Source organism: Pseudoneobacillus rhizosphaerae (assembly GCF_917563885.1).
Taxonomy (GTDB): domain Bacteria; phylum Bacillota; class Bacilli; order Bacillales; family Cytobacillaceae; genus Pseudoneobacillus; species Pseudoneobacillus rhizosphaerae.
In genome coordinates, this window is record NZ_CAKJTG010000023.1 from 1 (window position 1) to 57,671 (window position 57,671).

A 57,671-nucleotide genomic window follows, 5' to 3' on the forward strand; every position below is an offset into this window, starting at 1 on the left:
ATGATTGCAACAGACTTAGTAAGTGTTGGTTCAAATAATGAACAATGAAATGAAGTATCTCTCAAAAATCCGAAACTGGATTTCCAGTGCTTTCCCTTTGAACACTAACTTTTTCGCCACAATGATGTGGCAAAACCTCCCTTTTTTCTATAATGTTATAGGTAGCGGAATCCATGTTGATTCCGTTATTTTTTTGCCTTCCTTTACTAATAATTACAATTTTGGTGGTTGTAGTGCTTTCATAAACGGGCATCTAACGAACCTTTAGTGACCGTTTTTTAGATTAATCTCCTAAAACGGGCATCTATCGGACCTTTAGTTACCGTTTTTCAGATTTTTTTCGTAAAACGGGCATCTATCCGTTTTTTAGTGACCGTTTTTTAGATTCCCCCCCAAGAATGGGCATCTATCCGACCTTTAAGTTGCTTTTCCATCCAAACCAAACAAAAAAAGACACCTTCACCATTTGATGAGGTATCTTGTTTATGTTTATTTTTCAATTAAACTTAAGAACTGTTTCGTTCGTGCTTCTTTTGGATTGGAGAAGATTTGCTCTGGTTTACCTCTTTCAACGATTACTCCTTGATCCAAAAAGAGAACTTCGTCTGCGGCTTCCTTAGCAAACCTCATTTCGTGAGTAACGACCACCATAGTCATACCTTCGTTTGCTAAATCCTTCATTACCTTTAGAACTTCGCCGACGAGCTCCGGATCTAATGCTGAGGTAGGCTCATCAAACAGCATCACCTTTGGATCCATCGCTAACGCTCTTGCAATTCCAACCCGTTGTTGTTGTCCGCCGGATAATTGAAAAGGATAATAATCCAACTTATCACCTAAACCTACTTTATTTAATAAAGCTTCCGCTCTTTGGCGCACAACGTCTTTACTTTCTTTTTTAACGGTAACTGGACCTTCCATAACATTTTCTAATGCTGTCATATGAGGAAATAGATTATAACTTTGAAAAACCATACCTGTTTGTCGACGGAAAGAAGCGACTCTTTTATTAGAGATGGGATTAGAAAAATCTAAGGTTTCATCATCAATTGAAATCACACCTTTAGTAGGTGTTTCTAACACATTTAGACAGCGGAGAAAGGTTGTTTTGCCAGATCCAGACGGACCGATTAACACGATAACCTTCCCTCGCTCAATTTCTAAGTCTAGACCTTTTAATACTTCAAGCTTATCAAATTGCTTATATAAACCCTTAACAGAAATCATCTATACTTCCCCCTATCTCGTAACATAACGGTCAAGTCTTACTTCTATCCTTTGTTGAATAATGGAAAGGATGAAGCAAATTACCCAGTAAATAAGTGCAGCCTCGGTATAAAGCAATAGCACTTCATACGTAGTTGCAACAATTTCCTGTGCCTTCCTGAACATTTCCGTTACTAGAATTGTTGAAGCTAGGGATGTATCCTTTACTAATCCAATAAAAGAATTCGATAAAGGTGGAATCGAAACTCGAGTTGCCTGCGGAAGAATAATTCTTTTTAAGTTTTGTGAATAGGTCATCCCAATGGAAGACCCAGCTTCCCATTGACCTTTTGGAATGGATAAAATGGCTGCACGAATAATTTCAGATGAATAGGCCCCAACACTCAACGAAAAGCCAATAACGGCAGCAGGAAAAGGATCTATCATGATTCCTAAATTCGGTAATCCGTAAAAAAGAATATACAGCTGAACTAATAGTGGTGTTCCTCGAATCGCTGACACGTAAAACCGAGCGATACCTTTAAGTATTTTTAGACTAGATATTCTAGCTAGTGCCGTTAAAACAGCTAAAATGATTCCAATAATAAACGAAATAATAGCCAGTGGTAATGTATAAAAAAGAGCTCCCTTTAATAAAGGGAGAAGGGAGCTTTCTGCAATTGAGATGAGCCTTTCCAGTTTTACTGGATCAGCAAAAATGCTATTTAAGTACATCTTCACCAAACCATTTCTTTGAGATTTCTAAGTAAGTGCCATCATCAATCATACCTTGTAAGGCTTTGTTTACTTCTTCTACCAGTGTTTCATTGCCTTTACGGAACATTAAGCCACTATGAGAAGCATCTTCAGAAGTAGCGACAATTTTAACAGGTGCATCAGGCTTTTGCTTTTTAAAATCTAGGAATGATAATTTATCATTAATCGTTGCATCGGCACGATTTTGTGCAAGTAATTCTATCGCTTGATTAAAGCCTTCTACTCCAATCAGCTCTGCTCCATAGGATTTCGCGATATCACCATAGTTACTAGTTAAAGACTGAGCTGATTTTTTCCCATTAATATCTTCGAATGCTTTAATGTCGTTGTTACTATCATTAACAATTAAAACTGCTGCAGAAGTGATATATCCTTCTGAAAAATCATATTTTTCTTGGCGGTCTGGACGAATCCCAACTTGGTTCGCAATCATATCAAAACGCTCTGAATCCAAACCTGCAAAAATGGCATCCCATTGTGTTTCCATGAATTTAGCTTCAACACCTAGACGCTCAGCCACTTCTCGAGCTATTTCAACGTCAAATCCTGTTAATTCACCTTTTTCATTATGGAACGTAAACGGTGGATATGTACCTTCAGTACCAACTGTTAATACACCTTCATCTTTAATCTCAGCAAGTAAATCTTGATTTTCGGAGGCATTTCCTTTGCCACCAGTAGCGTTTTCTTCTGTTTGATTATCTTGATTGTTTGCTTTATTTTCTGAAGTTCCGCATCCAGCAAGGATGATCATAAAACTTACTAAAAGGGCAAACATGATTGGGAATTTTTTCATTTTTCTAACTCCTTAAATTCATATAGATTTTGTCGGTATTATATTTACCTTCACTATCATATTACAGGCCATTCTATCTGTCAAAAGAAAAATCTTTGTCTTTTTCCATTCTGTTTGTTAGTTTCTCACAGACAAATGGAATAAATGTATATTATTTCAAAAAATAATAAACTATATTATTCGAATACGAATAAAGGTAATTAAATCTACATTTATGATAAAATGAATATAAAGTCACAAAAAATTTTAGGAGGGATTTATGACAGATCAAGCACTTTCTCATGCAAAACATAAAGGCTTAACTAAAGCAAAATTAGCCCAAAGAACCATCTTTATCATTTTCGGCGCCATTTTAATGGGCATAGGAATTGAGGAATTCCTCGTACCAAATAGGATTTTAGATGGTGGTATCGTTGGTATTTCCATCATTCTATCTCACCTTACAGGATTCAAACTAGGAATTTTCATCTTCGTCCTTAATATCCCATTTTTCTTTATAGGTTATAAGCAAATTGGAAAAACCTTTGCCTTATCCACCCTACTTGGAATTGCGGTCTTATCCGTTACTACTGCACTTTTGCATAATGTACCAGCCCTTACAGAAGATTTATTACTTGCTACTGTTTTTGGTGGAATTGTTCTTGGAGTTGGTGTCGGAATCGTTATTCGTTATGGTGGCTCTTTAGATGGAACGGAAATAATGGCCATCCTAATCAATAAGAAAACGCCTTTTTCCGTTGGCGAAATTATCATGTTTTTTAATGTATTTATTTTTGCAATTGCTGGGTTTGTCTTTGGATGGGATAGAGCAATGTATTCATTATTAGCCTACTATATTGCCTTTAAAACGATTGATATTGTCATAGCAGGATTAGATGAATCCAAATCTGCTTGGATTATTAGTGAACAGTATGAAGAAATTGGGGAAACCATTCTAGCACGACTTGGCCGTGGAGTAACCTATTTAAATGGTGAAGGTGCCTATACGGGCGACGATAAGAAAGTCATTTTCTGTGTCATTACTCGTTTAGAGGAAGCAAAATTAAAGGAAATCGTTCAAGAAATTGATCCAACTGCGTTCTTAGCGGTAGCTAATATCTCCGAAGTTCGTGGCGGTAGATTTAAGAAAAAAGATATTCACTAGCAAACTTGAAAAAGACATAATTCGTTTAAGTTATGTCTTTTTATATTTATTCTTAGTAATCCCCACTAGATCTCTTCATTTTTAGAGGCTCAACTCCCCTTGCATTGGCCATCTTCTATTAAACATTCACACAACTTTAATAAAGTTCTTACAAAAACAACCTCTTTAACACTTAAAATAATAATATTAAGACTATTTTAAAAAAGTGAAAAGTTCATTGAATTGTAATATATTCGACGTAAACAAAGTATTCACAGGGGTTATAATATAAACAAAGGAGAGATTCATATGAACAGACGATTACAAAGAAGCTTTTCCGAACTCGTTTCTAAAAATAAGCAAGAAATTGAAAAAGATCCAGCTGCTTTAGAACGGATTGAGAGGAAAATAGATTCCAAGCATTCAACCGAAAAAACTTCGATTAAAAAGCGGATTATATAGATGTTTAAGCAACCTTTAGGGTTGCTTTTATTTATTTTTGGAAAAAGTAATAGGTATGTTGATAGCTGGAGGAAAGCAAAATGAATCAAGCCATTTTTTTGGATCGCGACGGTGTAATCAATGAGGTATTAACAAGCAGAGTGAAATTTGTGAACAAACCGCATCAGCTATATTTGTTAGAAGGGGCAGCCGAGGCTATCGCTGCCTTCACTGACGCTGGATATGATGTTTATGTTGTTACGAACCAAGGTGGGGTTGGTTTAGGTTTTTTAAAGGAACGAGAATTACAGCGCATTCATCAACGTCTACACGAGCTTGTGGAAGAAAAGGGCGGGAAAGTTCGTGAAATTTCTTACTGTCCCCATAAGCCAAAGGCAGGTTGTGAATGTCGGAAACCAAATGCTGGGCAATTGTTTGATTTAGCACGAAAATATGATATTGATTTGCATCGAAGCGTGATGGTCGGTGACCATGAACGCGATATTGAGGCTGGGAAAAAAGCTGGTTGTAAAACGGTGTTTATCGGGAGGGAAGAAACAGCAGCCGATATTCAAGCTAATTCTTTATTTGAAGCCGTAAATCCAATCCTAAGCTTATTAGCAGAGTAAAAAACGCGCCATCCTTTAATGGATAGCGCGTTTTTGTATTTTATGTTCGGTCACCTTTAAATCGGTACCCAGCTCCCCATAACGTTTCAATGTATTGTGGGTTTGAGGAATCCTGTTCAATTTTCTCCCTAATCTTACGAATGTGCACAGTAACGGTGGATATATCACCGGTACTTTCCATTCCCCAAAGTTTTTCAAACAGTTGTTCCTTACTAAATACTTGATTCGGATTTAACGCCATAAAAGTCAAAAGATCAAATTCTTTAGTCGTAAAGGTGACCTCTTTATTATTAATAAACACTCTTCTTGATGCTTGGTCAATATACAAACCTCTAATAAAAATTTCCCTATTAACCGTTTGGGGCTGCCTCATCGATAGTCTTTCATACCGAGAAAGATGTGCTTTCACCCTAGCTATCATTTCATTTGGACTAAAAGGTTTAACTAAGTAATCATCGGCTCCAAGTCCTAATCCTCGAACCTTATCGTAGTCCTCTTTCTTTGCTGACACCATAATGATCGGAATATCCTTTTCAGCTCTTAGCCTTTTGCAAATCTCAAAACCATCTATATTAGGGAGCATTAAGTCTAAAAGAATTAAATCATATGGTTGATCCAGAGCCTGACGTAAGCCTTCATCACCTGTTAACACGATATCAACAGAATATCCATTGATTTCTAGGTAATCTCGCTCGAGCTCGGCGATGCTTTTTTCATCTTCTATGATTAAAATTCTTTTCATGCTTGCACCCCCTCTTTTGGGAAAATAATATGGATGGTGGTTCCCTTACCAAGTTCACTTTCAGCACGCAGATATCCTCCATGCTCTTCCATAATCATCCTAGCTATAGACAATCCTAGCCCACTCCCACCTGTCTGTATATTGCGTGACTGCTCAGCACGATAAAATTGTTCAAACACATTTGGAAGTGATTCTTTTGCTATTCCTGGTCCATTATCTGAAATGGATACGATAAATTCATGTGCGGTAGAAGTTAACGTTATCCTAACTTCACCCGCTACCTTATCCATATACTTTAAACTATTTTCAATAATATTAGAAAACACTCGTTTTAATTTTTCAGGGTCTGCCTCTATTTCATACAGTTTTTTTTCATCGTATGAAAAGTCAAGCTTGATATTTCTATTTTCAAACTCAAATGTGAGCTCCTCAACAAAATCTATCAAATAGTTTTTTATATCAAATTTAATGAAGTGAAAGGGTAGCTTTTTCAAATCGAGCTTGGAATAAAGAAATAGTTCATCAATTAAATGGTCTAAATCCACACTTTTTTGATAAATAGTTTGTAAATATCGTTCTTGCTTTTCGGCTGAATTAGCTACTCCATCTCTTATTCCTTCTACATAGCCCTTGATTGTTGTAATAGGCGTTTTCAAATCATGAGAAATATGAGCAATTAATTCTTTTCGGTTATGTTCGTATTGCTTCTGAATTTCGGTTGAATGTTTCAGTTGACGCCTCATATCCTCAAAGGAACGAGTTAATTGACTGATTTCATCCTTCCCCTTCACCACTAAGGCATCATCTAAGTGACCATTCCCTATTTTTTCAGCTGCCTTCTTTAAATGATTAATTGGTTTAATAATGCTTTTCGAGACATAGTAGGTTAATAATCCATTTGTAAAAATAAGAATCAAGATTAGCATAGCGAACATAATCGGGAAAAAGGTTCTCGTAAATTCAACAACAGGACTGGCATCTTTCAATAAGAAGATGGAAGCCTTTCTACCATCTGAACTAATAAAGTCTAACTGTTTAATGGAATACATATCTGACCCAAGTTTTTCAATATTATTATTCGTTGAAAGACTACCAAAGGCAGGTAAATGCTCAGTCTGTATATCCTTCGTCTCCTCGGAAGAATAGACGATTTCTTCATTTTTACGAAGAATCATAGATGTTTCTAATTCATCTAACCTTCCGGAGAGCGAATCTAGGTAGGTTGGCTGGACAAGCGTATTTGGGTCCATTATCGATTTTTCCTTTAGTTCAGTGAGGAATTGTTGATCTGGTTGAACAATTTTATGATATTGATGATTGGCGGGTAGTAGCTGACTGACCTCTCTTATATCTCCAATAAATAAAGTCACCATCAAAAGAGACGCAACTAGAAAGAGAATAATCGGAACAAAGATCATGGCAATATAGGATAAAATTAACCGATAGCGAATGGACATGTACTACTCACCTACCATTAAACTTCTTTTCTCTTAAACATATAATAACCAATGGATAAAAACAATGAAATAAAGGAGATCAGGTATATACTGCTTTGAATCATCCATGAATAAGACACATTTTCATTCCATAATTGGAACCAATCTAAGTAGGCAGTAGGAAATAGATAGAGGCTTCCAGGTAAAAGAAAGGGTAAACCGAACATCGCTAGGTAACTAAACATCCCTATCCCTACCGTTGCGGTACTACTTTTTACAAATTGAGTTATAAACGCTGCTAATACCGTAATCGCAAGTAATGGTAGCCAAGAAATAAGGGTGGAGAAGAATAATCTAGCTAGGTCACTCACCTGGAATTCATTGCGGAATAGAAGCAAACTTATAGCCGTTATCGTAAAAAACAAGATTAATTGTAAGAAGATAAGGATCGCCAGTGCTGTAATTTTTGAAAAATAGATTTCAGACCGTTTAATTGGACGAACAAAAAATAAGGTTCCTTTTTCTAGTTCACCTGCAAACAGGTCTGCAACAGCAACAAATGAAAACAATGGAATGACTATTATTACAAATCCCTTTAGCATGGCATAGCTCAAATTAACTGCAGGTAATATTAGCATATCGTTCGTGATGACTTTTTCTGTTGCTAAAAGAATGAGGAAGGGTAACAACGAAATTAAGAAGAAGTGAATTTTCATTCCCCTTTTAAACAGTAGCTTTTCTAGCTCATTGATTGTATTGATCTTTATTGTTTCCAAGTAATTCCCCTCCAATCTTAGCAACATAAACTTCTTCTAAACTTTGATATGTTGGTAGAGCGCCAATATCATGTAGCTCCCCTTTAATTAGAATAGAATAGCTGTTACATATTTTTTCTAATTCAGAGGTAAGATGACTTGAAACCAGAAAAGACACTCCGTCATTCGCTAGTCCTTTGATGAGATTACGGAACATGATCATACCGTCCACGTCAAGACCGTTAGCTGGCTCATCTAGTATGATGATTGAAGGATTTGATAGAAGGGCTGAAGCTATTCCTAATCGTTGTCTCATCCCCATAGAAAAGCCTTTTACTTTCTCATGTTTATAGGAAGTTAAACCAACTTGTTCTAGTACCTCATCTATTCTAGTGGAGGCAAGTGTTGGATAGAACCGGAAAGCAAGCTTTAGGTTTTGATACGCGGTAAGGTGATCATAGAGAGCTCCTGTACCAATATAAGCACCCACTTGGCTTAAGGCAAGTTTACAATCCTCATGAACCTTTTTTCCGAAAATCGAAACCTCACCTTGATCAGGAAACGCCAAACCAACCATACACTTCATTAACGTCGTTTTTCCCGCTCCATTCGGACCAAGTAAGCCCTTGATTTCACCACGATTGATTGAAAAATGTATCCCCTTAATGCCACGGTTATTTTTATATGTTTTCGTTAACCCAGTTACTTGCAACACCGTTTCCAATCCATTCACCTACTTTATTTGACTTGATATGCTTTTGTAGGAGACATCTTTTAGTCAGCTTTATACTGTCAAAACGTCCCCCACAATTGGAGCTACCCTCTATTAACGGCCGTGCTTTACTTCGATAATTTTTAGCTTTTCATTTGTGAGATCAAGAGGCGTTACTTCCGTCTTATTAACATTTGAAAGCTCAATTTCAAAATTCACAGTTAGAGAATGAGCTACTCCTGCTGCATCCTTCCCGCTCACAGTTGCTGTTACCGTTTGCTTTTCTACATAATTATCTGGATGGATATCAGCTGAGATCTCGATTCTCTGAATGACGATTTCATCCTTTAGTTCTGGTAGTGTTGGTTTAATATGGCGGAATTCTGAAGATTCATCTTGTTGATAGTCGTTCATCATCGCTGCATGCTTGACCATTAAAGAACTCACGACATTCGCAGCTATTGGAATTTCTGATTTAGAAAGCTTCAATTCTACTTCTTTGTTTCCATTCTTTTCTTCTTTTACGATGATCTTTTGTTGAAGGTTTTTAGTTAATACATCAACTAATTTTTCAAGATCCTCTTGTAATTCTTGACTGTGTTCTCCCATTTTACCGTGTTGTTTCCCACTAGACTCCATCTTATAGAGCTTTTCTTCCGCTTTCACATACCATTCGCCGTCCTGACGGAACATTTGCATAGAGCTTGTTTCAGATCCATTCGACATCGTTGTGCTACCATTCATTAAATTAGCATCACTGTCCGTTTTCATTTGGGTGTTGGATGTCATCAAGCTTTTTCCATTGTCCTCAAGCTTGAACTGCAAATCCATTGTCGTGCTACCAAGCTCATGCGTTTTTTTCAGTGCATCCTTATACATGTCATAACCAGATGTATTTGCCGAGATCGAATAGACACTTCCAAACATCAAGGCACCACTTACTCCAATGACTGCTAACAGTTTCTTGTTCATGATTTTGACCTCCTATTGGTTACTTACAACCATAGATTAACCAGGAAATCTGAACTGTGAATAAAGAAAAGCTTAATAAATTATTAAATCGTGTTTTTGTGACGGGAACGTGACGAAGGCTACCGGTTTGACCGATAGCCTTCGTTGTGAATTATGTCCCAATATAGCGGGAATAGTAGGATTTTGCTTTTACAATATCATTGGTTCCATGAATTAAAACACGGCCATCTTTAAAAAGCACCATGGAGATTTCTTCATCGGGAATAAAACGTAGCAAGTAATCATTTTGCTTTACTTGGCCGATTTTATGTAAACGGTCTGCCATTTTTGTAAAATCAAAAGACTGTTGATTCCGTGCGATGATTTGCACGGTATCCCGCCCACATAAAGTGGTGTAAGTAGTTGGATGGCTTGCTGATGTTTCTAGAAATTCAAAGTGATGCTGGACGCAGGTTGGGCATTTTGGATTTCTCCCTTGGCTAATGTCCATTTGTAAACTGGAGTTGTCCCAAATATCGAGTTGTTCTAGATTCGGATTGGTTGGGTTTCCAACTAATAGCTTTATAGCCTCTACTGCTTCAAAAGATCCAATGATATCGGTAATGGCGGAAAGTACCCCTACCGTGTCACAATTTTCGCCTAAGCCTATCGGAATCTCTGGAAACAAGCAACGATAACAAGGTGTTTTATCAGGAATGATCGTAGCAAACATCCCTCTTGAGCTTACCGCCCCACCATATACCCATGGAATATTTTGTTTAACGGCCACATCATTGATTAAATATCGTGTTAAAAAATTGTCGGTCCCATCGATAATTACATCAAAGCCTTTGAGAAGTTCTTCAGCATTATTCATGTTTAGATCGCCAATAATCGGTTCTAATTGGACGGTTGAATTGATTTTCTTTAATCTTTTTTCCGCGGCAACCACCTTTGGTAGCTGTTGTTTAGCATCCTCTTCACTATAGAGAGTTTGGCGTTGCAGATTGGATAATTCGACAAAATCACGGTCAATGAAACGGATATATCCGACACCTGAGCGAACGAGATGATTGGCAATGACCGTTCCAAGTGCCCCCATACCGACAATGACTGCACGACTATGTAGTAATTTTTGTTGTCCTGTTTTTCCAATCGGTTGAAATAGAATTTGTCGGGAATAACGTTCTAGCTCTATGCTCATTAGCTCACCTCTTATTAACCCTTTTAAAATAAATTATAACGTTTTTAGTAGGAATCTGCTCCTTAAAATTATTCACAATAGAAATAATATTAAAAATATAGAGGAATTTATAGGTAATGTAGCTAATATTTTATAAGAGTATAATTTTTTAAAACAACACTATTAATCCATGAAAGAGGTGTCGAATTAAGATGAATCTTGGGGGCTTTAAAAACAAAGAAGTTTTAGTAGACTTAACAAATGGCACAGTTGACTACAGACAAATCAATGAAGATGATGCAAGAAAGTACGTTGGTGGGCGTGGACTTGGTGTAAAATACGTCCTAGATAATGGTCCTGAAGTAGAGCCTTTATCCGAAGAAAACATTTTATGTATTATGACAGGTCCTGTTACCGGATCTCGCTCTTCTATGAGTGGACGCTTATGCGTTGTCACGAAATCTCCACTAACTGGTACTGTGACTGACTCCCATATGGGTGGTTGGACAGCAGCACGTTTAAAATGGGCTGGTGTGGACAATATCATTTTTAGTGGTAAAAGTGACAAGCCTGTTTATCTTTATATTGAAGATGGGCAAGCTGAGCTTCGCGATGCATCTGACCTATGGGGCAAAGGTACACGCGGAACGATTCAGGCACTTAAAGACAAGTATGGTGCTGAAGACCTTAGTGTGATGACTATTGGTCAAGCTGGAGAAAATAAAGTTCGTTTCTCGGGCTTCATGAATGAACACGACCGTTCAGCTGGACGCGGTGGTACGGGTGCGGTTGCTGGTTACAAAATGTTAAAGGCAATCGTTATTAAAGCTGCTCAAAAGGGTAACATGCCTGAAGCCAAAAATGCGGATGAGTATAAAGAAGCGAACAAAAAAGCGGTTAAAGCGATTTTGGAAGGCGGATTAACCGCTCCTAATAAAGGCGGACTTTCCGTTTATGGTACAAACGTGTTAACCAATTTAATCAATGAAGTGGGAGCACTTCCAACAAGAAACTCTCAAGAAACCTATTGGGCAGAAGCTGAAAAGCATAGTGGTGAGTGGGTAAACGAACATATCCGCACGACTAATAATACATGCCATGCTTGTCCGGTTGCTTGTAAAATTGAAGTTGAGGTTAAAGAAGGGAAATACAAGACGAAGGTTGAGAGCTTTGAGTTTGAATCTGGTTGGGCACTTGGTGCAAACAGTGGTTTAAGTAACTCTGAAGCGATTGCTTTCTTAATCGACCAATGTAATGAGTACGGTATGGACACGATTGAACTTGGTCATGCTTTCTCTACTACAATGGAAGCTTATGAAAAAGGCATCATTGACGAAAAGCTTGATTGGGGCGATGCAGATGCCATGATCGAGTTAACTCGTAAAATTGCATTCCGTGAAGGCTTTGGTGGCGTTCTTGCCGAAGGTCCTGCCCGTGCGACTGCGATCTGGGGTGCTCCTGAATTATCAATGGCCGTTAAAGGTCAATCGATTCCGGCGTATGACCCACGTGGAATCCAAGGTATCGGCCTTGGTTATGCGACAAGTAACCGTGGTGCTTGTCACTTACGTGGTTACACGATTGCAAGTGAAATTGCTGGAATTCCAGAACCAACAGACCGTTTAGTTCCTGAAGGTAAGGGTGAGCTTTTGAAAGTATTCCAAGACTTGTTCTCTTTCACTGACTCTATGAATATGTGTAAATTCTCTACTTTCTCAGAAGGTCCTGAGCATTTTGCTGAGCAATATAGCGCAATGACAGGTTTTGAAGTGACTGCTGAGGATATATTAAAAACGGGTGAACGAATCTATAATTTAGAGCGTTACTACAATAACCTAGCTGGCTTTGATAAGCGTGAGGATGATTTCTTGCCTAAGCGCTTTACAGAAGAAGCGGCAACTGGAAACAGTGCTGGTCATGTTAGCCGCATGGATATTATGTTGGATGAGTATTATAATGTTCGTGGTTGGAAAGATGGCGTTGTGCCTGTGGAGAAGTTGGTTGAGTTGGGAATTCTTCCTGCTGAGGCAGCTGAGGCTGGGGCGAAGAATTAAGTATTGATTATTAAACCCTCGTGATGCGCTTGCATTCGGGGTTTTTATTTAGTTTTTTTAATAAGAGGGAAAAATTATGATATAGTTGTAATTGAGTTCAGTTGTGTCGTGCATTCCTCTATTTACTTCCGTTTCGTTACTCCGTTATCTACTTCATGTAGTTTGAGAGAGCTTTCCTATTCCATAAATTTGAGTGTTTTAATTGCGTATATTTTTTAATCTGAAAGGAGGTGATATTTCTGGAAAGTCGGTGATTTGTGCTGAAAAGTCGGTGATTTTTTTCTAAAGTCGGTGATTTGTGCTGAAAAGTCGGTGATATATCGGAAAACTCGGTGATTTGTTCTAGAAAGTCGGTGATATTTTTCTAAACTCGGTGATTTGTTCTGGAAAGTTGGTGATATATTCCTAAACTCGGTGATATGGCATAAAAGTTGGTGATATATTTCTAACACAGCAATCCCAAGCTTATCCAAATCAATTATTCTTCTATAAAAACAGGAATCTTTTAGGCATTTTACGTCATAATACACACCTAAATCTTAAAAATCCTTCACTAGATTAATCTACCTCCCCCAAAAAACCATTGGAGTGATAATATGATTATTTTACCCAGAGAAATACCAAGAATTTTATTGAAAATTGAAGCTTTAATGGGGCGATTGCCTGAGAATCACCCTAAACTAGAAAACTTAACTAGAGACTATGGGAGAATAAAAGCGGGATACCAAGGTGAGAAGAGCTTAGAATACTATTTTTCATTAATGAATCAAGAAAAATATGATTTCTACCATGGGCTTAGACTTCAAAATAGTAATAGTGATAGTTTCTTTCAAATCGATACGCTAATCGTATCTGATGCATTTGTCCCATTGGTAGAAATTAAAAATTTATCAGGTACAGTTGTATATGATAAAAACACCAACCAATTTACCCAAAATAGCAAACCAATAATAAATCCCATCTCCCAAGTAAAATTGCAAAAATTACAGTTAATAGACTGGTTTCAAAAACATAAATTCCAACCTTTCCCCGTTGACTATTTAATTGCTATGGCAAATCCTTCTACGAAAATTGAAGCTCCTAATGGCAACCCAGAACAATTTTGGAAAATGTGTTATGGCCACGATTTCATCGATAAAATACAACTTTATGAAAAAACACATAAAATGCAAAATATTCCTATAAAAGAAAGAAAAAGACTGAGGAAATTATTATTAAAGTACCATACTCCTTTAGAAGTTGATGTTCTAAAAAAATACACGATATCTAAACAAGATATTATTACAGGAGTACGATGTCCCTTATGTCACTCTATTCCAATGATGCATTCTTATGGATCTTGGGAATGCCTCTTTTGTCATCATAAATCTAAAGATGCCCATAAAAATGCCGTAAATGATCACTTTTTTATTTTCGGTCCCACCATTACAAATAAAGAGTTTCGGGAACTTACTCATATTGAGTCACCACAATCCGCTAATAGACTGCTTACTACTATGAATCTCCAACATACAGGCTCCAATAAAGGGCGGATTTACTATGCAACTTGGTATCTTCCCTCAAATAATAAAAAGGAATAGCAAATAGTCGCTATCCCCCAACCCTAGTCGTCTTAAATCGATAACTTTTTATCAGTGAATCCAATTTCTCTTCAGTCTCAGCGCTAAACCTAATAAATACCGCATTCACCCGAAAAACAGAGGTAAACGCCAATTCATCTTCAGACAAAAGCTCACCTTTCCACCCATCCCCTTCATAAACAAAGGGAAAGACATCCGAATGCGTCACCAATCGCCCATCTAGATCCTCTAAATATTGCCCTAGTTGGGCGAGAGGGATTCCCCTGAACTCAAGTTCACGACTAAACATCTCACCCACCAGCCACTGGAGGGAAAAGTGCAAGCTGATCAGTCTCTTTTACCCGAGTTTCCAAATCCTCAGCATGAATGATATTCCTACCATTAATGTACAAATGAACAAATGGTTTCAGCTTCTTCTCTTCTGTATAGATCTCTTCTTTTAAATCTGGAAACATCTCAATCATTTTATCTAGTACATCCATTGCACGGTCTCCATTAGGATGGACTTCTACTGAAACACCGCCACATATAACTCGGAGATTTGCGAATACCTTAACCTGCATGTCAATCCGCTCCCTTCTATTATCAATATATTAAACTTAAAATTCAAAATTGTCACTCACCTAAACAAAAGAGGAACCTCCTAAGAAGCCCCTCTCTAACGATATTATTTTAATTTAAATCTCTTAATTTCGCTTTCCAATTGCTCTGACAGTTCTTTTAAACTAGAAGCTCGTCTTGTAAATGAACTCATGGTTGCGGAAATTTCCTCTGTTGAGGCCGAGACTTCTTCGGTAGCAGCAGCAGTTTGTTCCGATACAGCTGTGATACTATCCATTTCCATTGTGACTGTTTCTTTATTTGTTTGGCTTTCTTTTACAGAAACCTGTACTTCTTCTACTTTCCGAGCCAATTCGTTAACAATGGCTAGTGTATCGTTGAAGATGGTTTTCGTTTCGGTAACAGCCACATCTTGCTCAGTTACGGCATGATTCGTGCGATCCATTGCTTCAACTGCTTTTTGGACAACTTCTTGAATGCTATCAACAATTTGTTTAATTTCAACTGCAGATGCTTTTGATTGTTCAGAAAGCTTACGCACTTCGTTTGCTACAACGGCAAATCCTCTTCCATGCTCACCAGCACGAGCTGATTCAATAGAAGCATTTAAGGATAGTAGATTGGTTTGCTCTGTAATTTTTGTAATCGCTTCAATAATTGCATTAATTTCTTCCATCCTAGTCTCAACTTCTTTAACGATGGAAGCCACTTCATTTGTGGAGGATTTTGTTTCATTTGCTTTATCTGAAAGTAAGTTAACTTGTTCTAATCCTTTGTTACTTAGTTCCATCGAACGATTTGATACTTGGTTGATGTCCTGTGTGATATGAGAAATATCATCTAATTGAGTAGATAAGTCTCTCATTTGCTCAAAGCTCACATGGATATTTCTAGATTGCAAGCCAGCCCCTTGGGAAATTTCTTCAATTGCAGAGGCAACCTCTGATAATGAGGCATTTGTTTCTACCGTCATCATCGATAAATGTGCTGAAGTTTCTAAAACTTCTTTAGATGTTTCTTCTACTTTTTGAAGCGAAGTGGATAATTGCTCCATTGTTTGATTAAAGCTGTGACTCAATTCATTAAATTCATCATTTGTTTTTACAAATACTCTTGCGGTAAAATCACCTTTTGCTGCTGTTTCTAATGCTGTTTTAACGGCAAGTACATTGCGAGAGATTCTTTGACCAATTACAAATGCAGCAATGGCTGATAATAGACCAAAAACAAGCGTTAGAAGCCATCCTATTTTTTCAATTTTATTTGAACTATTCGTAATTTCGGACTTATCTTCTTCGGTTACAAATCTCCAACCGGTTCTTTCATTTGTCAAATAGGCTGAAAATTTCTCCTTACCACCTACGGTAAAATCCCCATAACCTTCTTTATTTTTCGAAATGTCGTCCCAAATGCTAAGTTTAGTTGCTAAATCTGAACCAATCTTACCTACATTTGGGTGGGCAATATAATTATCATCTCTGCCAATGATGGTCATATAACCCTTCTTACCAATTTTTATTTCTTTAAGTGACTCAGAGAATTTAAGAATACTTAAGTCAATTCCTACTACCCCTGTTACATTCCCTTCAAGATCGACTACGGCCTTTGAGATAGTTAATACCATATCACCTGTTCCATCATCCTGATATGGGTCACTATAAAAGGTCTCACCTTTCTTTTCTAACGCTCCTTTATACCATGGGCGTTCTGTTGGATCGTAATCTGCTGAAAGTTCCTGTTTTGGTGCAATGAGCATTTCCTTCTTAGGAGTTCCAAAATAGACTGATGAGTAGTCAGCAGAAGTATTTTGGGTACCCTGCATTAACGTTAATGCATTTTTAGCACTTCCAGGAATCTGATAAAATTTAGTAAAAAGTTCATTATGTGCCAGAAGTTTGATTTGATTGGATACCCCTTCTAAACGATAATCCAAACTCTTACTTGCTTGCTTTGTTACTTCGAATGTTGACTTTGATAACTCTTCTTCAATAATATTTTGAGTAATGGTATTTGAAATTATGGCGATGGAAAGTGTTGGGATTAAGGCTACAGCAGTCATACCTGCTATCAACTTCGTTCTTACACTATTCCATTTAAACAGGAATAACTTCTTCTTCTTTACTTCCATTTCAATCCTCCTTATCCATTCTTTTTGATAGGCAGTACATTCCCATCAAAAAGAACAATTTATTTTCCTAATATACTATTTTTATCGGATACTTTATCAAAATGTTTAGGCATTTTTTGATAGAGAAAGTTAGAAAGGAAGTAATGAAATATTTGGAAAAACAAGACATTATGTTTGTTGATTAATGTTCATTCCAACAAAATCAATTTGGAGCTGCTGCTTTTGCTGAAGGTATACCTCTGTTTTCCCAGGAGTGTAGTTGTGGACAACCTTATTTGGGGTAACTTGAATATCTGCTCCCCCTTTTTTCCAGTCAATATGTATTTCTACCGGTGTAAATTGTATTTTTACAGACCCTGGACTAGGAATAAATCCGATGTTAAAATCTGCTTTTTGTGGTAATACTTTATCTGTTATGATCCCAACTATTGCATCTGATTTATTCTCGATTTTTGCTAGTTGATCTCCTTCTTGAGCTTTTGTGCTGATATACTCTAGTACTGTTTCTCTACCATTTTGAGCACTTTCTTGTAGAATTGTAGGAATTGACTTGAAACCAAGATCATTCCAAAACTGTTCATCGTCTATTTTTAATTGAGATGGCCTTTTCTCGATTGACATTATAGCAGATTCCTGTTTAATGGAAAGATCGGCAGGTTTTTGTTGTATTTCTTGAACAGGTTGGGTAATTCTTAATCCTATTTGTGCATGTGTTTGTTGTAAGCGAATTTGCGGGAGTTGCATAATACACCACCTTGAAATTAAATCTTTCTATCTACTAATAATCCTAAATAATCGGTCATAGCTGCATACATATCTAGTAGTTTTTTAGAAGGAATCTCCTTGACCACTTCATTAGTCATATCATCAACAATGGCTACATAATATTCTTTTAAATCGTCATGAAATTCAAACTTTAAATGCGTATTGGATGCCTTTAAAAAATCATTCATGCTGCTAATGATTTTCTCAGTTTTTTCTTTTGATATGGTTTCTTGCTGTGTCTTTGACTGAGGTTGTTCTTTATTATCAGGGGAGATTTCTTTCATTTTGGGTATGCTTTCTACTTGTTTCGGTAATTGGTTATTTGAAGTAATCAACTTATCTAACATGTCATAAACCCCTTCTCAGTGTAATTATTATTACTACCTATATCGGTAAAATTGTGGAAAAGTTTAGTGCACTTCGATTTGTCATTGTAATTTTATTTGTTATAAATGCAAAAGAAACCCTAGATAAACTAGAGTTCCTTTTAAAATAATTATTAACGAAGAAGTTGTAAAACCCCTTGTGGTTGTTGGTTTGCTTGAGCAAGCATAGCTTGAGCAGCTTGAGAAAGGATAGAATTCTTAGTTTGGTTCATCATTTCTTTCGCCATATCAACATCACGTACGCGAGACTCAGCAGCTGTCAAGTTTTCAGAAGATGTGCCAAGGTTATTGATTGTGTGCTCTAAACGATTTTGAGCCGCACCAAGAGTGGAACGTTGTTTAGATACTTGTTTAATAGCGTCATCTAAAACAGAAGTTAAAGCATCTGCCTTTATTTTATCACTTACGATAGCGCTTGCAGCACCCGATACTTTATCTGAAATTTTGTTCGCTCCACCACTACCAAGTGTTGAAGAATCCATTTTCGAGAAAGAAACATCTAACTTTTCATCATTTGTTCCGTTAGAACCAATTGCAAAACTAGCTGAGGCATTTGCACCTGTAATAATAGTAAGTGCCTTCAATTCATCAGCAATATTAGCATTACTTTTTGCAGAAGCACCAGTAAGCTCTACAGATATACCTAATTCGTTAAAGTTTAATGTTGTAGTACCATCTGCACCAATTGTAGCCTCACCTGTAATAGTTTGAGCTACTGAATCAGTCCCACGCGTTAATGTAATTTTACCAGCGCCAGCGTCTGAGAATGTGTATGTTGTGCTTCCTTGTGCGCCAGAAACATCAATTTTAGAAATTGACGCTGAACCACCAGCTGTTGATAATACTGTACCCACAGTTGCAGTACCAGCAGTTTGTGTTGCAGATAAGTCACCATTTAATAGTTTTTTACCGTTAAATGCTGTTGTTTTAGAGATACGGTCAACTTCACCTTTTAATTGAAGTAATTCTTCACCGATCGCTTCACGGTCGTCAGTATTATTAGTGTCAGTTGATGCTTGAACAGATAATTCACGCATACGTTGAAGAATATCATGAGTTTCGTTTAATGCACCTTCAGCTGTTTGAATCATAGAGATTCCATCTTGAGCATTACGAGATGCTTGATCTAAACCACGTACTTGAGCACGCATTTTTTCAGAGATTGCTAAACCGGCTGCATCATCACCAGCACGGTTAATACGTAGACCTGAAGATAATTTCTCCATTGATTTTGATTGAGCGCCTGAAGCACTATTCAACTGACGGTGAGTGTTTAATGCCGCGATGTTGTGATTAATACGCATAATTTTTTCCTCCTAAATATATAATTTTTACTGGGGTTGCCCCCTATTTTTTATTGCTATATAATAAACCCTTTAAGGGCTATTAACCAATGAAAAATTCTTCTCTTCCTAGAATGTTGGTAAGCAGTTATGTTTATGTAAGCTTCTGTTATTAATTAACTCTTCACGATAGATGCTTATTTCTTTAGGTGCATCAATTGCGTAGCGAAGTAAGCCAGATTCAGTTTGGAGAATCGTTACCTTTATATCTTCTCCAATGGCTATTGTCTCACCAATAATTTGAGCTCGTTTTTTCAACTGATTAATTCTTGGTGTAATTTGTTTCTCATACGAAATCCGAATGTTTTTTGGAGCATCAATGTCCACTTTTAGCTTATACTGAATTTGAAGAACAGTAACTTTAATGTCATCCCCAATTATCACTGATTGGCCAATTTCTCTGCCTACAATAAGCAATGTTACCATCCTCCTGTGGAAGTATTTACCTCTACAATTATTATTATCGGAGAATAACTAGAATAGTTTAGTGCTTTCTACTAAATTTTCTTTTAGTATCTTTTAAATTTCTTTACTAGCACTATCCATAATCCAAAACCTTTGATAGATTACAAAACAAAAAATGATGCAAGATTTTTATGTATTTCCTTAAATTGTTATCGGTAACTCTATCAATTTGTTTAGTTTGAAGCTACGAATTTTTTTAATAGTTCCTTGTACTATTACTTATCGTATTATCCAAAAAATTGTTTAGTTAAATTTATATTTTTTTTTCAAAAATAAAAAAAGCCATTCATACTAGAATGACTTTTTAGAAATTCCTATAAACCTAACTGCTGGGATAGCCAAGAACCTTGACTATTTAGTTGCTGTAATGCTTTTTCCATTGCCGTAAACTGCTTCCACATTCTTTCTTCGTATGCACTAATTTTGCTTTGTTCTCTATTAATGTTTGAGTCTAATGATTTGAGTTGTTGTGCAATGGTACTCTTAGTATCGACAGCTGAATTTGGATAACCAGCTATTGTTCCGAGTTTTGAAATAGCTGTATTTAAGCGATCGTAAATTCTCCAAGCAAAACCACTATTTTTATGCATATTGCTGTCGGTTACGGTGGTTGATGTGCTAGTTGCTCCAGTCTCTTTAATGGTAAATAATTTCTTGATATCTTCGGAATTCGTTTTCAATAAACCTTTTAACTTCGATTCATCCAATGTCAACTTTCCATTATCTTTATAATTTGAAGAAAAATTGATTCCAATATCTTTCAAAGACTTAAAACTTGATGAAACACCAGAATTTACAACAACAGTATTCAAACTGTTCCGCATCTCAGTCAAAAAGCTTTGAATCGTCGAATCGTTTGTCAACAATCCACTTTTTGCTTTTTCATCCCAAAGCTTAATATCATTCTCTTTCATGTCCTTTTTCTGATCATCTAGTAAAGGAGGATAGTCACGATAGCGTTTTTCGTTTATTTTTCCGTTAAAGTCAGCAATTAAATCATTGTACTTGTCCACGAAAGTTTTAATGTTATCAAAAATACCTTGTGTATCAGTACCTACACTAACCGAGATGTTAGCACCAGGCGCTACTTTCTCCTTAAGATTAAACGTTACACCCTCATAAGTAAATTTGTTGGAAGATACATGAATCTGTGTACCATTAATGGTTACAGTACCTGATGTGGCATTGGTTCCCTTAACCGATAACAATGGATTCACTAGTCCCGTTGTATCACCTGTATTCGAAGGATTTTTAAAACCTAGATTATTCGAACCGGCAAAATCAGTTATTTCAATCTTTTGGGTACCACCTGTTTCTGTTGATGTAAGAACAAGAGAACCTCCAACATTAGAGGCTTTTACTTTTGTATCTCCACTTTTCTCATTAATGGTTGCTATTGCTTTATCGAATGTCATATCCGGAGTAAGAGTTATTTCTTGTCCGTTTAAGTTAAATGTAACATCAGTGCTTCCATCTCCCCCTATAAGGCTAGAACCACTTGCCATCTTACTATCAAAACTAACAATCGCCGGTCTAGCTGCAGTAGGAAGTGTAGCTTCAGAAATAACAAATTCCGTTTGCGTACTAGTCCCACCCGAAGAAACCTCGATACGAGAATCACTTGAAGTAACGGCTTGTTTATTAAAAGTTGATTGCAAACGCAAGCCTTCCATTGCTTTACGAAATTCATCAATCTTTTTATTAATATCACGGTAGGATTCCGATTTCCAGTTTGTTAATATTTTCGTTTGTTGCATCTTGTTTAAGCGACTGCTTTGTGCTTTTACGAGGCTATCAACCATTTCATCTGTATTCATCCCGGAAGCAAGTCCGCTTATTCTTAACGTGTTATTGTTTATCATGGATATCACCCTTTCTTGCAATTTTAAAAAGCAGTGAAACACCATCAATTCACTACGCAGTTAGTAATTATTATCGGTTTTTAATCTATAAAGTTTAGAGACTGATAGGAAAAATACCACAGTATCTAAGACTGTGGTAAGTAATTTTATTATCTCATTATACTATTTGCAATCCCCATCATCTGATCAGCGTAAGAAACCGCTCTTGCGTTCATTTGGAAGCTACGCTGAGAGGTCATTAAATTGGTCATTTCCATCGCTAAATCGACGTTCGATCCTTCTAAAACTCCTGATGATAACTGAATTTCTCTGGTTAACATGTTCCTAACCACATCATTGATATTTGTCCCCTCAGGTAAGGCTGCTACCTCGAACGAATATTGGTTATCTCCCATATTTTTTAATAGGGAGGCGTTATCGATATTAACCATACCTATTTGTTGTCTTGAAACAAATGAAGTACCGTTACCATTTTTGTTTCGCAACTGAATTTGACCATTTGATTGAATCTTCACTTCATATCTGTCATCTAACTGAAGTGGATCACCATTTTGATTCAGCAAATATCCGCCATTAGCGTGAACTAAATGATAACTTCTTGGATTTTCAGGGTTCGGACTTAAATGAAAGTTTCCATCTCGAGTATATCGTACTTCAACAATTCCATCCTCTGCAGACCCTAAGCCAATTTGAAAAAAGCCTTTGCCATTAATCATCAAATCAAACGGGTTATTGGTTTGGATGGCTTGTCCTTGTTCCATATTTATTTGAGTAAGTCCGATACGAGCTCCGTGGCCGACGCGAAGTCCATTCGGAGTTAGTCTTCCGAGTTCCCCCTGTGCTGGCACTTGATTGTTTAAGTTGGTTGTTAATATTTCTGAGAAGCTTTGGTCTCTCTTTTTATAACCGGTTGTGTTAACATTGGCTACGTTGTTTGCAGTCGTATCAATTTTTTGCTGATAGGCTTGCAAGGCACCGGAAGAAATATATAGTGATGTATTCACGATGTTTGTTCCTTTCCATCAAAGTTATCCATTGATTTTCCCGACTGAAAATAATTGTTCTAATGAGCGATCATAGGCTCCAATCACTTTTTGGTTTGCTTCATAGCCCTTTAAGGTAACCATCATTTCGGTCATCGTTTGTCCGAGGTCAACATTTGACTGTTCAATAAAGCCTTGTTGCAGCGATACTCCTAAATTGGCGGCTGTTTGTTGATCAATGATTTGTAATGGATTATCAGATTGATAGACATTACCTCCTAATCGACGAAGCGCCAATGGATTCTCTGCTACCGCAATCCCGATTTGGCCTACTACTCTTGTTCTAGTGGGATCACTAGCGTAAGCAACTAGCTCGCCACTATCGGTAATTGTTAAATCCTCTTTACTAACACCGGCTGGAAGCTGAATTGGCTGGTTGTTTGCACCAAGGATTCGGTAGCCATCTGAAGTGACTAAACTTCCGTTAGCATCTACATCCCACTTTCCATTTCTTGTATATCCAGTTCCATCGGGAAGCTGTACTGAGAAAAAGGCTGCTGGTTTAACTTGACGACCATTTTGCTCTTGAAATGGGATACTTTGATCATTAATCGCAATATCTAATGGATTACTTGTTTGAACGATTGAACCTTGCATGAAGTTTGGTACACGTTCTTGGGCATAAACTCCATTATGAAGCTCCCCGACTGGAGTCATTTGACCTGGATTAAAGGGTAATCCATTTATTTGCATTTGACCATTTTTATTAAAATCGCGCATCCGATGAATTAATAGCTTTGGAAATGCTCTAAGGATCGTATCATCCTTCTTAAAACCTGGTGTTTGTGCGTTAGCCAAGTTATTTGATAGAGCCTCTTGCTTTCTTTCGAGTGAAAACATTCCTGATGCTGCCGAATATAATCCTCTAATCATCCCAAAACCTCCTTACCAATTAAATTTACTGCACCATATGTTCCACTATATAAACTTTCGTTACATACTCATGGCCTAACGCTTTATTAAGGTCATCCTTCAATTTGTTTTCAATGGTTTCTATGGCACCTGTACCGGTCATTTCCTCCTTAGTCACGCCGTTAAAATATTTAATAATCGTGCTTTCGGTAAGAAAGGAAAGCTTAGTCAGTTCTTCGGCATTTTTCTTTGAAGTTGTAATGATTTTGAATTTCATTTTTGCCAAGCCCACATTTGCTAGGTTTGTTGTAATCGTTTCTGTTTCAACAGATTTCTCTAATAGTTTTTCGATTGTCTCTTGCTTTTTGGTTCCCTTTTCGTCGGGCTTTGTTTGCAAATAATTCCAAGTAAAGAATCCAGCTACACCAATAATGGTAATGATTCCAATAATAAGAATCGATTTCTTATAGACATTCATTTATAGGTACCCCTTCATTTCCACTACGAGTAAAGATTTATTAATAAACCTTTAATTTCTCCTACTCGTTCCAATACAGAAAGGCTCGAGCTTTGTTGATTTAATAAGTGGTCAGCTAGTTCAACTAATTTGCGGTCAATTTGTTGAACCGTCTTTAGCGTTTTATTTCCTTCATACATGTCCCAAGTTTCAGTTTGATACAGACCTATACCTTTATTAGTCACTTCACCCATAAAGCTTTTGACTAATTCCTTGTATTTCTTTAATTCCTGGAACGTTCGTTTTTCGCTTAGTTGCTGACCTTGTTGATCTAATTTTTCTAATAATTGATGAAGATGTTCCTGCGATAAGTCTTTTGAATAGGATCTCATAATGTTTTGAAAAGACACTGAGTTGGATGAAGACTTTTCTAATGGGAATTGTCTGTTCTCACCAATATTAACCCTAATGGAATCTTGTATTTTCAAGACTTACTCCACCTCCATTCTTTTAACAAAACCTATAAATCTATAAAGATTGAATAATTTCTCTTAATTCATCAAGGTTTGTCGTGTCCTCAAGTAATTTTTCAATATCTAAAAGCACCAATAAACGCTCATTCGTTTCTGAAATTCCTTTAAGATACGAGACATTTCTTGTTTCCAATAAATTTGGACGTTGAATCGATTCAGCTGGGATATCAAGAATATCCGTAGCCGCATCCACAACTAAACCAAAGAAACTGTCAAAAGCTTGGACAATAATAACACGAGTGTCATCTGTTGACTTCATTGGTTCTCCTTTTAAGGCAGAACACATATCAACAATCGGGGTCACAATGTTTCGTACCGTCGTTACCCCTAATACGTAAGGAGAACGATTCGGGAATGGTGTAATTGTTTGTAACCGCTCAATTGAGACAACTTGGTTAATGCTAATACCGAATTCATCATTGCCAACCCTACAAATAATCATTTTCTGTAGCAAATTCTCCATATCGATCCCTCTCTTATCAAATAAGATTAGTTGTTAGCAAATTTCATTAGCTCATCTAAATTTAATAGCATGATAATACGGCTTCCAATTTGAGCTATGCCATTTAGATAATCAAAATTTAATCCATTTGAAGATGGAGAGACGATTTCATCTTGTCCTACATCCATCACATCACTAGTTTGGTCAACCATGAATCCTAGATTCATTTCATTATAGTTTGCAATCAAGATTCTAGCTCTTCCAGTTTTTGCTACTTGATTCTTCGATAATATATTTTGAAGGTCAATGATTGGTGTAATTTGACCTCTTAAGTTCATAACCCCTTTGATATAAGCTGGAGCATTGGGAACTCTTGTAATTTGGGATATCCGCTCGATGGAGTGTACATGATCAATGTCTAATCCAAACTCTTCCTCACCCAATTTAAAGGCGACTATTTTTTTATTTTCCATTGAGATCGATCATCCTTCCTAGCTAATAAGCTGATTAGAGTCAATGATTAATGCGACTTCTCCATTCCCAAGAATTGTAGCACCTGAGATGGCAAATAAATTATTTAAAAATCCGCCTAAGGACTTTAAAACAATCTCTTGTTGACCTAGAATGGAATCTACAACGATCCCCACCATTTTGTCACCTTTACGAACAATGACAATAAATTGATGTTGTTCTATGTTTGATTCCTTTGTAGGAACATTTAATACTTCTTTTAAATAGACTAACGGAATGATTTGACCACGTAATTGCATCACTTTTTGATTTTGAATCAGGACTACCTGGTCCTGTGAAAGCTTTGTAATTTCCACGATTGAACTAAAAGGAATCGCATAGGTTTCTTCTTCCAATTTAATTAGCATACAATACATAATCGATAAAGTCATCGGTAATTGTATTAGGAAAGTAGATCCCTTTCCTGGACTTGAATCGATACTAATAACTCCACCTAACGATTCAATTTTCGTTTTTACTACATCAAGACCTACACCTCGACCAGAAATATCTGAAATCTTATCAGCCGTACTAAAGCCTGAAGAGAACAAGAGAGCATATACTTCTTGGTCTGTTAAGGTTTCTGCTTCATCTTTAGAGACAACCTCACGCTCAATCGCTTTATTTAAAACTTTTTCACGATTAATCCCTTTACCATCATCAGCTACTTCAATAAAAACATGATTTCCGCTATGATAGGCTCTTAATAGAAGCTTGCCTTCTTCTGGTTTCCCACTAGCCAATCTATCCTCTGTGGACTCTAAGCCATGATCAAGGGCATTTCTCAAAAGATGTACTAATGGATCTCCAATTTCATCAATAACAGTTCGGTCTAATTCAGTTTCTGCGCCTTCTATAATTAGTTGAATCTTCTTATTTAAGTCCTTTGCAAGGTCACGAACCATCCTAGGGAAGCGATTAAATACCTGTTCAACTGGTACCATTCTCATATTTAAGATAATCCCTTGCAAATCAGTAGAAATGCGTGTCATGTGCTCGACTGTTTCCGTTAGATCAGTAGCAGACGTTTTGCGAGCTATTTGCTCTAATCTTCCTCGGTCTATGATTAATTCGCTGAACAAATTCATTAATCCATCTAGCTTGTCTATATCCACACGTATCGATTTGGTACGTGATCTTTTTTGTGTGGCAGTTGCATCACTTGTTTCAGGTGACGGTTTAACTGGCACCTCTGCTTCGACTTTTACGGTTTCACTCTTTTCAGCTTGGTTATCTTTCGTTTTATCTGAAATAATGATTTCTTTAACTTCACTTACATTTAATAATTTATCTTCGATGTCTTTTGCTTCAAAATTAGACAGCATCAGCAGTGTGAAATGGTTATCTATTTTGTCTTCTTCTATTTCCTGAATAGACGGTTGAATGGAGATCATTTCGCCAAGTTCTTCTACAAGCTGTAATACCATAAAGGCGCGTACGAACTTCATTACGCAATTTTCATCTAATACAACGGTTACTTGATAAAAGTTAGTGCCCATCTTTTTTGCTTCATTGATAACTGACCAATGATAGTCTTCAATTGGCATATCGATGGCAACTGCCACCTCATTAAGCGCTGCCAATACAGAGGGTGGAGATTGATCGGGATTTTGTGCATGCGTCAGTTTAGCGACGATATCTTTGACATCTGCTTTACCAGTGCCCCCAGCTTCAATGTCGTCGACCATTTTTTCGATAATATCAACGCATTGAAAGATAATATCCATAATTTCAGGGGTAATCGTTAATTTTGATTGTCTAAGAAGATCCAGGACATTTTCCATTTGATGCGTTAAAGTTGCAAGGTCATCAAAGCCCATACTCCCTGCCATTCCTTTAATCGTGTGTGCCGAACGAAAAATCTCATTAATATAGGTAATATTTTCTGGTTCTATTTCAAGTTTTAATAATTCATCATTGATCGTCTGCAAATGCTCTTTAGACTCTTCGATAAACATAGTAATATAGTTATTCAAATCCATTTCAATACCCCCTTTTGTTATTTCTATTAAAATATGATTTAAAAGAATAGGTTGGTTTTATTTTAAAAATTGCAAAATAAGTATGTTTATTTTACCATATTTTTTTGATAAAAAGATTATCTTTTTGATGATTTTTACCTTATATTGTGTTTTTTTGATTTTACATTCAATAAAAATCTGTTTTTTTTGATAGATTTAATTTTATTCTATCAAACTGTTGTCTTATCTGAAGTAATCAAATAAAATATTAAATATACTTTCGCAATATAACCTTGTCCAATATAAGGGGGGAACACCATGAGAGATTCATCTACGCTCATTGGAATTATTCTAGCTTTACTAGCCGTTGGTGTTGCTATGGTACTAAAAGGAGCTAGTTTAATCGCTTTAGTAAATCCTGCTGCTTTCATCATAATTTTTGGTGGGACTGCTGCCACACTATTAGTCAGTTTCCCAATGTCTGAGATAAAAAAATTTCCAAAGTTAATCAAAATCATCTTTGGGGGAGGCAAACAAATTGCTTCTAAAAAAGAAATTATCGAAATGTTTACAAGATGGGCTACCGTTGTAAGAAAAGAAGGTTTGCTAGGGTTAGAGGATGAAGTTCAGAGTATAGAAGATCCATTCTTAAAGCATGGGCTGGAGTTGATCATTGATACGACTGATACGGAATTTACTCGCGATGTATTGCTAGAAAAAATTAGGGCTACACAGGAACGTCATCGGAAAGGTGCACTTATATTTTCTCAAGCTGGTACATACGCACCTAGTTTAGGAGTATTAGGAGCGGTAGTAGGTCTTGTGGCTGCCTTAGGAAATCTATCAGATTCAGAAGTACTTGGTCATTCAATTGCTGCTGCATTTATCGCAACATTAGTAGGTATTTTCTCTGGTTATGTATTATGGCATCCGATGAGTAACAAATTAAAGCTATTATCAAGAGCCGAAATTGAAACTCGTGAAATTATGGTAGAAGGTCTGCTTTCCTTACAAGAGGGTATTAACAGCAGACAACTAGAGCATAAATTAAATGTTTATTTACTTCCAGAAGAATTAGAAAGTAAAAGATAGGGGAGGGTTTCCGTGGCCAAGAAAAGACATCACGATAGTCATGATGAGGAACATGTTGATGAGTCATGGTTATTGCCTTATGCGGATTTACTCACCTTGCTTCTCGCCTTATTTATTGTTTTATTTTCAATGCGGGCAGAGGATTCAGAAAAGTCTAATGAGATGTTGGAATCTCTGTTTAAAGCATTTAATTCCGTTACGATATTTGAATCTAGCAGTGGAGGACAGTTACCAGATAACTCTACTTTAACCGATAAGGACGCTGAAAAAGATGTAGTTCCTGAAGTAAAGCCAAAGCCTGATACTGAAACTGAGGATAATCCCCTAATTAATGAGGATGAAAAAAAACTACAAGACTTGATGGCAAAGCTCCAACAATATATTAATCAAAACAAACTTAATGCCTCTATCAGCTTAACAGATGCAGAGGAAGGAATTAAAATAACGTTAAAGGAAAGTATTAGCTTTGATTCAGGAAGTGATCAGCTTAAAGGCGGCTTTATTCCTGTTCTAAGCAAAATTTCCGGCTTATTAAAAACGGTAGATCATTCTATTATTATTGAAGGGCATACAGACAATCAACCAATTAGCAGTTCTCGTTTCCCATCAAACTGGGAATTATCTGGAGCAAGAGCCGCGTCGGTTCTTCATTTCTTTCAAACTAGAAACATTGATCCAAATCGTTTAAGCTATACTGGTTATGGAGAATTTAAACCGCTTAAACCAAATAATACATCTGAAAATAGAGCAACTAACCGCCGTGTAAATATCATTATTTTACGAAAATAACCTAAATAAAAAAAACCTTCATATGAAGGTTTCAGATTGTAGACAAAAGGCATTCCGAATTCGCCTATTCGGATGCCTTTTGTCTTTTTATACCTTTTTCCTCTTTAAAAGACCTCTCCGAGGGCATTTATTATGCCATTTCTGGACTAACCCATGTCCAGTTGGCCATCTTCTTTAAATTCATGGCAGCAAAAGTAAGCATCGCCTGCATGGACAATTTTTTAAGACCCTTTAGGGTTGTCCATCGCATACCATGCTTTTCTTTTGCATCAGCAAATACACGTTCAATCGTTTCTTTGCGCCTTGCATAGATTCTTTTATTTTCTTCTGTATGACGAAGGTGTTCAGCTTCCTCAAGGTACTCTTCCCAGACATGTCGCTGAATGAGTTTCTGATGATTTTTGCTTTGCGTACATTGTGAGAGAACAGGGCAATCCTTGCACTGAGCATGATCGGAGAAATACTGACGATATCCTTCCTTCGTAGTCGTGCTATATTTTAAAACTTGTCCTTCGGGACAAATGTAGCAATCATAATGCTCATCATAAACATAGTCATGTTTTCTCAAATATCCTTCCTTTGTACGAGGACGGGTATAAGGTAAAACTGGCCGAATTTCATTTTCAATCAGGTATTGAGCGATAGCAGGTGTTTTATATCCAGCATCAGCGGCTACAGCAATGGGTTTTCCAGCATTATTAACGACTTTTTCAAGTAGGGGTTCCAACATCGTACTATCGTGAACATTTCCAGGCGTTACAATTGTTCCTAAGATAAAACCATTCTTCTCAGCAGCTGTATGAAAAGAATAGGCAAACTGCTTTGTTCGTTCATCCTTTACATAGTAGCCACTCTCTGGGTCAGTGGTACTTTCCTTGATTTCCTTTTCTTCTTCCTTTTCAAATTTATCTGGTGGGAACGGCTTTTTTCCATGTTCTTCTCGGTCACCATTGATTTCATCTTGAAGGCGTGACTGATAGGCTCTAGTTTCTTTACGAACAACCTTCTTCTCAAATTTACGCTTATTTGCGTTTGCTTTAACGTGTGTTGAGTCAATAAAAACATGTTCACCACTAATCAAGTTTTTATCCGAAGCTTCTTTTAAAATTCGATAGAATATTTGTTCAAATAAATCCGTATCCTTAAACCGTCTTTCATAGTTCTTACCGAAGGTAGAGAAATGAGGAACCTTATCATAGAACCCAAATCCAAGAAACCATCTATACGCTATGTTCGTTTCTAATTCTTCAATTGTTTTACGCATCGAGCGGATTCCAAACATGTATTGGATGAAAGCCATCTTGATTAAAATAACAGGGTCTATGCTTGGACGCCCACGGTCTTCTGAATAAACATCTTTAACAAGTTGATATATAAAAGGGAAATCAATAGTTGCTTCCACTTTTCGAACTAAATGGTTTTCTGGTACCAACTGTTCTATCGCAATCATTTCCACTTGGTCCTATTCATCTGAGTATTTTTCGTTAGCATTTTCATCACCCAATTTAAAATAGTAGTACCTTAATTATACAAAAAAGACTGTAGCCAAATCCGATTTTTTTCGAATTTGTCTACAGTCTGAAACCTTCATATGAAGGTTTTTTTACATTCGTGTTTTATATGCATGTGAAGTAGTTTTTTCTTCTTTTACAAGACTTTTCTCCACTTGTTTAGAAAGCTCATTAATAGTCACCATGCATGATTGGCAATTCTTACCTTCCTTTATCTGGCTTCCACAAGTATCACACGGATAAGTAAGATTAGGAAAATAATTAACCTGAATTCGTTTAGCTAGAATGAATTGACGTATTTGGGCAATCGAAACTCCCGTCTCTTCACTAACCTCTTGAATTGTACCATTTTTATGATTTCTTAAATAATCATTTACTAATACAAAATTATCTTCTTGTTTTTGATAACAATCCTGACAAATATCCCTTATCTTAAGGAATAGTTTCCCACATCTAACGCAATTCCCTAGATTAGTCAAAAGGTATACCCCCTCAATAGCTTCTAAGCTGTATGTAGCATACTACAAAGAAATACTAAAGTCCTAACACCTTCGTGATTGATTCCATTACACGATCTGCCTGGAAAGGTTTAACAACAAAGTCCTTTGCACCAGCTTGAATCGCATCCAGTACCATTGGTTGTTGCCCCATTGCAGAACACATAATGATTTTAGCTTGAGGGTAAACAGCGCGAATTTCCTTAACTGCCGTAATACCGTCTTTTTCTGGCATAGTGATGTCCATTGTTACGACATCAGGTTGTAGCTCCTTGTATTTTTCAAAAGCATCATTTCCATTTACAGCTTCACCTGCAACCTCTAAACCATTTTTTGTTAAAATATCTTTTAACATCATACGCATAAATGCAGCATCATCGACGATTAAAACTCTTGCCATATCTTTTATCCCCCACTCGTATTCTTTTATTCTCTCATCTACTTATGATAAAGTTGTCATTTTGGTTAAGCGATCAACAGGATTAATAATATCTGTAATGCGGACTCCAAAGTTCTCCTCAATTACAACTACTTCCCCTTTAGCGATCAGCTTTTGATTAGCTAAAATATCAACTGGCTCTCCAGCCAACTTATCAAGTTGAATTACTGCTCCTGGTCCTAATTCAAGAATTTTACGGATTGGGAGTTTAGTACGCCCCAATTCCACAGTGATTTCTAGTGGAATATCATATAATAAATCGAGATTCCCAACTCCTGCACTTGTTGTACGGGCTTCCGAAAAACTAGAAAATTCTACTCGTTGTACATTCGCATGCTCTATTTTCGGGCTCTCTTGCTGAGGCTGTGGAATCGGTCTTTCAACCTCAATATGGGCCGGTATAGGCGTTGGTGCTGCCTGCATTGTATGAATTGGATCCTGTTTTACTACAGGAGCAGCCACTTCTTCCATAGCTGGCGTTAGTATTAAATGAATCATTTCCTTTGCAAAGGAAAGTGGAATAAACTGAATCATATTTGAATCAATTAAGCTTCCTACTTTTAATTGAAAACATACTTTAACAATAATCGAATCAACCAGATGATTCAATTTATGAGGAGGAAAATCAAGTAAATCAATCGCAGGTGGTGAGATGTCTACTTTTTGTTTTATCAGCTGTGACATAGACGTCGCAGCAGAACCCATCATCTGATTCATGGCCTCTTGAACTGCACTTATGTGAAGTTCTGTAAAATCATGCTCTATATCCGTTCCAGTTCCACCCATCATTAAATTGGCGATAATTTTGGCATCATTCTCTTTAATCATTAACAAGTTTTTACCACGAATTCCTTCGGTGTAATCAACATGTACAGCTACCATTTTCTCCTGAACCATTTCTTCCATTCGATCTCGTTCGACAATGGACATGGTTGGAGTGGTTATTTCTACTCGCTGATTCAGTAAAGTAGAAAGTGCTGTCGTCGAGCTTCCTAAAGAGATATTTCCGATTTCACCTAACACATCTTGCTCTATATCACTCAGAAAATCATCAACTAATAATTCCTGTTTAGTTGCTTGTTGATTAAACAGAGCGTTAATTTCTTCTTGTGAAAGTGACCCCTGACTCATCTTATAGATCATCTCCTTCTAGGTGAATGACTTGGTCGATTTGAACTGCATAACGCCCTTTTGAAAGTCCGGGATTTCCTAAGTACTTAGGCAAATGACCGACTTTCACTTGAAGCTTACCCATTTCCATTCCGATTACATCTCCAATTTGAAGATTTAATAAATCAGATACGGATAAGGTCGCTTTTCCTAGTTCAGCAATAACATTAACGTCGACAGAATCTAAATTTTGTTTAAGTTTTTCCTGTTGAGGAGCATCTGACTTTGCCATAGAATATAGCCACTGTTGTGTAGATAATTTCGGTAACAAAGGCTCGAGTGTTAAATGTGGAAGGCATAAAGTCATCCGACCAGTTGTTTCCCCAATTGTTGTCTTTAGGACAATGATTATTACGGTATCATTTGGAGAAGCAATTTGAAGAAACTGAGGATTCGATTCAATACCTTCCCATTTTGCCACGATTTCCTCGATATTTTCCCAAGCATCTGGATACATATCAAAAGCTCGAGAGAAAATCTTCTTTATAAGAACTGTTTCAATTTCCGTTAAAGATCCATTACGGTTTAATGCGTCTCCCTGACCACCTAGTAGGCGGTCAACCATGGCGTATGCCACTTGGGGGTTAATTTCCATGGCCATTCTCCCGTCCATCGGACTAACATCAAATACATTGATAATCGTCCGAGAAGGAATAGAGGCAACAAATTCATGGTAGGTTACTTGGTCAACAAGATCTACTTCAATTTGTACAAATTGTCGAAGTTGAGTAGATAGATGAGATATTAGTAATCGTGTAAAATTCTCATGTATCCTAGTTATGCTGCGCAATTGTTCCTTTGAATAACGCATAGCACGTCTAAAATCATAAACTTTTACTTTATCTTTACTATCAGCAATATCAGATGCTTGAATTTCGCCACTATTTAAGGCCGATAAGAGAGCATCAATTTCTTGTTGCGATAATACATCAGCCAAATGGAATCCTCCTAACTCTTCCTTGAGTTACTGAATCATTTTATTCGTCGTATAAACTTTGACTATATGACCGCTTTGCATCAATTTATTCATTTCATTTTTAATTTGCTCTTCAAATTGAACTGTTTCTTCAGGGGAATTTATTGCATCCTCCGTTAACGAGGAGAAAATCTTTAGAATAACGTTTTTTACTTGAAAATCACGTTTTTCTAATTCCCTCTTGGCTTTTTCAGAATCTGTTTGAAGTTGAAAACTGAGCTGGACATATCCACCTGAACTTAAGTTCGTAGTTATATTCTCCGTTTTTACACTCATTGCGATAATCTCATCAGCAGACAACTCTTTTGTTTTTTCTTCGATTGTTGATTTGTGTAAGAAAAACCAAACTCCTCCTAATAAAAGGATAGCAGCAACAATAATCAAAATAATTGGTTTTAGTTTGGCACGCATAATAGACTCCTATTTTTCTATCAAGAGATATGTCATCCTACAGAATTATATTTATCTCTTTAGATTTACGATTTCTTCTAAAATAGAATCCGACGTAGTGATTGTTCTAGAGTTTGCTTGGAAACCTCTTTGAGCAATAATCATTTCAGTAAATTCTTCCGTTAAATCAACATTAGACATTTCCAAAAAGCCAGCATTTATTTGGCCGCCAGCATTATCTTCAATACGACTGTTATTAGCAATTCCTGAATTCATTGTTTCTACAAATAAGGTACTTCCTACCTTTGCTAACCCTGCAGGATTAGGAACCACCATTGTAGCTAGAGAGATGTTTTCATGTTGATTAGCTGTTAGAGACTCATTCATGTAGTACTTACCAGTTGAATCCATTGCTAATCTACCGCTTCTATCATCCTCACGAACAACGTTAATGTAACCATTGGAATCAATAGAATAAGAAGTAAACTTTTTTGGTGTATTGTTACTGCCCAGGTTTACTTGATCCGCAGTAATTTGTATTTTTACATCTTTGACTGTACTTGGTGTAGTTGCAGTTTCTACTACCCCAGTAACAAATAATCCATTAGCAGTGACTAGATTGCCATTAGCATCCAGTGTAAAGTTACCCGCTTTCGTAAGATAACTCTCTCCACTATTCCCATTGACTACAAAAAAAGCATCGCCATCAATAGCCAAATCTGTACCAACATTCGTAGTCATTGGGCTTCCTGGTGTATGTATAGTATCAATAGAAGCTATTTTTGAACCAAGACCTACCTGCATTGGATTTATTCCACCTTTATTACCATTAGGAGCAGCTGCGCCATTAAGAGTTACACTTAAAATATCTTGAAAGACCACTCGTTCTTTCTTAAATCCTACCGTATTAACATTTGCAATATTATTACCAATGACATCTAATTTCGTTTGAAATCCTTTCATACCCGAAACTCCAGAATATAGTGACTTTATCATAGTAAGTTCCTCCTTATATTTTTCATATTTTATATTTGGCCAAATTATCTTTAAAAACTGCGTTATGTTAGCGTCAAATGCAACATAGTTTAAATAGCCATTTTTATAAAATTTCAGTTTTTTCGCTAACATCCTTTATTTCATTTACAACTTCAACGGGAATTTTTTCATTTCCTACATTATAGAAGTAAGAGCCATTATGAATGGATATGCCTTTTACAACTCCACTCATCTTCATTGACTGGCTAGTAACCCAGCTAATCTCTTTACCAATTACTGAGGAATGCTGACCCATTTGTAAACTAGTAAACTTCGAAAAGGATGAGTTTAAATTGGTTAATTGTTCTAAAGAGCTAAATGTTGCCATTTGTGCAATAAAGTCTTTATCCTGCAGCGGACTTGAAGGATCTTGATTGGCAAGCTGAGTCGTAAGAATCCGGAGGAAATCGTCTTTACCCAATTTACTTTTTTCTTCAAATGATTGCATATTATAAATTGAATTTTTTTTCGAAACAGTGGCAATATCTACCCAGCTACTCATTAATATTTCCTCTCTTTCTAGGCGGTGAAGTCTATATTTGAAATAGAATTCCTCCGGTTAATACCATATGCTGAAGGGATTTCATCCCCTAATTCCGTTAATTCTATTTCTTTTCCTTTGTTAGAACTAGCCTGTTTTGAATTATTAGACCTTTGCTCATTTGAAGAGTTTGTTCCACTATGAGAGAAAGTTAGATTGCCTGTATTAAGATCTTCAAATTGATTGATTTGTTGCTGAAAGATTTCTATTTTTTGAACAACAAGGCCACTTTGCTGTAATGATTGTTTTAACTGTGGCAGTTGACCTTCTAGAATTTCTTTCGCCAATAAAGTATCTGTCATAATCTCAGCAGATAATTGGCCCTCTACTGTCATAATTTTGATTTCCATATGCCCTAAATTCTTAGGAAACAATGAAACTTTTGCTTCGGTTGCACCTGGATGTTCATTGATGATTTTGATGTTTGACATCCACTTTTGAAGTTCAGGTACAAAATCATTTATGTGAATACTTGGTGGAATCGACTGCATGTTGGACATTTTCGAACTACTATTTACCTGTATAGGAAGAGGTTGATGTCCAATTATCTGACTCTTATCTAATAACAACTTCTTATTTTCCTCTACAGGAATTTCATTTTTACGAGAATCATTGGATATATCTTTTGGATTCAAGGCCCTTGACATTGTTGTATAGCTAATATTCTGAATATGTTCAATTGGATTATCTGTCTGTGTCTTATTTACAACAACATTTTCAAATAACGGGAAATCCTTACGTGTAAGAGTAGTAGACTCTTGAATCGATTGCTTTGAATCCTCTGGTTGCATATTTTCTTGGCTAATTTCAATAAGGTTTTGATTGACAGTTTGATTAGAATGTATCTCATTTACCTGTTGACGTAAAAAGTTCGTGTCTAATTTTTGGTACATATGGGTTTGAAGCACACCCATTTGAATTTCAGGTGACGCTGAATTTAGTTTTGAAATCGAATCAGTTATTGTTGGTTGTACAAATACTTTCTCATTTTCGGATTGAATCACTAGTTGTGTAAGATTATCACTTGAATGATTCGTTAGTGGCTGAGATGAATTTCGCACAAAGGCTTGATTAGAATATAACTTTGTTGTAAATCCCTCACCAAACTGCATGGATTCATCCTGGAGGTCTACTTTTGCCATTTTCACATCTAGTGAATTTGTTTCTTCCTGACTTACTAGATTTATTTTTTCACTAGCAGTGTTTGAACCATCCACATTAGATGTGGAATTTTGATTGACCAATTGATTGGGTACTAGATTCCAAAACACTAAACCTGTTTGATTCTCTTCATCCACTAAAAAGCCTTGTTCCTCCTCTAGATTAGGAGAATTTGGCTCTACTGTTTGGATCAAATCGGTAGGTAAAGGAATCTTTGTCACTGGCCCACTCTGTTCTTCGACTTTGAGCTCTATACTTGCTGCATTCTGTTTACTCAAAGTTCCTAACTCTGCATTAGGACCCATAGAAAGGTATGTAGTAAAAAGGTGACCAAAGGCATTACCTGACACTGAAGAAGCCAATTTATTTTTTTCTTCATTTTGTTGTTGTGTTTGATTTACTTGTTTGACATGGAATGGAGTAATTTCCAAATAAATTAGCTCCTTTCAATTGGAATTACTTATCTCTAATTCACTATATTATAACTTATATTCTAGCTTTCGTCATGATTTTTTTGATTATCAATCAAACAGACTTTTATTATTTTGATAGAATCGAAAAACTAAAGAAAATGAATTCTCTAGGGGTTTCAACCTTTTTAGACAAAAAAATCTGTTCATGGGTATAAGTTAGCAGATTTGGAAATATACTATAAAGTACCCTCATTTTATGTAAAATCTATTGAATCGTAATGTTTGGAGGAATTTTCATGATTCTATTTATTGGTATTTGTGTATGCCTTGTATTTGCATTGGTTGTAATCAGTATGGTTCGCTATTTTTTATTACGCCCGCCATCTATTAATCATCTACCTAGTAACATCGGTTTATTGAATATTAGGGATAATCGCTGGGGGGACGAGCGCCAGTCAAACTTTATCTTTTTAGACGAATCACAAACTACGCATCAATGGAACAGGAATGACCAAATTTTTCACAATAATAAAAGACCAATTGATACCTCCATTTGGTTTACTCGTATTTATATTTTTCTATTACTCACTATTTTTGGAGTGATTTGTGGATATATGCTTTTTCAAATATACAGTTTATTTATTTAACCAAAAAGAAAAAGCTACGATTTGCAGCTTCAGTACGTAAAGGTTTAGTTCATTCTAGTCATAATCCACCCAGCTATTTCTGGCTCAAGTTTGGAGATAACTTCTGAAGCTTTCTGTGGATCTAAGTTTCTAATTTGTCTTAGAATCTCTTCCTGGTTCTTAATACCCATTAGAATCGTAGCGATTTGATCTGCCTTCATATATTTGTAAATTTGTGAAGTTGATCTTGTAGTTGTTTCAATATCTGTTCCATTTACTAATGCGATCGTAAAGCGCGCACCAGCATCCTCAGGCATTTCAGAAATGATAGAGCTTCTAACATCAGCACTTAGTTCCCTTAAAACCATTAAAGCATCCGCTTCACTCATGTTCATAATTAGTTTAGCTGATTCCCTTGCGTCCAAATCCATAAAAGTCTCGATTACAGAATTTGTATCTTCTATTATATCGGGATTCTCCTCATTCAAAGATTGGTTTGTATCTTCCTTTGGAACAGGTTGACTAGGCTTACTTTTAATTTGTTCGTCCTTGTTTTTTTCATTTAATTGATCATCAGAAGATTCTTTTTCATTTGATGCGACATCTATTTTTGATTTTTCTTGTTGTTTAACTACTTGTTCTATATGTTTGTCTAACCATTTCATTTGAGTGGAAATGGATACTCCTGCAAAATGTAAAATAGTCATTCCTAGACCTATTGAGTAGAGAATGGGAAGTACCCATATGAGAATTAATTTTGACAAAAATCCAGGGCGCTTCTTTTCATTTCCTTCAATGTCCATCTTCATTTTACCTTTATCCATACATCCACCTACTTTATATCTTTATTAATTCGTTCATTATTATTTTAAAAATGATAGAATTTCTTGGTACATTTGTGATAATGGATATTGCCCATCGGCATGTCCTGCATTCTTCACCGCTCTAGGCATTCCATATACTACACAAGATTCCTCTGCCTCAACAAAAACATATCCGTTATTTTTTTTTACTATTTCACAGCCCTGCATTCCATCAGAACCCATACCTGTTAAAATGACTGATAATAACCGGTCCTTGAATAAAGGTGCGGCTGACTTTAAGCTTACATCAATACATGGTTTATATAAAACCTTTTCTTCCGTTTGTTCGATAACTTGGAAAGTAATTTCTCCAGCCTTCTTTTCAAACTTTGTTTGAAATCCTGATGGAGCAATATAAATAGTTCCTGGGAGTAAGCATTCTCCATTTTGAATTTCCTTCACCTGTAATTGGCACAAAGTATTGAATCTATCAGCCAATGTTTTGGTAAACCCAGGAGGCATATGTTGAGCCACTACGATTGGGATAGGAAAACCCTTTGGAAATCGAGGTAGAATCGATTGTAAGGCTGAAGGTCCGCCAGTGGAACAGCCAATAAAAATAAGTTCAGTATGGCTAGATTTAATTTTTTTCTTTTCCTTGCTTTTAGAATTACCGACTTGAGGCTTTACTTGAACCTTTGCTTCAGCTACGCTTTTAAGACGGTAATAAAAGTCTTGAGTGATTTCTTGATTATCTCTATCTCTAATTAGACTTTCTTTTAAAAAGAAGTCTACTGCCCCAAGTTCTAACGCCTGTATGGTTTCGGCTGCACCCTCTGCAGTATGTGAACTCAACATTACTACTGGTACAGGTGATGTTTTCATTATTTGTTCCAATGCTTGGAGTCCATTCATTTTTGGCATTTCTACGTCCATCGTAACTAAATCAGGTTGAAGCCGTTGTACCTTTTCGACAGCATCTTCACCATTTCTAGCAATACCAACTATGAAAAATTGAGGATCATTTTCAAGTAGCAGACTAATAGATCTTCTCATGAATGCAGAGTCGTCTACCACTAAAACTCCATATTGTTTCATACTAATCAAGTTCCTTTCGATAATAAAAGGTCTTATCTGAGTCAACTTTTTTAAATCCTAATCCCATCTCTGTAATCGATTCAGCATGGCCTAAAAACAGATAACCACCATTGGATAAATTATGATGTAAGTGACGAATCACACGCTTAGTTGTCTCCTGATCAAAATAAATGAGGACATTGCGGCAAAATATGATATCTACAAAACCAAATTGACCAACTTTTTCTTCGTTGATTAGATTTAAATGTCGGAATTGTACCATACTACGAATGGAATCCTTTATTTGATAGCCTCCCTCTTCTATTGAAAAATATTTCTCCATTAGGTTTTCAGGGATTCTTCTAAAAGCAAAGGAACTTCGATGATACCAGCCTTTTTGAGCCTTTTGGAGAACCTTTTTATTTATATCTGTTGCAATAATTTCTACTTGACCATTGCTAAATAAACCTGTTTCCTTTATCAACATTCCAATTGTATAAGGCTCCTCACCAGTCGAACATGCGGCACTCCAAATTCGAATCGGCCGATCCTTCAGCCTTTCCCTCAATTGAGGTAAGAGAATGGAACAACATTCAACTAATTGATTTTCCTCACGGTAGAAATAGGTTTCATTTATGGTTAATAATTCCACCAATATATCCATTTCACTTACATTTTTTTTTACATATGCACAATACTCTAAGTATGATATTCCAAGCTCTTCAAGTCTCTTAAATGTTTTCCCTTTTAATATTGACAGTCTATCAAAGTATCTTAATCCACAATATTCATAAATAATTTGACTTAGTTTATCTAAACCAATATCTTGCATCAACATCCCCCTGAAAACCTTCGATTCTAATAGTTAGCTTTTATACTCTATTTATGAATTTTATTAGTCTAAAATAACTATTCTTAGTTCTCATTATCGGATGAAATGAAAATAAGTTTATAGAAAAAGAAGGTACTCTCTCGTACCTTCTTTTAACATTTTCCTGGCACAGAGTTAGTAAAAGGAGTCAAAGTGAAATCCTTTTGCTTCTAAGCCTTGCCGTAAACGGAGAATGGCTCGAGAATGAATTTGAGAAATCCTACCTTTAGTTAAATTTAAGATTTCTGCAATCTCCACTTGTGCTAGACCCTCATAATAAAAGAGAGAGATAACTAGTCTTTCTTTTTCAGGCATTGCATCAATACAATTTGCTACTGTATTCCGGAATTCATCCATTAATAATCGAGTATCATTCGATTTGATTTTAGGATCTGTTATTTGATCTAATCTACTTTGGTTCTTTCCTTCCTCTTCATTTGAATAAACGGGTTCGTCTAGTGAAAGAAGAGTTGAGAGGGTTAAGGTTGCCATGCCTTGCTTCACTTCCTCAAGAGGCATACTTAAATATTCGCTTAATTCCTCTTCAGTAGGCTCTCTCATTAATTGTTGCTCTAAAAAGCGATGAGCATGATTTATTTTTTTGGCTTTCTCTCTATTTCCACGTGTTACCCAGTCCATCTGTCGAAGTCCATCAAGCATGGCACCCTTGATTCGCCACAGTCCGTATGTTTCGAATTGAAAACCCTTTTTATAATCGAATTTTTTAATGGCTTCAAGTAAGCCGATATAGCCAAAACCCATTAAATCTTCCTTTGGAACAACTCGTTGTGGGATATGTTGGCATAAACGATTGGCCATTTGCTCCACTAGATGCATATATTGCTTGGCAAGACTTTCTTGCGAGGTAAAGTCATTACCTTCCCGATATTTTCTCCAAAGTAAAATATGTGGGATAGATTCTTGGATAGCCGGTCTCAACATTTATCCCCCCAATTATCTCATCTATCTAACTGTTTTTTGCTATAAATTATTTGTCTTTTCCTCTTTATGCAAAGCGTGCAAGGGAATCGATTCAAACTGATTCTCAAATGTAAAATCATTGCTCTCTTCGTCTTCTCTTAAAGGATCAGCTGCTTCATTTTCATGTTCAATCTCACTAGCGATTACTTGTTTAGTTTTCCTTGAGATTATTAGAAAAAATATTGTTCTTACTAAGTAAGCTAAAATATAGAAAATAAAAAAACCAATTGACCCTCTAAAAATAGTAGTTTGCCACGTATTATTTGGTAATGAAAACAACAAGGTAAATACTAGCGCAACTAAACCAAAGAAGACATTAAATTTCCAATTTCCTACCATACGCCCTCCCATTATCTTGATTTATTGAAAAATAATATTTTTTCAAAAAATCCTCTAAGACCAGTCGTTTGAACTGTAGAATTCTGATGATAATCCGGCAAATAAGAATGAACAATTTCTTTAATATTTTTGGATGCCGAACAATTTGGATAAGAAACATAAAAAGGTATTTGAGATTTAACAGCTTCTCTGACCTGTACATCCTCCATTAAAAAACCTAACGTAGGAAGGTCTATATGAAGAAAATTCTTACAAGCCTTTTTTAAAGCCCTTGACGTTTCTACTGCTTCACTGTAGGTTTGGGCACGATTTACAACTAAGTGAAATTTGGTTACTTTATTAGAGTAACGCACAACATTCTTTAGTACCGAATAAGAATCGGCAATGGATGTTGGTTCAGGTGTTGAAACAATAATCGTTTCGTCTGAAGCTAATATGAAATCAACAAGTTCTTTGGAAATACCTGCACCAGTATCTAGCAAGATAAAATCTGCATGTGTTTGTAATACCTCTATCTGGCCCCAAAAAGTAGCAAGGGTTGCTTCATCTAAGGTCATAAGATGTTGCAGTTGAAATCCGCTTGAAATATATTCAATCCCTTGAGTCCCTTTTTCCATTACCTCCCAAATTGATTTCTGTTGATATAAAACATCCACTAGACTATATTTCGGAGTCGTTCCCATTAGAATATTAATATTGGCAGTTGATAAATCCAGGTCTAATATAATAACCTTTTTCCCTGCTTCCTGTAGTGCTAAGGCAAAGTTAACAGTGAAATTTGATTTTCCCACTCCCCCTTTACCACTTGTGATCGTCACAATTCGTGCCCAATGGTTTTTCTGCTGTTGCGTATTATGCTGATTCATAAATTCTCGTAAACTATGTGCTTGATCCATCTTATTTAACCTCTCCTAATAAGTAACTTGTTAGCAAGGTTGGATCAGTAGCGGTAATATCTTCCGGTACACTTTGCCCATTTGTTATATAGGCTATTTGATAAGGAAAATGAAAGGCAATATTGAGAATGGTACCATAGCTACTAGTTTCATCAAATTTTGTTAAAATAATCTTCTTCACTGGGCTGTCTAGGAATCGTTCTAATAAAATTTGTATATCTTCATATTTTGTCGTTAGACTTAAAGCCAAATAATTTTCACTTTCGATTGGCTGTTTTAAAAATTCATTTACAGATTCAAGATATTTAATTTCCTTGTAATTACGTCCTGTTGTATCCATATAAATTAAATCGAAATTTTTCAGGTTGATTAATGCTTGTTCTAGATCTTCTGCTGAACGGACAACTTCAATAGGAACATTTAAGATACCTGCATATGTTTTAAGTTGTTCAACTGCACCTATTCTATAAACATCCGTTGTAATCATTGCAACTCTTCTCTTTTGTTTTAAGATTTGCTCTGTTGCTAATTTGGCAATGGATGTTGTTTTCCCAACACCTGTCGGGCCAACGACATTTATGATACGTGTATTTTCACTTATTACATTGGATTCTGGAATCCGCTTTTGAAAAATCTCTTGAATGATTTGTTCGATTTCTTGTTTGATTTCCTCATCAGATATCCCGGTGATCGTCTCATATTTTTTCATTAGGCAACTGATAATGTATTCAGACACTTCTTCCGTTACACCTTGTGCCTTCAAACGATTAATCCACTTCACTAATCCTGAAGGCAAAGTCTTGGAATCCTGATTGTTCAGCATAAAATTCATCATCATTTTTCGCATATGCTTCAGTTCATCCAGCAATGGTTCACTTTGTTCGTTTTGTTCTATTGACTTACTAGTGTTTGTCTCATCTACTTTCGGCGCAGTTACTTTAGCAGGATTTTCAACAGGTTCTGCTATTTTCGAAGGAGATACTTCCTCCACTTTTGCAGACTGAGCGTAAAAATTATAAAGTTTTTGAGGATTTTGACTATAGCTAGATATATTATTTTCAATATCCTTATTCATTGTTTCCTGTTGTTTTACATCAGTAGTTGTAGTAAGTTCTATCCCCTTTTTTGGTTCAATCATGAAGGAGCGCTCAGGTAAAACACTTTCTGTTTCTATCGAGTATGCTGTTACTTCATACTTTAATTTACGAAATAAACCAAGTACACCACCCGTCTTAATAGATCGTGTATTAACAATAATTGCGTTATCACCTAATTGCTGACGAACCATCCTTAAGGCAAGCGGCATCGAATCAGCTATGATTTTTTTCGTTTTCATATGTTCACCACACCTATACTCTGAATTTCGATTTCTGGCTCAAGCTCTGTGTAAGCAAGGACCGGTACAGTCGGCATAATTTTATCCACCAATTGTTTTAAATACATTCGTATTGAAGGCGAAGTAAGAAAAATGGGCTGTCCTCCAGCTCTTACTACTCGACTAATTTGCTCTTGTAATTCTTCAGTAATTTTTCTTACCAATTGTGGGTCCATCGATAAATAATAGGTACCGGATTCAGTCTGCTGTATCGAATCTGATATTCCTTTCTCTAACGTCGAACCTGCAGTTAGTACATGAATAGTTCCATTCTCTGCAAATTGTTCAGTGATTTGTCTAGTTAAGGATTGCCTGATGTACTCAGTTAATACTTTAGGTTCCTTCGTATATAGGGCGTAATCTGCCAACGTTTCAAAGATCGTTGGTAAATCTCTAATTGAGATTTGCTCACGGAGAAGATTTCTTAATACCTTCTGGATTTCACCGATGCCCATTAAATTCGGAACAAGTTCATCAACAAGGTTAGGATGGGTTTCCTTAAGATTATCAACTAACTCCTTCGTTTCTTCTCTTCCTAATAACTCAAATGCATATCGTTTTAACACTTCGGTTAAGTGCGTCGCTATGACGGACGGTGGATCAACAAGCATATACCCTAATAACTCCGCTTTTTGCTTGGATTCCAAGTTAACCCAAGTAGCTGGTAAACCAAATGCAGGTTCAATTACTTGGATTCCTTCTAATTCTTGCTCAGAAGAATCTTGACTCATGGCAAGGAAATGATCCAAATAAATTTCTCCCTGGGCTATTTTACTTCCACGAAACTTTAATACATATTGATTTGGTGGCAATTGTAGATTATCGCGAATTCGAATAGTCGGGATAACGAGACCTAGTTCAATCGCGAATTGACGTCTAATCATGACAATCCGGTCAAGAATATCTCCACCTTGTTTTTGATCTGCCAAAGGAATTAGTCCATATCCAATTTCAAGCTCAAGCTTGTCCAATTGTAAAAGACCAATAACCTTTTCTGGACTTCTAATATCTTCTTCATCATTATCAACTGTCTCTAAGGTTGCTGCCATTTCATCCTTTCTAACCGTTCTTTGGATCGAATAGGCGCTAAAAGCAAGTATTCCAGCAACTGGAAGTGTTAAAAATAGACCAATCGGAGTGAATAAACCTAATAAGAACATCATTCCCGCAACAATAAATAGTAATTTAGGATAATTAAATATTTGCTGAATAATATCCGTACCTAAATTTCCATCTGAAGCGGCACGAGTTACCGTGATCCCTGTAGCAGTAGAAATTAGTAAAGCTGGTACCTGCGAGACTAGACCGTCCCCTACTGATAAAAGGGTAAATGTGCTTGCTGCTTCGGCAAAATCCATTCCGTGTATAGTCATCCCGATGATAAATCCACCGATGACATTGATTATTAAAATGATGATACCAGCTATGGCATCCCCCTTAACAAATTTACTTGCCCCGTCCATTGATCCATAGAAGTCAGCTTCTTGTTCAATTTTTCTACGACGTAATCTAGCGTCCTGTTCACTGATTAATCCAGCGTTCATATCCGCATCAATACTCATTTGTTTACCTGGCATTGCATCTAATGTAAAACGTGCTGCTACTTCTGCCACACGTTCTGATCCTTTGGTGATGACTAAAAACTGAATGACTACTAATATTAAGAAAACAACAAAACCGATAACCGCATTTCCACCGATAACAAATGATCCGAACGTCTCAATCACAGCTCCACCATCTGCGTGTGAAAGGATGGAACGTGTGGTAGATACGTTAAGAGCCAGTCGGAAGAGTGTGGTTATTAAAATCGCTGTTGGGAAAATTGAAAATTCCAACGGTTCTTTTGTACTCATTGCTACCAATAAGATTAATAAAGAAATACAAATGTTAAAAATCAATAAAAAATCTAATAATAATGTTGGTAAAGGTACAATCATCATGACAACAATCATAATGACAACAATCAATACGGATACGTCTTTTATTTTCATGCCATCATCCCCTTATACCTACCCTCTTGATAGTAAACATAAGCAAGTATCTCTCCTACCGCATTAAATAGTTCTTCCGGTACGGTTTCGCCGACTTCTACTGAAGCAAATAAAGCTCTTGCTAGTGGTTTATTTTCAACAATCATAATTTTATTTTCTTTTGCAATTTCTCTAATTTTTAATGCCAGGTGATCTTGACCTTTGGCAATGACTTGAGGTGCAGCCATTTCTTTCATTTCGTAACGAATTGCCACAGCAAAATGGGTAGGGTTCGTTATGACCACATCCGCCTTAGGTATATCCTGCATCATTCGATTTTGAGCCATTTGACGCTGAATCGCCTTTCTCTGACCTTTAACGTGCGGGTCACCTTCCATTTTTTTATGTTCATCCTTAATATCTTGTTTAGACATTCGAATTTGTTTTTCATGCTCATATTTTTTATACATATAATCAATTGCTGAAATAGCAACTAAACAAGCCGATATCGTAATGCCAAGTTGAATAGTAACCGTTCCTATTAATCTCGTAGCATCCCAAATACCTTTTTCACTTATCTTGATTAAATCAGGCAATTTACTCATCATTATCTTATACGCTATAAATCCGATGATGATAATTTTCATTAATGCCTTCAATAACTCTACGATGGATCGAAGAGAAAAGATCTGTTTGGCTCCTTGTATAGGATTTAGTTTCTCAAACTTCACTTTCACTAGATCTGCGTTTAACATAAAACCAACCTGCATATAGTTAGCTACTAAACTAGTCAAAACAACAACCGCAAAAATAGGAGCAACAAGTTTAACAGATTGAAAGAGCAATTGGCTAAATAGTAGTTGTGTGCTAGCTACTGAAACGTCCCAGAGTATATATTCTTGGAATGAATGGCGAAAGATGTTTAACATCCCTTCCATCATACCTTTCCCTCCAATGAGTAAATACGAGAAGCAAAAAAGTAAGGTGAAGGCTGGAGAAACTTCCATACTTTTAGCGATTTGTCCTTTTTTTCTGGCATCTTGTCGTTTTTGTGTCGTTGCTTTTTCTGTTTTTTCTCCAGAGAAAAACTGCAAATCAAGACGAAGCATGGTTATCCCCCCAGTATCTTTAATATGGCATGCATGGATTCAAACATTGTTTCGAAGAGAACTTTTAACAAGTAAAAGAAACTTGGTAAAATGATTATATAAACAGCAAAGTGCAATAGTAATTTAATTGGTGGAAAAACGGCAAAGATATTCATTTGTGGAACGGTTTTTGCCATGATCCCTAATGCAATATCCATGAGAAACATAATTCCAACGATAGGTGCTGCCATCATAAAGCCGATGATAAACATTTGTTTCACATTCTCAATCAATAATGTAGACAAGCTTCCATCGGCAAAGGAAGGAACGAACGTGCCTATGCTTACCCAGTCAAAACTGATTAAAATTCCTTGCATGAGCAAATGATGTCCGTCTGTTGCAAGTAATAACAACATAGCCAAAATATTTTTAAAATGTCCTGAAAGCTGAACGTTTATTCCTGAGCTCGGATCAAATAGAGTAGCCATTGAAAACCCAATGGGTATATCGAGCATAGAACCCGCAATTTGAACCGCATATAATAGGATTTTCGGAATGAACCCTAAAAAAATCCCAATCAAAAACTCTTTAATAATTAACGATGTTAAAATTCCCATTGATGGATTTTCGATAGGATCATTGATGACACCATAACATAATGCCGTTAATATAAAACTGATTCCAATTTTATAAGTATTCGGAACTTGTTGCCCTGAAAATAATGGTACTATGACCATAAAGGAAGTAATCCTTACGAATATAAGTAAAAAACTCCACCAGGAGAAATCCTCCATGGCTCTCACCCCACATAATTAGAAAGGCTACCTAATAGGTTTTCTGTAAATTCTACTACCAGCTTTAGCATCCATGCTCCAAAGAAAAGAATAGTTAGAAAAACAGCAACAATTTTTGGGACAAAGGCAAGCGTTTGGTCTTGTATTTGTGTTGTTGCTTGAAAGATGCTTACTGATAACCCAACTAACAGCGCCACACCGCAAACTGGGGCAATGACAATGAGGATAGTATATACTGACTCTTGTGCAATACGTATAATCATTTCAGTAGTCATACAGATCCCCCCTTCCTAAAAACTCAATAATATGGATTTTGTAATTAAATACCATCCATCAACTAAAATAAATAATAAAATTTTAAATGGGAGTGATATCATCACAGGAGGTAGCATCATCATCCCCATTGACATCAAAACACTCGAAACAATCATATCGATGACTAAAAAGGGAATAAATATCATAAACCCCATTTGAAATGCCGTTTTTAATTCACTAATAGCGAAGGCAGGAACTAAGGCATTTAACGGGATATCCTCCAGCCGCTCTGGTCTTTCTTGTTTTGTATAATCCAAAAAGAGTGCCAAGTCCTTTTCTCTTGTTTGTTTTGTCATAAACTCTTTTAATGGGGTACTAGCAGCTTCATAGGCTTCCTCTTGTGATAGTTTCCCATCTAGAAACGGCTGAAGGGCCTCTTTATTAATTTCTGAGAAGGTTGGACCCATAACAAAGAAGGTCATAAATAAGGCTAAGCCAATTAGCACTTGATTAGGGGGCATTTGTTGGGTACCTAAAGCCGTACGCACAAACCCTAAAACAATGACAATTCTTGTAAAGCTAGTCATTAATATAAGAAAAGATGGAGCAACCGATAGTAACGTAATTAAGATAATTATTCTTAATGTATTAGAGACTGCCCCTGGGTCATCTCCTGTGTCTAAATCGATACCTGGCAATATGGTTCCTAAAGTTTCAGCTGCATACACATTAGGGATAAAGACTAGTAGTAGAAAAGGTAGGATAAGTGCTAGTTTTTTAATCATTGCGCTTACTCCTCTCTACTCTCTTTCTTCATTTTCTGAAGATGTTTTTGCAAAACAGATATCCAAGCTTTATTTGGATCACTAGATAACCATTTAGAAGATATTCCTTCTGATTGATTCTCATAACTTTCTAGCAAATGTTGATATTCTTCGCCTTTTTCGATCGAACGAATAAGATTAATATTCTCTCCTACTCCCACTACATAAATGGTTTGGCCAATTAATATAACTTGTACAGATTTGTTATTTCCGAGATTGTGGCCACCTAAGGGAAGCACTGGCCCACTTGATTGTATTAAGCCGTTACGTTTGGATAAATATCGCAGTAACAATAGCAATAATCCTATCACTAAAATAAAAGATAGAATAAATTTCATAAATAAGGGAAATATGGTAGGAGATGCGCCTTCTACGGTATTCGGGGAAACAGGTACCGATTTACCCTCCTCTTTTTTTAGCGTATCGTAGACGGTCGGCTCTTCAGTGGATGTAGAGCCTTCAGCATAAATAGTGGATTGAAAAGAAAATAAACATACGAATATTATTAAGAGAATAATACGTGAAGAACTTTTCATGATGGTCTCCTTCCTTGGAGTAAATTCCTATTAATCTATTTCTGTATCACGTTGGAAGCTAATTGATTAATTTTTTCTTTTAATTCGATTTCATTGTATTCTACTAAATCTAAAATTTCTTTCATTATCATGGTAATTTGGCCTGCTTTTTTCGTATCCTTCATTTTTCCAATTATTGAACTTTGTAAATCTTGATCGATAAATAAAATGATTTGAGTTGCATCATTTAAAGGCATTTCTTGAAAAATCCCAGCTGCTTTGTGTGGGAGCATATTTTCGTATAATTCTGCTACTTCATCCATTTTTTGATGGAACTGTTCATTATTCTTGGATTCTAATAGTTTTAGAAGTTCTTCATGATTCATTTTTAGAACTTCTAACGATTTTTGAGTGTTAGCTAACTTCGAATTTAAATCATCTATTTGTTTATCCTTTTGAGTTAACTCAAGCTCAGCATTGCGAAGCTGTTTCTTCCAGTCTTCTTTACTATCCTTACTAATAGCAGAGGCTTGATTAGATTCTGTCAGCATACTACCAACTAATGGCATATGACTTCCCAAGCTTTTAGCTGGTATATTAAAGAAATAGACACAAACGCCACCCAAAATAGCAAAAAAAAGAACTGGGAATAAACATAGATAAAAGATGCTTCCTAATTTCTCCACTATTTTCTCTTTCATTCTTCTTTTTTCTCCCTTATTTCCGTGTATAGCGTAAAACAGCCATTTCATCTAGCATAGCCTGTTCTTTTTGAAGCAATTCCTTTTGAAATATTTCTTTTGATTTATCTTTCCACTTATTCCACATTTTTGATTCTTGTGTTTTTTCAATGAGTACTTGATATTTTTGTTCAGCTTCTTGGTGAATCAGCTGAGATTTAGACTCTAATTGTTTGATTTGGCGATTAACATATTCAATATTATTTTGAGCAACTACTATTTCCATGATTGACTTTTTGTGAACATCATCATAAAGGTTAAAAGCCTGATCCTTTTCTGTTTCTAAATCTTCAAGCTGCTCTTCTAACTCTAGTTGCTGAAGCTTAATAGTTCCATACTCTTGTTCCGCTATTTCTTTTTCTTTTTCTTTAAAATCTAGTACCTTTTGGAAGGAAAACTGAAATTTCATCGTATGATCTCTCCAAATTGTGAAATTATGAATGATTCAGCTTCTTCTAATTGAGATGACTCAAACACACCTTGATGTAGAAAGTTATCCATTAATGACTTAAACCTGATGGCTAAATCTATTTCTCTATTAGAACCCTTTTTATATGCTCCGATGTTAATAAGATCTTCGGCCTCTTTATATGCAGCTAATAATCTTTTAAAGTTTTTTGCTCCGCTTTGGTGTTCATTTGTCGTAATTTCCGTCATAACCCGACTAGCGCTGTTTAATACGTCGATAGCTGGGAATATTCCTTTACCAGCTATTCCACGATTTAACACAATATGACCATCTAATATGCCCCGGACAGCATCGGCAATAGGTTCATTCATATCATCACCGTCCACAAGGACTGTATAAATCGCTGATATGGAACCATTTGGGCCCGTCCCAGCACGCTCCAATAATTGTGGGAGCATCGCAAAAACGGATGGTGTATACCCTTTGGTGGTTGGAGGTTCTCCTATTGCTAGTCCAATCTCACGCCCAGCCATAGCAAAACGTGTCACTGAATCCATAACTAGTAACACATCTTTTCCTTGGTTTCGAAAATATTCTGCTATGGATGTGGCAGTTAGGGCACCCTTGATGCGAATTAGTGCGGGCTGATCGGAAGTTGCTACAATCACAACCGACTTTTTAAGTCCTTCTTCTCCAAGATTTTCTTCGATAAAATCGAGCACCTCGCGTCCTCGTTCTCCAATTAAGGCTATAACATTGACGTCTGCTGTCGTATTTCTTGAGATCATTCCAAGAAGTGTACTCTTTCCGACTCCACTTCCGGCAAATATCCCCATTCTTTGACCTTTACCCATTGTGAGCAAACCATCAATAGTCCTAACCCCTACTCCAAGTGGAGCATGAATCCGAGGCCGGGTCAGTGGATTAGGTGGCTGTGTATAAGTAGGCACTTCCTCTAAACCTAATGGCAGTGGCTTCCCGTCTATAGGTTGGCCCAGTCCATCTAAGATTCTACCTAATAATTGTTGTCCAGCCTTTACCATAATGGGCTTTCCACTTGCCACCACATCACAACCAGGTCCAATCGATCTTACTTCACCTAATGGCATAAGTAATACTTTGTTTTCCTTGATTCCAACTACCTCAGCCTGAATGGGGGTGTTAGATTGTGATGGGTAAATGTAGCAAAGCTCACCAATTCGAACATCAGGCCCTTGAGATTCAATCGTAAGTCCAATGATTTGTGTGATTTTCCCATTCACCCGAACAGGGTCACAATTGCGAATTAGTTTAACATAATGTTCAGCTGTTAAATTCACCTTCCGGAACCCTCCTGGCATCTTGGATGACCTTTTTTATTTCTTCGATTTGAGTATCAATACGTGCATCTACGCTCCCATAAGCCGTGCGTATGATGCAACCTTTTTCTGAGACAGAGTGGTCTGGAACAATTTTAATTTCAGTTTCACCATTCACAACTGCAAGTAAGTGAGCTCGCTGTGATTGAATATAATCGAAATCCATCGGATGGACACAAATAGTAATAAAATCCTTTTCCTTAAAACGAAGAATATGCTGCTTTATTAACTCCAAAAATTTATCTGGATAACATTCTAATTCCTGCTTAATAATTTGAGAGGCAATGGCATTACTTAACTCAAGTAAAAAAGGTTCTGCTTCTAAAATAATGGATTCCTTTTGCTTATAAGCATTTTCTAATAATTCTTGTACTTGTCCTATTTTTTCTTTGTATTCTTGATAGACTCTTTCCTCTACCTCTTTTTTTCCAGTTAGCATGCCTTCTTGGAATCCTTTATCTCTCGCTTCTTGCGTAAGGATTTCTAGCCTTTTTTCATTCTCTTCCCACCACATACCCATCTTCTCTTCAGCATCATTAATCATTGAATTTACTTTTTGTTTAGCTTTTAGAATGATTTCCTGTGCTTTTAATTGGGCTTCTTGAATCAATTTATCGACCATTTGGGTTTCTATAGCTACATCATCAGCTTGTTTTGTAGAATCAGAAGTACTTATTTGTTTACTTTTGTTTCCAACTGGAATCTTAACGACCTTTACATCCCTACTATCTGTTAGATGAGAAGCCTTAAATACTTTAGAGTATGATGTCATCTGCCCCACCTCGAGTTATGACAACTTCCCCGGTATCTTCGAGTCGTCGAATAATAGAGACAATCCTTCCTTGGGCCTCTTCTACATCTTTCACTCGGACTGGTCCCATAAATTGCATTTCTTCCTCGAAGCTCTCCGCCATTCTCTTTGACATATTTTCTAGAATGATTTTTTTTACTTCTGGACTTGAAGCTTTTAATGCAAGAAGTAAATCCTGATTATCGACTTCTTGAATAATACGTTGGATGGCTCTTCGATCGAGAGTGATAATATCTTCAAAAATAAACATTCTCTTTTTAATTTCATCAACTAGCTCTCTATCCTTTAAGCCAAGTTGCTCTAATATACTTTTCTCAGTACCGTGGTCAACTCCATTAAGAATGCTGACAATCGAGTCAATTCCACCAACCACAGTATAATCATGACGTATAGTGGTAGCTAATTTTTGTTCAAGTATATTTTCTACTTCTTTAATGACCTCGGGTGAGGTTTGTTCTAATAATGCAATTCTCCTAGCTACATCCGATTGAAGTTCACTAGGTAGGGATGCAAGGATTTGTGATCCCTGTTCTGGTTCTAAATGTGCTAGTACAAGAGCGATGGTTTGTGGATGTTCATTTTGAAGAAAATTATAGATTTGCATAGCATCAACACGGCGTGCAAAATCAAATGGTTTTGTTTGAAGTTGGGCCGTTAAGCGTTGGATTATTTGTCTTGCCTTATCCTTACCCATAGCGGACTCAAGTACTTCTTGAGCATAAGAAATTCCACCAGTAGCCAAATAATCCTGTGCAATACACATCTCATGAAATTCTTTTAATACATCCTCTTTTTCCTTGGAGTCTACTTTTCTAACGTTAGCGATTGCAAGGGTAAGCTGGTCTATCTCTTCCTCTGATAAATGACTAAATACTTTTGAGGACATTTCCTTCCCCATTGAAATAAGCAAAATGGCTGCCTTTTGTCGTCCGTTCAATTTTGTTGCATGTGCCATGAGGTATTATGCCTCCTCTTCATCTAGCCAAGTTTTTATCATATTGGTAAAATCTTTCGGTCTTTGCTCAAGTAACTTTTTCAATTGACTTTCAATACCCATATCTTGTTCAGCAAAATAATTAGGTTCTTCAATCGGTTCTAAATAAGATGGTGTTAATTCCTCAATTTCCACATTACTTGATTTTTTACGACGTAATAACGATACTACTAGAATCAACAATATTAACACTGCTGCTGCTATTGCTCCTCCTAGGTATAGCCATTGATTTGTTGGTTTCGTTTCACTTGGTGAGTTTTGAGCAAACGTATGTGGAAAAATCGTTATTCGTTGATTAACATCTTCATCTGTTAATTCAGGATGCCCAAGAGCTGTTCGCACCGTATTAGCAACAATATTTCGAATGTTTTCTTCCGTTTCAGTTGCTAACGAATTTACTCCATCAGAATTTGGTGGTTCTACTCCAACATTTATCGTAATATCCTCAATTTTATATGGGCTTTTAATGATCTCGTTCTGAACTCGGTTAACCTCATAGTTCACTCGATCCTGAAGTTCTTCGTAATTGTTATCTCCACCTGTGTTTGCACCTACATATCCTGGTACATCATCTGGTCCTGTCCCTACAACACCTCCAGCTGAAGCCCCTTCACCTGTGTATGATTTTGAGATTTTTTCCGAACTTACGGCTATACCATTATTTTTTTCACCTGTTGGCTGAACAAGCTTTTCTTCGGTTTTGACCTTATCGAAGTTCAACCTTACAAAAGTATGAACATACACTTTATTCGTTCCAAGGATGGTTCCTAATAAGTTTTGAATACTCTGTTGAATATCACGCTGCACGTTTTGTTGAATTTTGCGCTGTTCATCATATTCTGCAACTGATTGATCTCCACTTTGGCTATCTTCTAGAGCTAATTGTTCACTGTATTGATTGACAATCGTAATATTTTCTATGGGAAGTTTAGGTACACTACGTGAAACTAAGGTATATAGAGCTTTAATTTGTGGTGAAGTCAGTTGTACACCTGGCTCTACATCGACAATGACAGAAGCAGTAGCTGTCTGTTCATTATCTTGTCTAATAAAAACAGACTCTTCCGGTAATGTTAAAATAACCTCTGCATTTTTGATTCCATCGACAGTCTCTAACACTCCAGAAAGCTGATTTTGCATCGCTTCACGCTCAAGGATTTCATATTGCCTGTCCGTAGCACCAAAAGTAAGGTTTTGACTAAAAATATCAAAATTAATCTTATTATCTTTCGGATATCCTTCCGCTGCGAGACTCACTAGTAATTCTGGTGCTTTTTTATGAGGAACATGTATCATCGTCCCATTATCAGAAAGTTTGTAGTCAGTAAATCCTTGTTTGTCCAATTCCGCTTTAATATCGCCAATTTCACGTTGGGTCAATTGCCCTGTGTATAAAGGGACGTATTGCGTACGAGATGCAAAAAAAATAAAGGTGGAAAAAGTAACAAAAAGGAAAAGGAATGTTCCAATGATCAGACCTTTTTGTTTCGAACTACGGTCACCCCAATATTTAGTAAAAAGTTCTTTAGTTTGTTTGGTTTGATCTATCCATGATCGATTCATTTTTCACCCTACCAGTTTTCATATATTTACATTTGCATTCTCATGATTTCATTGTACGACTCAACAGCCTTATCTCTTACCGTAACAGTAAGCTCTAGCGCTATTTTTGCTTTTTGAGAAGCAATGGTTACATCATGAAGATTCGTTATTTCACCAGTAGCAACCTTAGTAGTTAAATTTGATGATTGTTTTAAACTTGAATCTACGTTATCCAGGTATCCTTTTAAAATACCGGAGAATGAATTTTTTGTTGTTGAATCATTCTGAACCCTTTGAAATGAATTTTGATTAATTTTGATAAAGTCACTTCCAACACGCGATATATCCATTTATATCCCCCTAACGACCTATTTCGAGTGCTTTTAACATAAGTGATTTTCCAGTATTAAAAGCTGTAACACTTGCTTCATATGCTCTAGATGCTGCGAGTAAATCAACCATTTCTTTTGATAAATCGACATTAGGCATCCTTACGTATCCTTCTGTATTTGCATCCGGATGTGTAGGGTCATAGATCATTTTAAAAGGTGTCGTATCATTAATGACACCTGTAACTCTTACACCTTGTAACTTTGAAGATGGATTAGATTGTTTCTCCATTTCCCCTTGTAATACTTGACCAAAGGATTTTTCTCTAGGTTCCATTACCACTAATTTACGTTGGTACGGTTCCCATACTCCATTAACATATGTCCCTCTTGTCGAAGAGGCATTAGCAATATTAGAAGAAATGACATCCATCCGTAATCTTTGGGCTGATAAAGAGGATGCACTTATATTTAACGAATCGAACATTAGAATTAAACCCTCCCTTTAATAGCAATGGATAATTTTTGGAATTCGCTATTCAATTGCTGAGTTAGGGTATAATACCATAATGCATTTTTACTTAGACGAGTCATTTCTTCTTCTATGTCAACGTTGTTTCCACTATTTTGGATTTTTGTTTCAGTTAATTCTACAACCTCAGGCTGAGGTAAATTTGACGGCAATCCGATATTAAAGTGACGCGAATCAGTCCGAGTGCCTTTAAAATTAGTTTGATTTGACAACTGCTGCTTCAGAATATTTTCAAAAACGACTTGTTTCGACTTATATCCGGGTGTTTCAGCATTTGCAATATTATTTGAAATGACATCTTGTCTTAAATTTGATGCATTCAATGCTGTATGTAATATGCTAATTTGACTCAAGATGATTCTCTCCTTTCACCTTATATTCCTTTTTGATTAAAATTCGATATACATCAAAATAATGTTATTTTGTTATAGAATACTACAAAAAGGTGACATATTTCTACAATATTTTTGATATTGAGATAGATTGGTAAGATTTATAGTAAATTAATCGATTTTTCGACAAATTTTCATTTGCTGTGAATTAATTATCTGATAATTGATTATAGTAGTTGCTTACACCTGAGACCCAATGATTGTTAAGACCTGTGGGATCATTACTGGCACCAACTGGAGCATATTTGGCGCCAATTTTTGGAATAGTAATAAATCCTTTTTCCAAATAATTATTACTTAAATTTCGGGCCATATCGATAATACTTGCTTCAACTGAAGAATACGATTTCAAACCATTTGCCCCCATCATTCCGGCAATATTATTTTTTTCTATTGCTGCATTTGAATTTCCATTTCCTGTCTCATGCTGAGCGACAGCTGCT

General features: G+C 36.4%; 63 protein-coding genes and 1 pseudogene (1 of these 64 running past the window's edge). 8 read left to right on the forward strand and 56 right to left on the reverse strand.

Annotation, left to right across the window (positions count from 1 at the left end):
* Window positions 1-489: 489 nt before the first annotated feature.
* From LRP83_RS17310 to LRP83_RS17320, 3 genes are read right to left on the reverse strand one after another with little or no spacing between them, the layout of a single operon-like run.
* Complete coding sequence (locus tag LRP83_RS17310; RefSeq protein WP_230497955.1) at window positions 490-1,227, reverse strand: amino acid ABC transporter ATP-binding protein; 738 nt, start codon at window positions 1,225-1,227, stop codon at window positions 490-492.
* A 12-nt stretch (window positions 1,228-1,239) separates the two neighbouring features.
* The gene (locus tag LRP83_RS17315; protein ID WP_230497956.1) at window positions 1,240-1,941 is read right to left on the reverse strand and encodes an amino acid ABC transporter permease; all 702 of its coding nucleotides are present in this window, start codon (window positions 1,939-1,941) and stop codon (window positions 1,240-1,242) included.
* A complete protein-coding gene (locus LRP83_RS17320; RefSeq protein ID WP_230497957.1) occupies window positions 1,928-2,779 on the reverse strand; it encodes an amino acid ABC transporter substrate-binding protein in 852 nt (283 codons plus the stop codon). Before LRP83_RS17320 ends, LRP83_RS17315 begins: the two co-directional genes overlap by 14 nt.
* A 259-nt stretch (window positions 2,780-3,038) precedes the next feature.
* On the opposite strand from LRP83_RS17320, the gene LRP83_RS17325 reads away from it, so the two are divergent.
* From LRP83_RS17325 to LRP83_RS17335, 3 genes are all read left to right on the forward strand, one after another.
* On the forward strand, window positions 3,039-3,923 hold the full coding sequence (locus tag LRP83_RS17325; protein WP_230497958.1) for a YitT family protein: 885 nt from the start codon (window positions 3,039-3,041) through the stop codon (window positions 3,921-3,923).
* Window positions 3,924-4,211: 288 nt separating this feature from the next.
* The gene (locus LRP83_RS17330; protein ID WP_230497959.1) at window positions 4,212-4,364 is read left to right on the forward strand and encodes an FbpB family small basic protein; all 153 of its coding nucleotides are present in this window, start codon (window positions 4,212-4,214) and stop codon (window positions 4,362-4,364) included.
* Window positions 4,365-4,444: 80 nt separating this feature from the next.
* On the forward strand, window positions 4,445-4,972 hold the full coding sequence (locus tag LRP83_RS17335) for a D-glycero-alpha-D-manno-heptose-1,7-bisphosphate 7-phosphatase (protein WP_230497960.1): 528 nt from the start codon (window positions 4,445-4,447) through the stop codon (window positions 4,970-4,972).
* Between the two features lie 40 nt (window positions 4,973-5,012).
* Here LRP83_RS17335 and LRP83_RS17340 read toward each other — a convergent pair whose 3' ends face one another.
* From LRP83_RS17340 to LRP83_RS17365, 6 genes are all read right to left on the reverse strand, one after another.
* Window positions 5,013-5,714 (reverse strand): response regulator transcription factor, encoded by a 702-nt coding sequence (locus tag LRP83_RS17340; protein WP_230497961.1) that lies wholly within the window; start codon window positions 5,712-5,714, stop codon window positions 5,013-5,015.
* Window positions 5,711-7,171, reverse strand: coding sequence for a sensor histidine kinase (locus tag LRP83_RS17345; RefSeq protein WP_230497962.1), 1,461 nt, complete (start codon window positions 7,169-7,171; stop codon window positions 5,711-5,713). Before LRP83_RS17345 ends, LRP83_RS17340 begins: the two co-directional genes overlap by 4 nt.
* A gap of 17 nt (window positions 7,172-7,188) precedes the next feature.
* A complete protein-coding gene (locus LRP83_RS17350) occupies window positions 7,189-7,926 on the reverse strand; it encodes an ABC transporter permease (RefSeq protein ID WP_230497963.1) in 738 nt (245 codons plus the stop codon).
* On the reverse strand, window positions 7,895-8,620 hold the full coding sequence (locus LRP83_RS17355; RefSeq protein WP_230498030.1) for an ABC transporter ATP-binding protein: 726 nt from the start codon (window positions 8,618-8,620) through the stop codon (window positions 7,895-7,897). The genes LRP83_RS17350 and LRP83_RS17355 overlap by 32 nt, the downstream gene beginning before the upstream one ends.
* 111 nt (window positions 8,621-8,731) lie before the next feature.
* Complete coding sequence (locus LRP83_RS17360; RefSeq protein WP_230497964.1) at window positions 8,732-9,589, reverse strand: hypothetical protein; 858 nt, start codon at window positions 9,587-9,589, stop codon at window positions 8,732-8,734.
* A 151-nt stretch (window positions 9,590-9,740) separates the two neighbouring features.
* Complete coding sequence (locus tag LRP83_RS17365; RefSeq protein WP_230497965.1) at window positions 9,741-10,772, reverse strand: ThiF family adenylyltransferase; 1,032 nt, start codon at window positions 10,770-10,772, stop codon at window positions 9,741-9,743.
* 191 nt (window positions 10,773-10,963) lie between these two features.
* Here LRP83_RS17365 and LRP83_RS17370 point away from each other — a divergent pair, with 191 nt between their 5' ends.
* Window positions 10,964-12,805 (forward strand): aldehyde ferredoxin oxidoreductase family protein, encoded by a 1,842-nt coding sequence (locus LRP83_RS17370; RefSeq protein ID WP_230497966.1) that lies wholly within the window; start codon window positions 10,964-10,966, stop codon window positions 12,803-12,805.
* Window positions 12,806-13,437: 632 nt separating this feature from the next.
* Window positions 13,438-14,385, forward strand: a complete 948-nt coding sequence (locus LRP83_RS17375; RefSeq protein WP_230497967.1) for a nuclease-related domain-containing protein — start codon at window positions 13,438-13,440, stop codon at window positions 14,383-14,385.
* 10 nt (window positions 14,386-14,395) lie between these two features.
* Here LRP83_RS17375 and LRP83_RS17380 read toward each other — a convergent pair whose 3' ends face one another.
* The 15 genes from LRP83_RS17380 to LRP83_RS17450 all read right to left on the reverse strand — a co-directional run bounded on the left by LRP83_RS17380 (window position 14,396) and on the right by LRP83_RS17450 (window position 27,714).
* Complete coding sequence (locus LRP83_RS17380; RefSeq protein ID WP_230497968.1) at window positions 14,396-14,674, reverse strand: MoaD-like domain-containing protein; 279 nt, start codon at window positions 14,672-14,674, stop codon at window positions 14,396-14,398.
* 1 nt (window position 14,675) lies between these two features.
* A complete protein-coding gene (locus LRP83_RS17385; protein ID WP_230497969.1) occupies window positions 14,676-14,948 on the reverse strand; it encodes a ubiquitin-like small modifier protein 1 in 273 nt (90 codons plus the stop codon).
* A gap of 104 nt (window positions 14,949-15,052) precedes the next feature.
* Window positions 15,053-17,074 carry a methyl-accepting chemotaxis protein gene (locus tag LRP83_RS17390; protein ID WP_230497970.1) on the reverse strand — a complete coding sequence of 674 codons (2,022 nt, stop codon included), beginning with the start codon at window positions 17,072-17,074 and terminating at the stop codon, window positions 15,053-15,055.
* Window positions 17,075-17,242: 168 nt separating this feature from the next.
* Window positions 17,243-17,818, reverse strand: a complete 576-nt coding sequence (locus LRP83_RS17395) for a DUF6470 family protein (protein WP_230497971.1) — start codon at window positions 17,816-17,818, stop codon at window positions 17,243-17,245.
* Between the two features lie 17 nt (window positions 17,819-17,835).
* A complete protein-coding gene (flaG, locus tag LRP83_RS17400) occupies window positions 17,836-18,186 on the reverse strand; it encodes a flagellar protein FlaG (RefSeq protein ID WP_230497972.1) in 351 nt (116 codons plus the stop codon).
* Window positions 18,187-18,338: 152 nt separating this feature from the next.
* Window positions 18,339-19,529: a flagellin N-terminal helical domain-containing protein gene (locus LRP83_RS17405; protein ID WP_230497973.1), complete on the reverse strand. Its 1,191-nt coding sequence runs from the start codon at window positions 19,527-19,529 to the stop codon at window positions 18,339-18,341.
* Window positions 19,530-19,637: 108 nt separating this feature from the next.
* Complete coding sequence (locus LRP83_RS17410) at window positions 19,638-19,985, reverse strand: carbon storage regulator (protein ID WP_230497974.1); 348 nt, start codon at window positions 19,983-19,985, stop codon at window positions 19,638-19,640.
* A gap of 362 nt (window positions 19,986-20,347) precedes the next feature.
* Window positions 20,348-21,895 (reverse strand): flagellar filament capping protein FliD, encoded by a 1,548-nt coding sequence (gene fliD, locus LRP83_RS17415; protein ID WP_230497975.1) that lies wholly within the window; start codon window positions 21,893-21,895, stop codon window positions 20,348-20,350.
* Window positions 21,896-22,044: 149 nt separating this feature from the next.
* Window positions 22,045-22,899, reverse strand: coding sequence for a flagellar hook-basal body protein (locus LRP83_RS17420; protein WP_230497976.1), 855 nt, complete (start codon window positions 22,897-22,899; stop codon window positions 22,045-22,047).
* 24 nt (window positions 22,900-22,923) lie between these two features.
* Window positions 22,924-23,811: a flagellar hook-basal body protein gene (locus LRP83_RS17425; protein ID WP_230497977.1), complete on the reverse strand. Its 888-nt coding sequence runs from the start codon at window positions 23,809-23,811 to the stop codon at window positions 22,924-22,926.
* Between the two features lie 25 nt (window positions 23,812-23,836).
* Complete coding sequence (locus LRP83_RS17430; RefSeq protein ID WP_230497978.1) at window positions 23,837-24,268, reverse strand: flagellar basal body-associated FliL family protein; 432 nt, start codon at window positions 24,266-24,268, stop codon at window positions 23,837-23,839.
* A gap of 23 nt (window positions 24,269-24,291) precedes the next feature.
* A complete protein-coding gene (locus LRP83_RS17435) occupies window positions 24,292-24,735 on the reverse strand; it encodes a YaaR family protein (RefSeq protein ID WP_230497979.1) in 444 nt (147 codons plus the stop codon).
* Window positions 24,736-24,775: 40 nt separating this feature from the next.
* The gene (locus LRP83_RS17440) at window positions 24,776-25,243 is read right to left on the reverse strand and encodes a chemotaxis protein CheW (protein ID WP_230497980.1); all 468 of its coding nucleotides are present in this window, start codon (window positions 25,241-25,243) and stop codon (window positions 24,776-24,778) included.
* Between the two features lie 26 nt (window positions 25,244-25,269).
* Window positions 25,270-25,695: a chemotaxis protein CheW gene (locus tag LRP83_RS17445; protein WP_230497981.1), complete on the reverse strand. Its 426-nt coding sequence runs from the start codon at window positions 25,693-25,695 to the stop codon at window positions 25,270-25,272.
* A gap of 18 nt (window positions 25,696-25,713) precedes the next feature.
* Window positions 25,714-27,714, reverse strand: coding sequence for a chemotaxis protein CheA (locus LRP83_RS17450; RefSeq protein WP_230497982.1), 2,001 nt, complete (start codon window positions 27,712-27,714; stop codon window positions 25,714-25,716).
* A gap of 297 nt (window positions 27,715-28,011) precedes the next feature.
* Between LRP83_RS17450 and motA the strand changes: the two genes are divergently transcribed.
* Window positions 28,012-28,785 (forward strand): flagellar motor stator protein MotA, encoded by a 774-nt coding sequence (motA, locus tag LRP83_RS17455; RefSeq protein WP_230497983.1) that lies wholly within the window; start codon window positions 28,012-28,014, stop codon window positions 28,783-28,785.
* 12 nt (window positions 28,786-28,797) lie between these two features.
* Window positions 28,798-29,574: an OmpA/MotB family protein gene (locus LRP83_RS17460; RefSeq protein ID WP_230497984.1), complete on the forward strand. Its 777-nt coding sequence runs from the start codon at window positions 28,798-28,800 to the stop codon at window positions 29,572-29,574.
* 130 nt (window positions 29,575-29,704) lie between these two features.
* Here the strand turns inward: LRP83_RS17460 and LRP83_RS17465 are convergent.
* The 9 genes and pseudogenes from LRP83_RS17465 to LRP83_RS17505 all read right to left on the reverse strand — a co-directional run bounded on the left by LRP83_RS17465 (window position 29,705) and on the right by LRP83_RS17505 (window position 37,725).
* A pseudogene (locus LRP83_RS17465) lies at window positions 29,705-31,065 on the reverse strand (IS1182 family transposase).
* A 112-nt stretch (window positions 31,066-31,177) separates the two neighbouring features.
* Window positions 31,178-31,564, reverse strand: a complete 387-nt coding sequence (locus tag LRP83_RS17470) for a TIGR03826 family flagellar region protein (protein WP_230497986.1) — start codon at window positions 31,562-31,564, stop codon at window positions 31,178-31,180.
* Between the two features lie 55 nt (window positions 31,565-31,619).
* Window positions 31,620-31,982 (reverse strand): response regulator, encoded by a 363-nt coding sequence (locus LRP83_RS17475; protein ID WP_230497987.1) that lies wholly within the window; start codon window positions 31,980-31,982, stop codon window positions 31,620-31,622.
* Between the two features lie 42 nt (window positions 31,983-32,024).
* Window positions 32,025-33,152: a flagellar motor switch phosphatase FliY gene (fliY, locus tag LRP83_RS17480; protein ID WP_230497988.1), complete on the reverse strand. Its 1,128-nt coding sequence runs from the start codon at window positions 33,150-33,152 to the stop codon at window positions 32,025-32,027.
* A gap of 1 nt (window position 33,153) precedes the next feature.
* The gene (gene fliM / locus LRP83_RS17485) at window positions 33,154-34,128 is read right to left on the reverse strand and encodes a flagellar motor switch protein FliM (protein WP_230497989.1); all 975 of its coding nucleotides are present in this window, start codon (window positions 34,126-34,128) and stop codon (window positions 33,154-33,156) included.
* A gap of 27 nt (window positions 34,129-34,155) precedes the next feature.
* Window positions 34,156-34,578 carry a flagellar basal body-associated FliL family protein gene (locus LRP83_RS17490; protein ID WP_230497990.1) on the reverse strand — a complete coding sequence of 141 codons (423 nt, stop codon included), beginning with the start codon at window positions 34,576-34,578 and terminating at the stop codon, window positions 34,156-34,158.
* A gap of 51 nt (window positions 34,579-34,629) precedes the next feature.
* Window positions 34,630-35,553, reverse strand: coding sequence for a flagellar hook-basal body complex protein (locus LRP83_RS17495; RefSeq protein ID WP_230497991.1), 924 nt, complete (start codon window positions 35,551-35,553; stop codon window positions 34,630-34,632).
* Window positions 35,554-35,656: 103 nt separating this feature from the next.
* Window positions 35,657-36,094 (reverse strand): flagellar hook assembly protein FlgD, encoded by a 438-nt coding sequence (gene flgD / locus LRP83_RS17500; RefSeq protein WP_230497992.1) that lies wholly within the window; start codon window positions 36,092-36,094, stop codon window positions 35,657-35,659.
* Between the two features lie 17 nt (window positions 36,095-36,111).
* Window positions 36,112-37,725, reverse strand: coding sequence for a flagellar hook-length control protein FliK (locus tag LRP83_RS17505; RefSeq protein ID WP_230497993.1), 1,614 nt, complete (start codon window positions 37,723-37,725; stop codon window positions 36,112-36,114).
* A 278-nt stretch (window positions 37,726-38,003) separates the two neighbouring features.
* Here LRP83_RS17505 and LRP83_RS17510 point away from each other — a divergent pair, with 278 nt between their 5' ends.
* Window positions 38,004-38,354, forward strand: coding sequence for a hypothetical protein (locus LRP83_RS17510; RefSeq protein WP_230497994.1), 351 nt, complete (start codon window positions 38,004-38,006; stop codon window positions 38,352-38,354).
* A gap of 44 nt (window positions 38,355-38,398) precedes the next feature.
* On the opposite strand, the gene LRP83_RS17515 is transcribed toward LRP83_RS17510, so the two are convergent.
* From LRP83_RS17515 to LRP83_RS17625, 23 genes are all read right to left on the reverse strand, one after another.
* Window positions 38,399-39,157 (reverse strand): magnesium transporter, encoded by a 759-nt coding sequence (locus tag LRP83_RS17515; RefSeq protein ID WP_230497995.1) that lies wholly within the window; start codon window positions 39,155-39,157, stop codon window positions 38,399-38,401.
* A 39-nt stretch (window positions 39,158-39,196) separates the two neighbouring features.
* The gene (locus LRP83_RS17520) at window positions 39,197-40,234 is read right to left on the reverse strand and encodes a protein-glutamate methylesterase/protein-glutamine glutaminase (protein WP_230497996.1); all 1,038 of its coding nucleotides are present in this window, start codon (window positions 40,232-40,234) and stop codon (window positions 39,197-39,199) included.
* Window position 40,235: 1 nt separating this feature from the next.
* The gene (locus LRP83_RS17525) at window positions 40,236-41,045 is read right to left on the reverse strand and encodes a CheR family methyltransferase (protein ID WP_230497997.1); all 810 of its coding nucleotides are present in this window, start codon (window positions 41,043-41,045) and stop codon (window positions 40,236-40,238) included.
* 174 nt (window positions 41,046-41,219) lie between these two features.
* Window positions 41,220-42,026, reverse strand: coding sequence for a sigma-70 family RNA polymerase sigma factor (locus LRP83_RS17530; protein WP_230497998.1), 807 nt, complete (start codon window positions 42,024-42,026; stop codon window positions 41,220-41,222).
* 39 nt (window positions 42,027-42,065) lie between these two features.
* On the reverse strand, window positions 42,066-42,404 hold the full coding sequence (locus LRP83_RS17535; protein WP_230497999.1) for a hypothetical protein: 339 nt from the start codon (window positions 42,402-42,404) through the stop codon (window positions 42,066-42,068).
* Between the two features lie 11 nt (window positions 42,405-42,415).
* Window positions 42,416-43,300 carry a MinD/ParA family protein gene (locus LRP83_RS17540; protein ID WP_230498000.1) on the reverse strand — a complete coding sequence of 295 codons (885 nt, stop codon included), beginning with the start codon at window positions 43,298-43,300 and terminating at the stop codon, window positions 42,416-42,418.
* A gap of 1 nt (window position 43,301) precedes the next feature.
* Complete coding sequence (gene flhF / locus LRP83_RS17545) at window positions 43,302-44,636, reverse strand: flagellar biosynthesis GTPase FlhF (RefSeq protein ID WP_230498001.1); 1,335 nt, start codon at window positions 44,634-44,636, stop codon at window positions 43,302-43,304.
* Entirely contained in the window at window positions 44,633-46,666 is a 2,034-nt protein-coding gene (flhA, locus tag LRP83_RS17550) for a flagellar biosynthesis protein FlhA (protein ID WP_230498002.1), read from the reverse strand. The genes flhF and flhA overlap by 4 nt, the downstream gene beginning before the upstream one ends.
* Window positions 46,663-47,754 carry a flagellar biosynthesis protein FlhB gene (gene flhB, locus LRP83_RS17555; protein WP_230498003.1) on the reverse strand — a complete coding sequence of 364 codons (1,092 nt, stop codon included), beginning with the start codon at window positions 47,752-47,754 and terminating at the stop codon, window positions 46,663-46,665. The genes flhA and flhB overlap by 4 nt, the downstream gene beginning before the upstream one ends.
* A 2-nt stretch (window positions 47,755-47,756) precedes the next feature.
* Complete coding sequence (fliR, locus tag LRP83_RS17560; protein WP_290369577.1) at window positions 47,757-48,527, reverse strand: flagellar biosynthetic protein FliR; 771 nt, start codon at window positions 48,525-48,527, stop codon at window positions 47,757-47,759.
* A 5-nt stretch (window positions 48,528-48,532) separates the two neighbouring features.
* A complete protein-coding gene (gene fliQ / locus LRP83_RS17565) occupies window positions 48,533-48,802 on the reverse strand; it encodes a flagellar biosynthesis protein FliQ (protein WP_230498005.1) in 270 nt (89 codons plus the stop codon).
* Between the two features lie 15 nt (window positions 48,803-48,817).
* Window positions 48,818-49,567 (reverse strand): flagellar type III secretion system pore protein FliP, encoded by a 750-nt coding sequence (gene fliP, locus LRP83_RS17570; protein WP_230498006.1) that lies wholly within the window; start codon window positions 49,565-49,567, stop codon window positions 48,818-48,820.
* A 5-nt stretch (window positions 49,568-49,572) separates the two neighbouring features.
* Window positions 49,573-50,142, reverse strand: coding sequence for a flagellar biosynthetic protein FliO (locus tag LRP83_RS17575; protein ID WP_230498007.1), 570 nt, complete (start codon window positions 50,140-50,142; stop codon window positions 49,573-49,575).
* A gap of 35 nt (window positions 50,143-50,177) precedes the next feature.
* Window positions 50,178-50,822 (reverse strand): MotE family protein, encoded by a 645-nt coding sequence (locus LRP83_RS17580; RefSeq protein WP_230498008.1) that lies wholly within the window; start codon window positions 50,820-50,822, stop codon window positions 50,178-50,180.
* 16 nt (window positions 50,823-50,838) lie between these two features.
* On the reverse strand, window positions 50,839-51,270 hold the full coding sequence (gene fliJ, locus LRP83_RS17585; protein WP_230498009.1) for a flagellar export protein FliJ: 432 nt from the start codon (window positions 51,268-51,270) through the stop codon (window positions 50,839-50,841).
* Window positions 51,267-52,589 (reverse strand): flagellar protein export ATPase FliI, encoded by a 1,323-nt coding sequence (fliI, locus tag LRP83_RS17590; RefSeq protein WP_230498010.1) that lies wholly within the window; start codon window positions 52,587-52,589, stop codon window positions 51,267-51,269. The genes fliJ and fliI overlap by 4 nt, the downstream gene beginning before the upstream one ends.
* Window positions 52,573-53,400, reverse strand: a complete 828-nt coding sequence (locus LRP83_RS17595) for a FliH/SctL family protein (protein WP_230498011.1) — start codon at window positions 53,398-53,400, stop codon at window positions 52,573-52,575. Before LRP83_RS17595 ends, fliI begins: the two co-directional genes overlap by 17 nt.
* A complete protein-coding gene (gene fliG, locus LRP83_RS17600) occupies window positions 53,384-54,394 on the reverse strand; it encodes a flagellar motor switch protein FliG (RefSeq protein WP_230498012.1) in 1,011 nt (336 codons plus the stop codon). The genes LRP83_RS17595 and fliG overlap by 17 nt, the downstream gene beginning before the upstream one ends.
* Window positions 54,395-54,400: 6 nt before the next feature.
* On the reverse strand, window positions 54,401-55,996 hold the full coding sequence (fliF, locus tag LRP83_RS17605; RefSeq protein ID WP_230498013.1) for a flagellar basal-body MS-ring/collar protein FliF: 1,596 nt from the start codon (window positions 55,994-55,996) through the stop codon (window positions 54,401-54,403).
* A gap of 26 nt (window positions 55,997-56,022) precedes the next feature.
* On the reverse strand, window positions 56,023-56,325 hold the full coding sequence (fliE, locus tag LRP83_RS17610; protein ID WP_230498014.1) for a flagellar hook-basal body complex protein FliE: 303 nt from the start codon (window positions 56,323-56,325) through the stop codon (window positions 56,023-56,025).
* A gap of 10 nt (window positions 56,326-56,335) precedes the next feature.
* Window positions 56,336-56,797 carry a flagellar basal body rod protein FlgC gene (gene flgC / locus LRP83_RS17615; RefSeq protein ID WP_230498031.1) on the reverse strand — a complete coding sequence of 154 codons (462 nt, stop codon included), beginning with the start codon at window positions 56,795-56,797 and terminating at the stop codon, window positions 56,336-56,338.
* Entirely contained in the window at window positions 56,797-57,189 is a 393-nt protein-coding gene (gene flgB / locus LRP83_RS17620) for a flagellar basal body rod protein FlgB (protein ID WP_230498015.1), read from the reverse strand. Before flgB ends, flgC begins: the two co-directional genes overlap by 1 nt.
* A 187-nt stretch (window positions 57,190-57,376) precedes the next feature.
* Window positions 57,377-57,671, reverse strand: the 3' portion of a protein-coding gene (locus LRP83_RS17625) for a glucosaminidase domain-containing protein (RefSeq protein ID WP_230498016.1). Its footprint extends 362 nt past the window's final position; only the last 295 of its 657 coding nucleotides appear in the window; its start codon lies off the right edge, out of view; it ends in the stop codon at window positions 57,377-57,379.

What these genes read in the sequence shown, in the direction of transcription:
- LRP83_RS17510 (WP_230497994.1), top strand. Translation starts at nt 38,004, where the DNA reads ATGATTCTATTTATTGGTATTTGTGTATGCCTTGTATTTGCATTGGTT.
- LRP83_RS17425 (WP_230497977.1), bottom strand. Translation starts at nt 23,811, where the DNA reads ATGATTAGAGGATTATATTCGGCAGCATCAGGAATGTTTTCACTCGAA.
- LRP83_RS17335 (WP_230497960.1), top strand. Translation starts at nt 4,445, where the DNA reads ATGAATCAAGCCATTTTTTTGGATCGCGACGGTGTAATCAATGAGGTA.
- LRP83_RS17540 (WP_230498000.1), bottom strand. Translation starts at nt 43,300, where the DNA reads ATGGATCAAGCACATAGTTTACGAGAATTTATGAATCAGCATAATACG.
- LRP83_RS17445 (WP_230497981.1), bottom strand. Translation starts at nt 25,695, where the DNA reads ATGGAAAATAAAAAAATAGTCGCCTTTAAATTGGGTGAGGAAGAGTTT.
- fliF (WP_230498013.1), bottom strand. Translation starts at nt 55,996, where the DNA reads ATGAATCGATCATGGATAGATCAAACCAAACAAACTAAAGAACTTTTT.
- LRP83_RS17320 (WP_230497957.1), bottom strand. Translation starts at nt 2,779, where the DNA reads ATGAAAAAATTCCCAATCATGTTTGCCCTTTTAGTAAGTTTTATGATC.
- fliR (WP_290369577.1), bottom strand. Translation starts at nt 48,527, where the DNA reads ATGGAGGATTTCTCCTGGTGGAGTTTTTTACTTATATTCGTAAGGATT.
- motA (WP_230497983.1), top strand. Translation starts at nt 28,012, where the DNA reads ATGAGAGATTCATCTACGCTCATTGGAATTATTCTAGCTTTACTAGCC.
- fliQ (WP_230498005.1), bottom strand. Translation starts at nt 48,802, where the DNA reads ATGACTACTGAAATGATTATACGTATTGCACAAGAGTCAGTATATACT.
- LRP83_RS17345 (WP_230497962.1), bottom strand. Translation starts at nt 7,171, where the DNA reads ATGTCCATTCGCTATCGGTTAATTTTATCCTATATTGCCATGATCTTT.
- LRP83_RS17330 (WP_230497959.1), top strand. Translation starts at nt 4,212, where the DNA reads ATGAACAGACGATTACAAAGAAGCTTTTCCGAACTCGTTTCTAAAAAT.
- LRP83_RS17535 (WP_230497999.1), bottom strand. Translation starts at nt 42,404, where the DNA reads ATGGTAGGAAATTGGAAATTTAATGTCTTCTTTGGTTTAGTTGCGCTA.
- LRP83_RS17520 (WP_230497996.1), bottom strand. Translation starts at nt 40,234, where the DNA reads ATGAAACAATATGGAGTTTTAGTGGTAGACGACTCTGCATTCATGAGA.
- LRP83_RS17575 (WP_230498007.1), bottom strand. Translation starts at nt 50,142, where the DNA reads ATGAAAAGTTCTTCACGTATTATTCTCTTAATAATATTCGTATGTTTA.
- LRP83_RS17395 (WP_230497971.1), bottom strand. Translation starts at nt 17,818, where the DNA reads ATGCAACTCCCGCAAATTCGCTTACAACAAACACATGCACAAATAGGA.
- LRP83_RS17385 (WP_230497969.1), bottom strand. Translation starts at nt 14,948, where the DNA reads ATGCAGGTTAAGGTATTCGCAAATCTCCGAGTTATATGTGGCGGTGTT.
- flhF (WP_230498001.1), bottom strand. Translation starts at nt 44,636, where the DNA reads ATGAAAACGAAAAAAATCATAGCTGATTCGATGCCGCTTGCCTTAAGG.
- LRP83_RS17580 (WP_230498008.1), bottom strand. Translation starts at nt 50,822, where the DNA reads ATGAAAGAGAAAATAGTGGAGAAATTAGGAAGCATCTTTTATCTATGT.
- LRP83_RS17440 (WP_230497980.1), bottom strand. Translation starts at nt 25,243, where the DNA reads ATGGAGAATTTGCTACAGAAAATGATTATTTGTAGGGTTGGCAATGAT.
- LRP83_RS17530 (WP_230497998.1), bottom strand. Translation starts at nt 42,026, where the DNA reads ATGTTGAGACCGGCTATCCAAGAATCTATCCCACATATTTTACTTTGG.
- LRP83_RS17490 (WP_230497990.1), bottom strand. Translation starts at nt 34,578, where the DNA reads ATGCGTGCCAAACTAAAACCAATTATTTTGATTATTGTTGCTGCTATC.
- flhB (WP_230498003.1), bottom strand. Translation starts at nt 47,754, where the DNA reads ATGCTTCGTCTTGATTTGCAGTTTTTCTCTGGAGAAAAAACAGAAAAA.
- LRP83_RS17370 (WP_230497966.1), top strand. Translation starts at nt 10,964, where the DNA reads ATGAATCTTGGGGGCTTTAAAAACAAAGAAGTTTTAGTAGACTTAACA.
- LRP83_RS17475 (WP_230497987.1), bottom strand. Translation starts at nt 31,982, where the DNA reads ATGGCAAGAGTTTTAATCGTCGATGATGCTGCATTTATGCGTATGATG.
- LRP83_RS17325 (WP_230497958.1), top strand. Translation starts at nt 3,039, where the DNA reads ATGACAGATCAAGCACTTTCTCATGCAAAACATAAAGGCTTAACTAAA.
- LRP83_RS17450 (WP_230497982.1), bottom strand. Translation starts at nt 27,714, where the DNA reads ATGGATTTGAATAACTATATTACTATGTTTATCGAAGAGTCTAAAGAG.
- fliG (WP_230498012.1), bottom strand. Translation starts at nt 54,394, where the DNA reads ATGGCACATGCAACAAAATTGAACGGACGACAAAAGGCAGCCATTTTG.
- LRP83_RS17310 (WP_230497955.1), bottom strand. Translation starts at nt 1,227, where the DNA reads ATGATTTCTGTTAAGGGTTTATATAAGCAATTTGATAAGCTTGAAGTA.
- LRP83_RS17390 (WP_230497970.1), bottom strand. Translation starts at nt 17,074, where the DNA reads ATGGAAGTAAAGAAGAAGAAGTTATTCCTGTTTAAATGGAATAGTGTA.
- LRP83_RS17315 (WP_230497956.1), bottom strand. Translation starts at nt 1,941, where the DNA reads ATGTACTTAAATAGCATTTTTGCTGATCCAGTAAAACTGGAAAGGCTC.
- LRP83_RS17380 (WP_230497968.1), bottom strand. Translation starts at nt 14,674, where the DNA reads ATGTTTAGTCGTGAACTTGAGTTCAGGGGAATCCCTCTCGCCCAACTA.
- flhA (WP_230498002.1), bottom strand. Translation starts at nt 46,666, where the DNA reads ATGAAAATAAAAGACGTATCCGTATTGATTGTTGTCATTATGATTGTT.
- LRP83_RS17495 (WP_230497991.1), bottom strand. Translation starts at nt 35,553, where the DNA reads ATGATAAAGTCACTATATTCTGGAGTTTCGGGTATGAAAGGATTTCAA.
- fliY (WP_230497988.1), bottom strand. Translation starts at nt 33,152, where the DNA reads ATGAGTCAGGGGTCACTTTCACAAGAAGAAATTAACGCTCTGTTTAAT.
- LRP83_RS17430 (WP_230497978.1), bottom strand. Translation starts at nt 24,268, where the DNA reads ATGAATGTCTATAAGAAATCGATTCTTATTATTGGAATCATTACCATT.
- LRP83_RS17340 (WP_230497961.1), bottom strand. Translation starts at nt 5,714, where the DNA reads ATGAAAAGAATTTTAATCATAGAAGATGAAAAAAGCATCGCCGAGCTC.
- fliP (WP_230498006.1), bottom strand. Translation starts at nt 49,567, where the DNA reads ATGATTAAAAAACTAGCACTTATCCTACCTTTTCTACTACTAGTCTTT.
- fliD (WP_230497975.1), bottom strand. Translation starts at nt 21,895, where the DNA reads ATGATAAACAATAACACGTTAAGAATAAGCGGACTTGCTTCCGGGATG.
- LRP83_RS17525 (WP_230497997.1), bottom strand. Translation starts at nt 41,045, where the DNA reads ATGCAAGATATTGGTTTAGATAAACTAAGTCAAATTATTTATGAATAT.
- LRP83_RS17365 (WP_230497965.1), bottom strand. Translation starts at nt 10,772, where the DNA reads ATGAGCATAGAGCTAGAACGTTATTCCCGACAAATTCTATTTCAACCG.
- fliE (WP_230498014.1), bottom strand. Translation starts at nt 56,325, where the DNA reads ATGGATATATCGCGTGTTGGAAGTGACTTTATCAAAATTAATCAAAAT.
- fliJ (WP_230498009.1), bottom strand. Translation starts at nt 51,270, where the DNA reads ATGAAATTTCAGTTTTCCTTCCAAAAGGTACTAGATTTTAAAGAAAAA.
- LRP83_RS17405 (WP_230497973.1), bottom strand. Translation starts at nt 19,529, where the DNA reads ATGCGTATTAATCACAACATCGCGGCATTAAACACTCACCGTCAGTTG.
- flgD (WP_230497992.1), bottom strand. Translation starts at nt 36,094, where the DNA reads ATGAGTAGCTGGGTAGATATTGCCACTGTTTCGAAAAAAAATTCAATT.
- LRP83_RS17515 (WP_230497995.1), bottom strand. Translation starts at nt 39,157, where the DNA reads ATGGATAAAGGTAAAATGAAGATGGACATTGAAGGAAATGAAAAGAAG.
- LRP83_RS17360 (WP_230497964.1), bottom strand. Translation starts at nt 9,589, where the DNA reads ATGAACAAGAAACTGTTAGCAGTCATTGGAGTAAGTGGTGCCTTGATG.
- LRP83_RS17595 (WP_230498011.1), bottom strand. Translation starts at nt 53,400, where the DNA reads ATGACATCATACTCTAAAGTATTTAAGGCTTCTCATCTAACAGATAGT.
- flaG (WP_230497972.1), bottom strand. Translation starts at nt 18,186, where the DNA reads ATGTTAGATAAGTTGATTACTTCAAATAACCAATTACCGAAACAAGTA.